Annotated in this window: 57 protein-coding genes (2 of these 57 running past the window's edge); 23 read left to right on the top strand and 34 right to left on the bottom strand. The window is 66.4% G+C overall.

Features of this window, described 5'->3' with window-relative positions; all coding sequences use genetic code 11:
* Window positions 1-285, bottom strand: partial view of a metal ABC transporter ATP-binding protein gene (locus ACIP90_RS10710; RefSeq protein WP_400579274.1) — the start only. The gene continues 597 nt to the left of window position 1, outside the view; only the first 285 of its 882 coding nucleotides appear in the window; the start codon lies at window positions 283-285; its stop codon lies beyond the left edge, outside the window.
* On the bottom strand, window positions 282-1337 hold the full coding sequence (locus tag ACIP90_RS10715; protein ID WP_400579276.1) for a metal ABC transporter substrate-binding protein: 1056 nt from the start codon (window positions 1335-1337) through the stop codon (window positions 282-284). The genes ACIP90_RS10710 and ACIP90_RS10715 overlap by 4 nt, the downstream gene beginning before the upstream one ends.
* A 159-nt stretch (window positions 1338-1496) precedes the next feature.
* On the opposite strand from ACIP90_RS10715, the gene ACIP90_RS10720 reads away from it, so the two are divergent.
* The 5 genes from ACIP90_RS10720 (at window position 1497) to ACIP90_RS10740 (ending at window position 5978) form a co-directional block, all read left to right on the top strand.
* Window positions 1497-2258: a lysostaphin resistance A-like protein gene (locus tag ACIP90_RS10720; RefSeq protein ID WP_400579278.1), complete on the top strand. Its 762-nt coding sequence runs from the start codon at window positions 1497-1499 to the stop codon at window positions 2256-2258.
* A 70-nt stretch (window positions 2259-2328) separates the two neighbouring features.
* Window positions 2329-2769 carry a VOC family protein gene (locus ACIP90_RS10725; protein WP_400579279.1) on the top strand — a complete coding sequence of 147 codons (441 nt, stop codon included), beginning with the start codon at window positions 2329-2331 and terminating at the stop codon, window positions 2767-2769.
* A 21-nt stretch (window positions 2770-2790) separates the two neighbouring features.
* A complete protein-coding gene (locus ACIP90_RS10730; protein ID WP_400579281.1) occupies window positions 2791-3744 on the top strand; it encodes a 1,4-dihydroxy-2-naphthoyl-CoA synthase in 954 nt (317 codons plus the stop codon).
* Between the two features lie 94 nt (window positions 3745-3838).
* A complete protein-coding gene (locus tag ACIP90_RS10735; RefSeq protein ID WP_400579283.1) occupies window positions 3839-4987 on the top strand; it encodes an AMP-binding protein in 1149 nt (382 codons plus the stop codon).
* Between the two features lie 109 nt (window positions 4988-5096).
* On the top strand, window positions 5097-5978 hold the full coding sequence (locus tag ACIP90_RS10740) for a 1,4-dihydroxy-2-naphthoate polyprenyltransferase (RefSeq protein WP_400579285.1): 882 nt from the start codon (window positions 5097-5099) through the stop codon (window positions 5976-5978).
* Window positions 5979-5993: 15 nt separating this feature from the next.
* Here the strand turns inward: ACIP90_RS10740 and ACIP90_RS10745 are convergent, their stop codons facing one another.
* The gene (locus ACIP90_RS10745; protein WP_400579287.1) at window positions 5994-6347 is read right to left on the bottom strand and encodes a DUF4229 domain-containing protein; all 354 of its coding nucleotides are present in this window, start codon (window positions 6345-6347) and stop codon (window positions 5994-5996) included.
* Between the two features lie 146 nt (window positions 6348-6493).
* Here ACIP90_RS10745 and ACIP90_RS10750 point away from each other — a divergent pair, with 146 nt between their 5' ends.
* The 3 genes from ACIP90_RS10750 to ACIP90_RS10760 all read left to right on the top strand — a co-directional run bounded on the left by ACIP90_RS10750 (window position 6494) and on the right by ACIP90_RS10760 (window position 8084).
* Window positions 6494-6910, top strand: a complete 417-nt coding sequence (locus ACIP90_RS10750; RefSeq protein ID WP_400579289.1) for a PLD nuclease N-terminal domain-containing protein — start codon at window positions 6494-6496, stop codon at window positions 6908-6910.
* A 368-nt stretch (window positions 6911-7278) separates the two neighbouring features.
* Complete coding sequence (locus ACIP90_RS10755; protein ID WP_400579291.1) at window positions 7279-7707, top strand: hypothetical protein; 429 nt, start codon at window positions 7279-7281, stop codon at window positions 7705-7707.
* A complete protein-coding gene (locus ACIP90_RS10760; protein ID WP_400579293.1) occupies window positions 7707-8084 on the top strand; it encodes a hypothetical protein in 378 nt (125 codons plus the stop codon). The genes ACIP90_RS10755 and ACIP90_RS10760 overlap by 1 nt, the downstream gene beginning before the upstream one ends.
* Before the next feature lie 87 nt (window positions 8085-8171).
* Here ACIP90_RS10760 and ccsB read toward each other — a convergent pair whose 3' ends face one another.
* From ccsB to ACIP90_RS10785, 5 genes are read right to left on the bottom strand one after another with little or no spacing between them, the layout of a single operon-like run.
* Window positions 8172-9311 carry a c-type cytochrome biogenesis protein CcsB gene (gene ccsB / locus ACIP90_RS10765; protein ID WP_400579295.1) on the bottom strand — a complete coding sequence of 380 codons (1140 nt, stop codon included), beginning with the start codon at window positions 9309-9311 and terminating at the stop codon, window positions 8172-8174.
* Window positions 9311-11050 carry a cytochrome c biogenesis protein ResB gene (locus ACIP90_RS10770; RefSeq protein WP_400579297.1) on the bottom strand — a complete coding sequence of 580 codons (1740 nt, stop codon included), beginning with the start codon at window positions 11048-11050 and terminating at the stop codon, window positions 9311-9313. Before ACIP90_RS10770 ends, ccsB begins: the two co-directional genes overlap by 1 nt.
* Entirely contained in the window at window positions 11050-11805 is a 756-nt protein-coding gene (locus ACIP90_RS10775) for a cytochrome c biogenesis CcdA family protein (RefSeq protein WP_400579298.1), read from the bottom strand. Before ACIP90_RS10775 ends, ACIP90_RS10770 begins: the two co-directional genes overlap by 1 nt.
* A 15-nt stretch (window positions 11806-11820) precedes the next feature.
* Window positions 11821-12432, bottom strand: a complete 612-nt coding sequence (locus tag ACIP90_RS10780; RefSeq protein WP_400579300.1) for a TlpA family protein disulfide reductase — start codon at window positions 12430-12432, stop codon at window positions 11821-11823.
* Window positions 12433-12434: 2 nt separating this feature from the next.
* A complete protein-coding gene (locus ACIP90_RS10785; protein ID WP_400579302.1) occupies window positions 12435-13100 on the bottom strand; it encodes a histidine phosphatase family protein in 666 nt (221 codons plus the stop codon).
* Between the two features lie 205 nt (window positions 13101-13305).
* Here ACIP90_RS10785 and ACIP90_RS10790 point away from each other — a divergent pair, with 205 nt between their 5' ends.
* The 3 genes from ACIP90_RS10790 to ACIP90_RS10800 all read left to right on the top strand — a co-directional run bounded on the left by ACIP90_RS10790 (window position 13306) and on the right by ACIP90_RS10800 (window position 15499).
* A complete protein-coding gene (locus tag ACIP90_RS10790; protein ID WP_400579303.1) occupies window positions 13306-13854 on the top strand; it encodes a YceI family protein in 549 nt (182 codons plus the stop codon).
* Window positions 13855-14031: 177 nt separating this feature from the next.
* A complete protein-coding gene (locus ACIP90_RS10795) occupies window positions 14032-14598 on the top strand; it encodes a hypothetical protein (RefSeq protein ID WP_400579304.1) in 567 nt (188 codons plus the stop codon).
* Between the two features lie 109 nt (window positions 14599-14707).
* Window positions 14708-15499 (top strand): hypothetical protein, encoded by a 792-nt coding sequence (locus ACIP90_RS10800; protein WP_400579305.1) that lies wholly within the window; start codon window positions 14708-14710, stop codon window positions 15497-15499.
* 97 nt (window positions 15500-15596) lie between these two features.
* Here the strand turns inward: ACIP90_RS10800 and ACIP90_RS10805 are convergent, their stop codons facing one another.
* Complete coding sequence (locus ACIP90_RS10805) at window positions 15597-16292, bottom strand: redox-sensing transcriptional repressor Rex (protein ID WP_400579306.1); 696 nt, start codon at window positions 16290-16292, stop codon at window positions 15597-15599.
* 89 nt (window positions 16293-16381) lie between these two features.
* Window positions 16382-16636: a glutaredoxin family protein gene (locus ACIP90_RS10810; protein ID WP_400579307.1), complete on the bottom strand. Its 255-nt coding sequence runs from the start codon at window positions 16634-16636 to the stop codon at window positions 16382-16384.
* 120 nt (window positions 16637-16756) lie between these two features.
* Here ACIP90_RS10810 and ACIP90_RS10815 point away from each other — a divergent pair, with 120 nt between their 5' ends.
* A complete protein-coding gene (locus tag ACIP90_RS10815) occupies window positions 16757-17575 on the top strand; it encodes an HAD family hydrolase (RefSeq protein ID WP_400579308.1) in 819 nt (272 codons plus the stop codon).
* A 170-nt stretch (window positions 17576-17745) separates the two neighbouring features.
* On the opposite strand, the gene ACIP90_RS10820 is transcribed toward ACIP90_RS10815, so the two are convergent.
* From ACIP90_RS10820 to ACIP90_RS10830, 3 genes are all read right to left on the bottom strand, one after another.
* The gene (locus ACIP90_RS10820) at window positions 17746-17844 is read right to left on the bottom strand and encodes a 30S ribosomal protein bS22 (protein ID WP_003792170.1); all 99 of its coding nucleotides are present in this window, start codon (window positions 17842-17844) and stop codon (window positions 17746-17748) included.
* A 226-nt stretch (window positions 17845-18070) separates the two neighbouring features.
* Window positions 18071-18283, bottom strand: coding sequence for a helix-turn-helix domain-containing protein (locus tag ACIP90_RS10825; protein ID WP_400579309.1), 213 nt, complete (start codon window positions 18281-18283; stop codon window positions 18071-18073).
* Window positions 18284-18387: 104 nt separating this feature from the next.
* Entirely contained in the window at window positions 18388-19551 is a 1164-nt protein-coding gene (locus ACIP90_RS10830) for a 3-deoxy-7-phosphoheptulonate synthase (protein WP_400579310.1), read from the bottom strand.
* Window positions 19552-20202: 651 nt separating this feature from the next.
* On the opposite strand from ACIP90_RS10830, the gene ACIP90_RS10835 reads away from it, so the two are divergent.
* Entirely contained in the window at window positions 20203-22533 is a 2331-nt protein-coding gene (locus ACIP90_RS10835) for a SulP family inorganic anion transporter (RefSeq protein ID WP_400579311.1), read from the top strand.
* 74 nt (window positions 22534-22607) lie between these two features.
* Here ACIP90_RS10835 and ACIP90_RS10840 read toward each other — a convergent pair whose 3' ends face one another.
* Complete coding sequence (locus tag ACIP90_RS10840) at window positions 22608-23207, bottom strand: TetR/AcrR family transcriptional regulator (RefSeq protein ID WP_400579312.1); 600 nt, start codon at window positions 23205-23207, stop codon at window positions 22608-22610.
* Between the two features lie 36 nt (window positions 23208-23243).
* Window positions 23244-23978, bottom strand: a complete 735-nt coding sequence (locus ACIP90_RS10845) for a FadR/GntR family transcriptional regulator (RefSeq protein ID WP_400579313.1) — start codon at window positions 23976-23978, stop codon at window positions 23244-23246.
* A gap of 78 nt (window positions 23979-24056) precedes the next feature.
* Here ACIP90_RS10845 and ACIP90_RS10850 point away from each other — a divergent pair, with 78 nt between their 5' ends.
* Window positions 24057-25388: an alpha-hydroxy acid oxidase gene (locus ACIP90_RS10850; RefSeq protein WP_400579314.1), complete on the top strand. Its 1332-nt coding sequence runs from the start codon at window positions 24057-24059 to the stop codon at window positions 25386-25388.
* A 23-nt stretch (window positions 25389-25411) separates the two neighbouring features.
* Here the strand turns inward: ACIP90_RS10850 and ACIP90_RS10855 are convergent, their stop codons facing one another.
* Together ACIP90_RS10855 and ACIP90_RS10860 are read right to left on the bottom strand one after the other, a co-directional pair.
* Window positions 25412-26053, bottom strand: coding sequence for an ArsR/SmtB family transcription factor (locus ACIP90_RS10855; protein WP_400579315.1), 642 nt, complete (start codon window positions 26051-26053; stop codon window positions 25412-25414).
* Window positions 26054-26143: 90 nt separating this feature from the next.
* Window positions 26144-27355: an acetoin utilization protein AcuC gene (locus ACIP90_RS10860; RefSeq protein ID WP_400579316.1), complete on the bottom strand. Its 1212-nt coding sequence runs from the start codon at window positions 27353-27355 to the stop codon at window positions 26144-26146.
* 119 nt (window positions 27356-27474) lie between these two features.
* Between ACIP90_RS10860 and ACIP90_RS10865 the strand changes: the two genes are divergently transcribed.
* Together ACIP90_RS10865 and ACIP90_RS10870 are read left to right on the top strand one after the other, a co-directional pair.
* Window positions 27475-28908 carry a TrkH family potassium uptake protein gene (locus ACIP90_RS10865; RefSeq protein WP_400579317.1) on the top strand — a complete coding sequence of 478 codons (1434 nt, stop codon included), beginning with the start codon at window positions 27475-27477 and terminating at the stop codon, window positions 28906-28908.
* Window positions 28901-29587 (top strand): potassium channel family protein, encoded by a 687-nt coding sequence (locus tag ACIP90_RS10870; RefSeq protein WP_400579318.1) that lies wholly within the window; start codon window positions 28901-28903, stop codon window positions 29585-29587. The genes ACIP90_RS10865 and ACIP90_RS10870 overlap by 8 nt, the downstream gene beginning before the upstream one ends.
* Window positions 29588-29714: 127 nt before the next feature.
* Here the strand turns inward: ACIP90_RS10870 and proC are convergent, their stop codons facing one another.
* The 6 genes from proC to ACIP90_RS10900 all read right to left on the bottom strand — a co-directional run bounded on the left by proC (window position 29715) and on the right by ACIP90_RS10900 (window position 37926).
* Window positions 29715-30548 carry a pyrroline-5-carboxylate reductase gene (gene proC, locus ACIP90_RS10875; protein WP_400579319.1) on the bottom strand — a complete coding sequence of 278 codons (834 nt, stop codon included), beginning with the start codon at window positions 30546-30548 and terminating at the stop codon, window positions 29715-29717.
* 481 nt (window positions 30549-31029) lie between these two features.
* Entirely contained in the window at window positions 31030-32055 is a 1026-nt protein-coding gene (locus ACIP90_RS10880) for a Ppx/GppA family phosphatase (protein WP_400579320.1), read from the bottom strand.
* A 77-nt stretch (window positions 32056-32132) separates the two neighbouring features.
* A complete protein-coding gene (locus ACIP90_RS10885; protein ID WP_400579321.1) occupies window positions 32133-32582 on the bottom strand; it encodes an SseB family protein in 450 nt (149 codons plus the stop codon).
* A gap of 121 nt (window positions 32583-32703) precedes the next feature.
* Window positions 32704-35427 carry a type I DNA topoisomerase gene (topA, locus tag ACIP90_RS10890; RefSeq protein WP_400579322.1) on the bottom strand — a complete coding sequence of 908 codons (2724 nt, stop codon included), beginning with the start codon at window positions 35425-35427 and terminating at the stop codon, window positions 32704-32706.
* 125 nt (window positions 35428-35552) lie between these two features.
* Window positions 35553-36248, bottom strand: a complete 696-nt coding sequence (locus tag ACIP90_RS10895; RefSeq protein WP_400579323.1) for an ArsR/SmtB family transcription factor — start codon at window positions 36246-36248, stop codon at window positions 35553-35555.
* A 49-nt stretch (window positions 36249-36297) separates the two neighbouring features.
* On the bottom strand, window positions 36298-37926 hold the full coding sequence (locus ACIP90_RS10900) for a methyltransferase (RefSeq protein WP_400579382.1): 1629 nt from the start codon (window positions 37924-37926) through the stop codon (window positions 36298-36300).
* Between the two features lie 54 nt (window positions 37927-37980).
* Between ACIP90_RS10900 and ACIP90_RS10905 the strand changes: the two genes are divergently transcribed.
* From ACIP90_RS10905 to ACIP90_RS10915, 3 genes are all read left to right on the top strand, one after another.
* Complete coding sequence (locus ACIP90_RS10905) at window positions 37981-38520, top strand: hypothetical protein (RefSeq protein ID WP_400579324.1); 540 nt, start codon at window positions 37981-37983, stop codon at window positions 38518-38520.
* Between the two features lie 65 nt (window positions 38521-38585).
* Window positions 38586-39029: a hypothetical protein gene (locus ACIP90_RS10910; RefSeq protein ID WP_400579325.1), complete on the top strand. Its 444-nt coding sequence runs from the start codon at window positions 38586-38588 to the stop codon at window positions 39027-39029.
* 150 nt (window positions 39030-39179) lie between these two features.
* On the top strand, window positions 39180-39749 hold the full coding sequence (locus tag ACIP90_RS10915; protein WP_400579326.1) for a hypothetical protein: 570 nt from the start codon (window positions 39180-39182) through the stop codon (window positions 39747-39749).
* Between the two features lie 47 nt (window positions 39750-39796).
* Here ACIP90_RS10915 and ACIP90_RS10920 read toward each other — a convergent pair whose 3' ends face one another.
* The gene (locus tag ACIP90_RS10920; protein WP_400579327.1) at window positions 39797-40690 is read right to left on the bottom strand and encodes a rhodanese-related sulfurtransferase; all 894 of its coding nucleotides are present in this window, start codon (window positions 40688-40690) and stop codon (window positions 39797-39799) included.
* 170 nt (window positions 40691-40860) lie between these two features.
* Here ACIP90_RS10920 and ACIP90_RS10925 point away from each other — a divergent pair, with 170 nt between their 5' ends.
* Together ACIP90_RS10925 and ACIP90_RS10930 are read left to right on the top strand one after the other, a co-directional pair.
* Entirely contained in the window at window positions 40861-41553 is a 693-nt protein-coding gene (locus tag ACIP90_RS10925) for a GNAT family N-acetyltransferase (protein WP_400579328.1), read from the top strand.
* A gap of 74 nt (window positions 41554-41627) precedes the next feature.
* Window positions 41628-44024 carry a DEAD/DEAH box helicase gene (locus ACIP90_RS10930; RefSeq protein WP_400579329.1) on the top strand — a complete coding sequence of 799 codons (2397 nt, stop codon included), beginning with the start codon at window positions 41628-41630 and terminating at the stop codon, window positions 44022-44024.
* 73 nt (window positions 44025-44097) lie between these two features.
* Here the strand turns inward: ACIP90_RS10930 and ACIP90_RS10935 are convergent, their stop codons facing one another.
* From ACIP90_RS10935 to ssd, 7 genes are all read right to left on the bottom strand, one after another.
* Entirely contained in the window at window positions 44098-44583 is a 486-nt protein-coding gene (locus ACIP90_RS10935) for an Rv3654c family TadE-like protein (RefSeq protein WP_400579330.1), read from the bottom strand.
* A complete protein-coding gene (locus tag ACIP90_RS10940) occupies window positions 44511-44987 on the bottom strand; it encodes a TadE family type IV pilus minor pilin (RefSeq protein WP_400579331.1) in 477 nt (158 codons plus the stop codon). The genes ACIP90_RS10935 and ACIP90_RS10940 overlap by 73 nt, the downstream gene beginning before the upstream one ends.
* Window positions 44984-45268 (bottom strand): DUF4244 domain-containing protein, encoded by a 285-nt coding sequence (locus ACIP90_RS10945; RefSeq protein ID WP_400579332.1) that lies wholly within the window; start codon window positions 45266-45268, stop codon window positions 44984-44986. The genes ACIP90_RS10940 and ACIP90_RS10945 overlap by 4 nt, the downstream gene beginning before the upstream one ends.
* A gap of 166 nt (window positions 45269-45434) precedes the next feature.
* Window positions 45435-45914, bottom strand: a complete 480-nt coding sequence (locus tag ACIP90_RS10950; protein WP_400579383.1) for a type II secretion system F family protein — start codon at window positions 45912-45914, stop codon at window positions 45435-45437.
* Between the two features lie 214 nt (window positions 45915-46128).
* The gene (locus ACIP90_RS10955) at window positions 46129-46974 is read right to left on the bottom strand and encodes a hypothetical protein (protein WP_400579333.1); all 846 of its coding nucleotides are present in this window, start codon (window positions 46972-46974) and stop codon (window positions 46129-46131) included.
* Window positions 46971-48188 carry a TadA family conjugal transfer-associated ATPase gene (locus ACIP90_RS10960; RefSeq protein WP_400579334.1) on the bottom strand — a complete coding sequence of 406 codons (1218 nt, stop codon included), beginning with the start codon at window positions 48186-48188 and terminating at the stop codon, window positions 46971-46973. Before ACIP90_RS10960 ends, ACIP90_RS10955 begins: the two co-directional genes overlap by 4 nt.
* A gap of 86 nt (window positions 48189-48274) precedes the next feature.
* The gene (gene ssd, locus ACIP90_RS10965; protein ID WP_400579335.1) at window positions 48275-49474 is read right to left on the bottom strand and encodes a septum site-determining protein Ssd; all 1200 of its coding nucleotides are present in this window, start codon (window positions 49472-49474) and stop codon (window positions 48275-48277) included.
* A gap of 158 nt (window positions 49475-49632) precedes the next feature.
* Here ssd and ACIP90_RS10970 point away from each other — a divergent pair, with 158 nt between their 5' ends.
* Window positions 49633-51345 carry a bifunctional 3'-5' exonuclease/DNA polymerase gene (locus tag ACIP90_RS10970; RefSeq protein WP_400579336.1) on the top strand — a complete coding sequence of 571 codons (1713 nt, stop codon included), beginning with the start codon at window positions 49633-49635 and terminating at the stop codon, window positions 51343-51345.
* A gap of 213 nt (window positions 51346-51558) precedes the next feature.
* On the top strand, window positions 51559-51756 hold the full coding sequence (locus ACIP90_RS10975; protein WP_400579337.1) for a YegP family protein: 198 nt from the start codon (window positions 51559-51561) through the stop codon (window positions 51754-51756).
* A 25-nt stretch (window positions 51757-51781) separates the two neighbouring features.
* Here the strand turns inward: ACIP90_RS10975 and ACIP90_RS10980 are convergent, their stop codons facing one another.
* The 3 genes in view from ACIP90_RS10980 to ACIP90_RS10990 are tightly spaced (at most 54 nt apart) and all read right to left on the bottom strand, a layout consistent with a single transcriptional unit that may run on beyond the window.
* Complete coding sequence (locus ACIP90_RS10980) at window positions 51782-52459, bottom strand: NUDIX hydrolase (protein ID WP_400579338.1); 678 nt, start codon at window positions 52457-52459, stop codon at window positions 51782-51784.
* A complete protein-coding gene (gene nth / locus ACIP90_RS10985) occupies window positions 52456-53367 on the bottom strand; it encodes an endonuclease III (RefSeq protein ID WP_400579384.1) in 912 nt (303 codons plus the stop codon). The genes ACIP90_RS10980 and nth overlap by 4 nt, the downstream gene beginning before the upstream one ends.
* 54 nt (window positions 53368-53421) lie before the next feature.
* Window positions 53422-54913: the 3' portion of a hypothetical protein gene (locus ACIP90_RS10990; RefSeq protein ID WP_400579339.1), read on the bottom strand. It continues 2 nt past the right edge of the window; the window shows 1492 of its 1494 coding nt (coding positions 3-1494); the start codon is cut by the window's right edge — 1 of its three bases falls inside, at window position 54913; the stop codon is at window positions 53422-53424.

Below are 54913 nucleotides of genomic sequence, written 5' to 3' on the forward strand. Positions count from 1 at the left end.
GTAGCCGATCCCGCCCTCCTTGCGTGCCTTGGCCGGTGGTGCGCCGTTGATCAGCACGCGCCCGGCGTCGGGCTTGATCATGCCCATGATGGCTTTGAACAGCGTGGACTTTCCCGAGCCGTTCATGCCGATAAGGCCGCAGATCCTGGCATGCTCGAGGCTCAGCGAAGCGGAATCCAGCGCGAGCACTTCGCCGTAGTGCACAATCACCCCCGCCACCTGGATGGCGGGTGGGGGCGCGGACTGCTCCGGGGGTGCGTGCCGGCGGGCTACGTGCATGCTCATGACGAGCCCCCATTCAGTGCGGCAGTGATGACCTTGGAGTCGTGCCTGATGAGGTCCAGGTAGGTGGGAACGGGGCCGTCGGCTTCGGACAGCGAGTCCACGTAGAGCACGCCGCCGAACTTAGCGCCGGTGGCTTCCACCACCTGCTGCATCGGGGCGTCCGACACCGTCGATTCGCAGAAGACGGCCGGCACCTTGTTCTTCCGCACGAAGCCGATGGCCTCGGTGATCTGCTGCGGCGTGGCCTGCTGTTCGGCGTTGACCGCCCAGATGTACACCTCTTGGAGACCGGCATCGCGGGCGAGGTAGGAGAAGGCACCCTCGCACGTCACGAGCGCCCGCTGGTTCTTGGGGACAGCGGCCAGCTTGGCCTTCATCTCGTCCTGCACAGCCTGCAGCTTTGCCTTGTACGCCTTGCCGTTGGCCTCGAACACGGCCGCGTTGCCCGGGTCCAGCTCGGAGAAGGCCTTGACCATGTTGTCAACGTAGATCTGGACGTTGAGCGGCGACATCCATGCATGGGGGTTCGGTTTGCCCTGGTACGCGTCCTCCCTGATGGACATGGGTTCCACGCCCTCGCTCACCACCGCGTGGGGCACGTCGATGCCCTCCACGAACTGTGCGAACCAGGCTTCCAGGTTGAGTCCGTTGTCCAAAATGAGGTCCGCCTGCGATGCCTTGCGGATGTCCCCCGGCGTCGGCTCGTAGCCATGGATCTCCGCCCCGGCCTTGGTGATGGACTCCACCCGGAGCTTGTCACCGGCAACGTTCTTCGCCACATCAGCCAGCACCGTGAACGTGGTCAGCACCACCGGCCGGCCGTCGTCACCATTGCCGGCGGCATTGCCGCCGCACGCCGTAAGTGACAGGGCAAGAAGCGCGACGGCGGCTGCGGACTTCAGCCGGCCGTCCCGCTTTACGCGGGATTTTGCGGAGCTGGTGCGGTCAGTAGGACGGAACATGGACGTGCCCGAACCGGAGCGGGTGGAAGCGCTCCGGAGGGCAACGGTTCGGCGGACTACTTTGGCGCACCGAAACAGAAAGTTAGGCATACCGAATATTCTAACGGGAGCCTATTGGCCTCTGCAACGCGGGGCTTGCAGCCGGGCGCCGGGGGCGCGCCACCGATCGGCGACCAGTTTGGGCGGAAGGCGTGCACGCCGTTCGGGCCGACGGGTCCTAAGCGCGGGCCGCGGGACTAGGCTGGAGGCATGGTGACAACCCGACGCACCCTGCCCGCTCCGCGCCCGGAACTTTACCGGTTTTCGCCGCTCGACTACACCACCGTGGGGCTCTATGTGGCCATTGCCCTCTTCTTCGCAGTAGCCGGGGAATTGCTCCTGCCGCTGCTCCGGCTGCTCGCCCCGACGCCCGCCGTCGCCTCGTACGCGGTGAACCTCGTGTTCTACGGGTGCGTCGGCATCTTGGCCGTCTTCGCCGCCCGGCAGGTGGTGGCGCGCGACCTCAAGGTGCTGGCCACCAGGCCGTGGTTTACGGCCGCGATGGTGCCGCTGGCTGTCACCGCCATGATGATTTTCACCGCAATCCTCGTGGTTCTTGGCGGCACCACGGAGACGTCCGTGAACCAGGCCGGGCTCCAGGAGCTCATGCAGCAGGTTCCGGCGTGGCTCATGGTGCCGCTTATCGTCGTCGTGGGCCCGTTTGTGGAGGAGTACATCTTCCGGCACCTGCTCATCGGCAAGCTCAGCCGCCGCATCAACATCTGGATCTGCTGCGCCCTGTCGGTCGTGCTGTTCGCCGCCCTCCACATCGTGGGTCAGGAGGCACTCACGTTGACGGCCCTGATGCCGTATCTGGCCATGGGCGCCACGCTGGTGTTCGTCTATGTGTGGACAGGGCGGAACCTGATGTTCTCCTACTTTGTCCACGCCGCCAAGAACCTGCTGGCCGCCATCTTCCTGTACAGCATTCCGCCGGAACTGCTTGACCAGATGCAGCAGCTGCAGGGCTAGCCTCCGGCCGGACGGCAAAACGCACATTGCCCCCTATCGGGCGGTCCGGCCGCCGTCGTAGTTTTGTCCCATGGGACTCAACATTCAGATCGCCGTCGACTGCAAGAATCCGCATGACCTCGCCGACTGGTGGGCTGAGACGCTTGAGTGGGCGGTGGAGCCGCAGGACGAGGGCTTCATCCGCTCGATGATCGAGCAGGGCTTCGCCACCGACGCGGACACGGTGACCCACAACGGCAGGCTGGTCTGGAAGGACGGGGCGGCGATCCGGCCCGTCGAGGAACTCGAGGCCAAGGCGCCCGAGCGGCGCATCCTCTTCCAGACCGTTCCGGAACAGAAGACGCTCAAGAACCGCATTCATTGGGATGTGAGGATCGGGGACCGGGACAAGGACGAGGTCCGCCGGGAGCTTGAGGCCCGTGGCGCCACCTTCCTGTGGACCGCCAGCCAGGGGCCGCATTCCTGGCACACCATGGCGGACCCCGAGGGCAACGAGTTCTGCATCAGCTGACACGATTACTAGACTTGGACGGTGAGCAACGAAATCCCCGCCAAGGTATCCGATGTGTTCGACCCGTCGCGCTGGCGCACCGTCTCAGGTTTCGACGACTTCCAGGACATGACGTACCACCGGCAGGTGGAGCGGGATGCCTCCGGCAGCGTGGTGCGGGATCTGCCCACCGTGCGCATCGCGTTCAACCGCCCCGAAGTCCGCAACGCGTTCCGCCCGGCCACGGTTGACGAGCTCTACCGCGCCATGGACCACGCCCGGATGACCCCGGACGTGGCCACCGTACTGCTCACGGGCAACGGCCCCTCCCCCAGGGACGGCGGGCACTCGTTCTGCTCCGGCGGGGACCAGCGGATCCGGGGCAGGGACGGGTACCGCTATGCGGTTGGCGACACCAAGGAAACCATCGACCCGGCCCGCGCCGGGCGCCTCCACATCCTGGAAGTCCAGCGGCTGATGCGGACCATGCCCAAGGTGGTCGTCGCCGTCGTCAACGGCTGGGCAGCCGGCGGGGGCCACTCACTGCATGTGGTCGCGGACCTCACCATCGCCTCGCGCCAGTACGGCAAGTTCAAACAGACCGATGCCACGGTGGGCAGTTTCGACGCCGGCTACGGCTCCGCGCTGCTGGCCCGCCAGATCGGGCAGAAGGCAGCCCGCGAGATCTTCTTCCTGGCCCGGGAGTACTCCGCCGACGACATGGTCCGCATGGGGGCCGTGAACGAGGCGGTGGACCACGAAAGGCTCGAGGACGTGGCGCTCGAATACGCCGCAGACATCGCCAGGCAGTCGCCGCAGGCCATCCGCATGCTCAAGTTCGCATTCAACCTTGCCGACGACGGCCTGGCCGGCCAGCAGGTGTTCGCGGGTGAAGCCACCCGCCTGGCCTACATGACCGACGAAGCGGTGGAAGGCAAAGAGGCGTTCCTCGAGAAGCGTGATCCGGAGTGGTCCAGGTTCCCGTACTACTTCTGAGCCCGCAGGGCTGCTGAGCCCGGCACGCTCGGCACGACGCAAAGACTACCCCCATGACCCCAGCCCCACAGCACACTTCACCAAGGCGGACCCCGTGAACATCGAACCAGCCCTGAAGGCTCTTGCTGCCGCCCTCCACGGTGAGGGCCCCGCCGTCGAGCTTTCCGCGGGACCCGACGGTGATCCGGTGGTTTCCCTGGTGGAGAACACCGGCGTCGAGGGGGCAGCCGTGGTGGTCCGCACCTCCGGTTCCACGGGCACGCCCAAAGCCACGGTCCTGACGGTGGACGCCCTCGCCGCTTCGTCGATGGCCACGGCCTTCGCGCTCAAGGGCGAAGGCCAATGGCTCCTGGCCCTGCCCGTGCAGTACGTCGCGGGCGTGCAGGTGCTGGTGCGTTCGCTGTTTGCCGGGACGAGGCCGTGGGCCATGGACCTGTCCAACGGGTTCACCGTGGACGGCTTCACGGCCGCGGCACAGGAACTGACGGACAACATCCGCTTCACGTCCCTGGTGCCCACGCAGCTGCAGCGGCTGCTGGCCAACCCGACGGCGGCCACACTCACGGTCCTGCGCCGCTTCAACGGCATCTTGCTCGGCGGCGGCCCGGCTCCGGCGGCCCTCCTGGACGCAGCCCGCGACGCCGGCATCAGGGTGATCGCCACCTATGGCGCCGCGGAAACCTGCGGCGGCTGCGTGTATGACGGCTTTCCGCTCGAAGGTGCCGCGGTCCGGCTGGCGGAAGACGGGCGCATCCACCTCGGCGGGGCCACCCTGGCGGCCGGCTACCTAAATGCTCCCGGGCTGACGGCGGAGGCCTTCACCGACGAGGAGGGCGTCCGCTGGTACCGGACCAACGATCTCGGAACGCTGGACGCGGACGGCCGGCTCACGGTTCTGGGCCGCGCCGACGACGTCATCATTACCGGAGGCATCAAGGTCTCCGCCGCCCACGTGCAGGAAGAGCTGGAGAAGTTCGACGGCGTGAAGGCGGCCTTCGTGGCCGGGGTCCAGTCCGCGAAATGGGGGCAGGCCGTGGCCGCCTATGTTGCGGTGTCCGGCTCCTCATCCGGGGCCGCGGATGGCGCTCACGGCGCCGCGCTGGCTGAGGAATGGCACCGGACGCTGGGCCTGCTGGCTCCCAAGACCGTCCTTCCGGCCAGCGACCTGATCATGCTGCCCAACGGCAAACCCGACCGGCTCGCCATGATTGAACGGCTGCACGCCCTGCATCAGGGAAAATAGACTAGTTCCGCTCCGCGGCGGGCTCATGCGCGCCGCGGCGGTTTCCGCACGACTCCTGCCGCGCAACCTGCAAGGCAACGTTCCACCCGACCAACACGAGGTACTCACTGTGGCCACAGCCGCACAATGGATCCAAGGCGCCCGGCTCCGCACCCTGCCCGCGGCGATCGCCCCTGTCCTGATCGGCACGGCTGCGGCATTTGAGATGGGCGCTTTCCGCCCGCTCAACGCCATTCTGGCGGCCCTGGTGGCGCTGCTGCTGCAGGTCGGCGTCAACTATGCCAACGACTACTCTGACGGGATCCGCGGCACGGATGAAAACCGTGTGGGACCGCTGCGGCTGGTCGGATCCGGCGCGGCGTCCCCGGAGCACGTCAAGTACGCTGCCTTCGGGGCCTTCGGCGTGGCCATGCTTTTTGGCCTGATCCTGATCATCCTCACCCAGACATGGTGGCTGCTGCTCGTCGGCGCCGGCTGTGTGATGGCGGCCTGGGGCTACACCGGGGGCAAGAACCCGTACGGCTACATGGGCCTGGGCGACGTCTTCGTGTTCGTCTTCTTCGGACTCGTGGCAACCCTCGGCACTACATACACCCAGGCCGGGCAGCTGAGCCTCCCCGCCGTCATCGGCGCGATCGGCACGGGCCTCATTGCGTGTGCCCTGCTGATGGCCAACAATGTCCGCGACATCCCGTCAGACATCCAGGCCGGAAAACGCACCCTGGCCGTGCGGCTGGGCGATAAGCATGCCCGCGAAAGCTACGTGCTGATGCTCGCCGTAGCCATCCTGCTCGTGGTGATCCTGGCGCCCACGCGGCCCTGGATGCTCATTGTCCTGCTGCTCATCCCGGCCAGCCTCATGCCCGCCTGGCTGATGATCAATGGCCGGAAGCGCAAGGCCCTCATTCCGGTCCTGAAGCAGACCGGCCTCATCAACCTGGGCTACGCTGCGCTGTTCTCGCTGGGGCTGATCCTGAGCCACGGGACGTAGGCAGCCCGGCGGGTACTACGCTTCCTGGTTCCGGGGGTTGCCGTTCCGGGTTTCGCTGTTGGGGGTGTCGCTCTTGGGGATCTCGTTTCGGACGGTGACGTCCGGGTGGGCGTCGGTCAGGCGGTCCTCGGCCTCCGCGTCGGCTACTTCACCGGCGGTGCGCAGGGGCTTGGCCCGGCCGGAGAACCGCGCATGCAACGAGGCCGTCGCCGCATCCCGCTGCTTCTGGAAGAAAAGGTAGCTGATGGCAAAGGAAATGAGTCCGGCACAGATCACGGCCAGGAGCCAGCCCAACTGCAGGAACACGAAGAGTGCAAACAGCGGCACAAAGAGGGCAAGACGGATCAGGGAGTATTTCACAAAAGCCACTATCCAAGTTTAGCCGCCAACCCTGAACGAAACCTTCGCCCCTCCGCACGCCTCAAAACCACGGGGTCCGATTGCCGGAAATCTCTGGTACTGGCCGTGCACATACTGTAATCTCCGCCGGGGCATGTGACAGCTAGACTGAATGCATGCTCCGTGTTGCCATAGCAGTCGCCGTTCTTGCCATTTACGTCTACGGACTGGTGGACGTGATCCGGACTGATGCGAGCCTTACCCGAGGCTTCTCCAAAACAACATGGATCCTCATCGTTGTCCTTCTTCCCATCGTCGGCGCAGCCCTGTGGTTCCTGATCGGGCGGCCGCGCTATGAGGCGCCGATCCGGCGGGCCTACGCCCATCCCACGGCCCCTGACGACGACCCCGATTTCCTCCGCAACCTGGAACAGCGCCGCCGCAAGCAGGCCGAAGCGGAGCGGCTGCGCAAGCTGAAGGACGACCTCGAAGCCAAAAAGGCCAAGAACGACGACGGGTCCCGCGGCACAGGTGAGTCCGGGGCGTCTGGTGCCGGAGATGCCAGCGCCGAGGGAAACCCCGAAGCCAAGTAAAACCTCGAAGCCGGGTAGAACAGGGCGACTTCCGCTGCCCTGCCACGTTTTGACTCCGCCCTGCCACGCTTCGACTCCTCCCCGTTTGCCAAAAAGGGCCGCTTAGAACGCTGCTGAGCGGCCCTTTCTGGCAAACGGCGTCGGAGCACCCTTCCTCCACACGGCAACTGTTGTGTGGATAACGCCTTGCCGGTCTCCCCGGGCTACGAGAATGCAGTCATGCCCCGCCCCGTGCCGCTCCCCCAAGCCCTGTCCGGCCAGCCGTTCACCGTGAAACAGGCACAGGCCGCCGGCCTGACACGGCGGCGCTGCCGGGCCCAGACCTGGCCAGCCCGTGCCACGGCGTCCGCGTTCCGGCTGCGACCGACATGACGCTCAAGGTCCGGGCCCGGGCGCTCGTATTGGCCACCACGGGCGCCGTCGTCAGCCATCTCACCGCCGCGGTGCTGTGGGGCTTTCCGTTGCCACGTGGCCTCGTCTCCCCCGCTCACAGAAAGCCTGCCATCCATCTGACGTGCCAGCCCGGAACCCGGGCCGTGCGGCGCAAGGACGTGGTGGGGCACCAATCCGTGCTTGCGCCCGATGAAATTACGTCGGGCCGGCAATTCGCCTGCACGTCTCCGCTGCGCACCTGGTTCGAGCTTGCCGGCGTCCTGAGCCTGGATGAACTGGTCATTGCCGGCGATTTCCTGTTCCGGCGCAGAGGAGCCCTGTCCACTCCGGCCGCACTGGACGCGTACCTCGCCACGAAGGCGGGCCGGCCGGATACCGGAAGGCGACGCAGGCCAGGGCACTGATGCGTGCGGACACCGATTCGCCCAAGGAGACGGAGCTCCGCCTCCTGTTGGTGCGCTCCGGCCTGCCCGAGCCTGCCATCAACGTGCCCATGTTCGATGAAACCGGCGGCTGGATTCAGGATCCGGACATGTCCTACGAGGAATTCAGGATCGCCATTCAGTACGACGGCGGCCACCACGCAACTCCCGCACAGCGGCGCAGCGACATCTTCCGGGACGAGAATGCCCGCGGACTCGGCTGGCTCGTCGTCGTCCTGACCCAGTGGGATCTGGACCCGTTCTCCCCAGGGATGGAGCCCAACGCTGTGACCCGGGTGCGGGCTGCACTGACGGAACGGGGGTGGAAGCCCGGCCGGACCAAGCCGCCCCCGCGGTAGACCCGCCCGTTTGCCGGAAAGGGCCGCCCAGCAGCAAGCTGAGCGGCCCTTTATGGCAAACGGCGAACGACGGCGAAGGCGGCCGCCCTACAGCCCCGAGTAGGAGTGCAGTCCGTTGAAGAACTGGTTCACGATGGTGAAGTTGAAAACCACGCACAGGTAGCCCACGATCGACAGCCAGGCCGCGCGGGTTCCCGTCCACCCGCGGGTTGCGCGGGCGTGCAGGTAGCCGGCGTAGACCACCCAGATCACGAAGGTCCACACTTCCTTGGTGTCCCAGCCCCAGAAGCGCCCCCAGGCCTTCTCAGCCCAGATGGCCCCGAACATGAGTGTGAAGGTCCACCCGATGAAGGCGATCGCGTTGATGCGGTAGGAGAGGTTCTCCAGGCTCAGCGCGGACGGCACCAGGCGCATGAAGCCCAGCTTGTCCGCCCCGCCTGCCGCGATGGTCCTTTGCCGGTGTGACTGCACGAGCTGCAGTGCGGACATCGCGAACGTCAGGGTGAACAGCGCCGAGGAAAGCACGGCAATCGAGACGTGGATGATCAGCCAGTAGCTCTGCAGAGCCGGCACGAGGTGGCCCACGGGTGTCCAGTAGGCCACGGAGGCAGCCACCAGCATGATGATCACCAGGCCCACCACAAAGGTGCCCAGGAACCGCAGGTCGCGCCGGATCAGCACCACGAGGAACACAGCCACCGCCACGAACGCGCCGGTGGTCAGGAACTCGTACATATTGCCCCACGGCACGCGCCCGGAGCCGATGGCACGGGTCACCACGCCCGCTGCGTGAATGGCGGCGCCCAGGATGGTCAGGGCGACAGCCACGCGTGCGGGGGCACGGCGCTCGCCGCCGTAGCTCATGCTGGCGTCCGCCGTCTGCCCTGCCGCGCCGCCGCCGGCCTGCGCCTTGGCGGAAACGGACGACGACGGCCGCTCGGCACGGCCGGCCGGTCCGGCAAGGTGCCCCTCGGTACGGCCGGCATCGACAGTTCCGGCGGCGCCGCCCGCGCCCCCGGCGCCTGCTGCCACGGGCGCCTTCACGTCGGCGTCGGACGAGCCCTCAGGGGACGCCGCGGCGGCCGCCTTCAGGTCGACGGCACGGAGGGCCCTGCTGCTCTTGGCCAGGTCCCACGCGAAGGCGATGAACGCCACCGTGTAGGTGCCCGCCGCGAGGAGCATGAACAGCTCGCTGTACTGGCCCATGGTTTCGTTGATGGGGAACATTACCGGTCCTTCTTCGGCTCAGCCGAGCCTGCTGGTGAGGAATTGGAGGATGGTGTGCCGGGCCCGTCCGGGTCGAGGCCCCACTCGCGCTGCAGCAGCCCGCGGATCGCCGCGGCCTCGCCGGCCAGCCGGTGGTCCTCACCGCGGGCCAGCAGGCCGTATTCCACCATGGTGCGCCCGTCCTCGTGCCTGCCCGTCCGCACCCAAACGCGGCGCCGGTTGACGTAGAGGGAGATCACCAGGCCGGCAACTGCCAGCAGCGCGAAAATCAGTGCCGACAGCTGGCCCGGATTGTGGTGGATATCGACGCCGACATAGCGCTTCACGCCGTCGAAGCTGATGGAGCCCTTGCCGTCCGGAAGGGTGTACGTGCTGCCGGGCGCGAGTGTGATGCCCTTGGTCGCCAGGTTGCGGGCATTCAGTGGCGTCAGGTCCTTGACGTCGAGTTCAAACACGTTCTGCGGGGCGCCCTTGTCGAGCCCGAGGTCGCCGTAGTACGAGTTCAGGCTCAGCTGCGGGTTGATCAGTTCGGGATCGCCGCTGAAGGAAATACCCTCATCGGTGACGAAGGCCGTGGGCAGGAAGAACCCGGCAAAGCCCAGCTGGTCCGGCTTCGCGTCCGGAACCTTGATCACCACGGAGGAGTAGTAGTTGTCGCCCTGCAGTTTGGCGACAACGGGCCCCTGCATGGCGACATTGCCCTTGCCGTCGCGCACTGTGACCACAGGGGCGTAGCCGTTGCCCGTCAGGTAAATACTGGTGCCGCCAAGCGTCACCGGTTCGTTGACCTTGAGGACTTCCTTCTTGGCTGGCGCCCCGGGGTTTTCCTTTGTGGTGACGTCTGCGGTGAAGTCGATGGGCTGGCCGAACTTGCCCCGGGACTCCCGGTCGAACTTGATCTGGAACTTGTCGAGCTGGATGGAGTACGGCTGGAGCTGGCTACTCTGGAAGTTGGTGCCCGGATTGAACTGGTCGTAGCCCACCAGGGTGTTGACGAACGTGTCGCCCTCCACGAGGATCCGCTGGCCGCTGTAGCCGAACAGTCCGCCGACCGCCACGGAGACCAGCACGCCGATCAGTGAGGTGTGGAAGACAAGGTTCCCCACTTCCTTCAGGAAGCCGCGCTCCGCCCCCAAAGACGGCCGCTCGCCGTCGTGCCTCACCGCAACGCGGTATCCGCGTTTCTTGAGCAGCGCCGCTGCGTTTTCAACAGCGTCCGACGCCGGGATGCCGGCTTCCGCGGGCACCACCAGTGTGCCGTACTCCGGCAGGCGGGACAGCCGCTTCGGGGTCCGCGGCGGCTCCGAGCGCATGGCCCGGTAGTGGGCTATGGCGCGCGGCACCACGCAGCCGATCAGCGAGATGAAGAGCAGGATGTAAATGCCCGAGAACCAGGCCGAGGAATACACGTCGTACAGCTGCAGCGAATCGAGGATCTTGCCGTAGTCCGGGTTGTCCTTGATGTACTGCGTGACCACCGACGGGTTGGCCGGACGCTGCGGGAACAGCGAACCAGGCACCGCAGCCACGGCCAGCAGCAGCAGCAGGAACAGCGCCGTTCGCATGCTGGTCAGCTGCGTCCAGGCCCAGCGGAGCATGCCGCCGGCGCCCAAGGCAGGCAGCGCCGCATTGGCTTTGGCCTCCCCCAGGGCGTCCTTCGGGGCGGCGTCCTTGGGTGCGTGATCCTTAGGGGATTCCTCGGCCGGACGGTTCTTGGTGGACTTCACACGCTCGCTCATCAGATCGGCAACTTAACGTCGGTTTGGAACCAGTACTGCAATTGGGTGACCCAGGCGCCCCACAGTCCTGTGGCCATCAGGATCCCCAGGACGATCAGGACTCCCCCGCCGGTCCGCTGGATGGCGAGCCGGTGCTTGCGGAAGAAGGACATCACGCCGGCGCCGCGGCGCACTGCCAGCGCTATCAGCAGGAACGGAATGCCCAGGCCGAGGCTGTAGACAAACGCCAGGAAGGCCCCCTTCGCCGCGGACGAACCGCCGGAGAGGCTCAGCAGCTGGACGGCGGAGTAGGTGGGGCCGATGCACGGCGCCCAGCCGAGGCCGAACGTGATCCCCAGCAGCGGGGCGCCCCAAAGCCCTGCGGGCGGTTTCGCATGGATTTTGGCGTCGCGCTGGAGCCAGCTGAATCCGCCCATGAAGACTACGCCCATGATGATCACCAGGATTCCGAGCAGCTGGGTGATCCAGGCGTTCTGGCCGGCGGCGAGCAGCGTACCCAGCTGGCCGAACGCGCCGCCGAGCAGCACGAAGATCACCGAGAACCCGAGCACGAAGAGGCCGATGCCGGCCAGCATGCGCCCGCGCTTCTGTTTCTGGAGGTCCACGCCGGTCAGTCCCGTGACGTAGCCCAGATATCCGGGCACCAGCGGCAGGACACAGGGCGAGAGGAAGGACACCAGTCCGGCCAGGAGGGCCACCGGGATGGCAAGGAGCAGCGAGCCGCTCAGGATGGCTTCGGCGAAGGGGCTGTTCACGGTATGGTCCGCCCGTTACTCTGCCACGGCGGAATCAATGAGGGCCTTGAGGGTGCCCTTCTGGATCTCCCCCAGCACGCGCGATGCCACACGGCCCTGCTTGTCCAGGACGAGTGTTGTGGGGACGGCCCCCGGCGGCACCAGGCCGGACACGGACAGCAGCACGCCGCCGTCCTTGTCGTTGAAGCTGGGGTAGGTGAGGCCGAACGTCTTGTCGAAGGCTTCCGCAGTGGGTTTCTCATCCCGCAGGTTCACGCCGAAGAACTGCACGCCCTTTGGCTTGAACTCCTGGTGGAGCGCTTCAAGCAGCGGGGCTTCCACCCGGCACGGCGCACACGCGGCGAACCAGAAGTTCAGGACAGTCACCTTGCCCAGGAAGTCCTTGGGCGTGACTGCGGTGCCGTTGAAGAGCGTGCCCTGGATATCGACGGCGGCCTTGCGGTCCGCGGCCGCGAATTCCGTCACCGAGCCGTCCCCGGCGACGTAGTTCTTGTTGTCGCCCGCCTTCGCCTGTTTGGCCAACGCATCTTCCTGGGCGCAGCCGGACAGACCCAGCGTGAGCGCCGTCAACGCCAGGCCTCCGGCAGCGAGGACGCTGCGGCGGGAGCTTACAGGGGGGGTGGTCATGGTTAGGCTCCGGGGGTGCTGGAGGCACCGGGAAGAAGGGCGGCGGCCGGCTCGGTGTACACAACGCGCACGAGCGTGCCGTCGTCGTCGAACACGAGGGACGTCAGGGAGGTAAGGGTGCACTCGCGCTTGCGGGGATCGTGCCACAGCGGCTTTCCCTCAGCGCTGAGGCGCGTGGCCCAGATGGGAAGCTGGTGGCTGACCATGATGGCCTCGGCGCCGTCGCCGCCGAGTTCGATCGCCTTGGTGCGGGCATCTTCAACGGCTGCCTGCACACGGGCTGCCTGATCCTTGTACGGCTCGCCCCACGAGGGCCTCATCGGGTTCACGAGCTTCGGCCAGTGCTTAGGCTTCCTCAGCTCGGCCTTGGTGACCCTCAGGCCTTCAAAATGGTTCTCTGCCTCGATGATGCGCTTGTCCGTATGGATCTCCAGCCCCAGCGCCTGGGACGTGGGAACTGCGGTCTCTTGGGCGCGGGTCAGCGGGGAGGCCACGAGGTAGACGATCTTTGCGCCTTGGGCGGCGCGGTCGCGGAAGTGTTCCGCCAGCGTCTGCGCCATCTGCTGGCCAAGCTCGGAAAGGTGGAATTCCGGCAGTCTGCCGTACAGGACGCCCGCAGGATTGTGGACTTCGCCGTGGCGGAGCAAATGAACAGTGGCTTGGGGCATGTCTACCAGTTTCTCAAAGATGCCGGGCGATCTGAAATCTTCTACATCTAGTAGAACTCAAGAAAATTACGAAATGTTCCCGAGGGCTGGAATAAAAGATGCATTTGCATGTTTATACTGGGTGCAGCAGTTAGTTGATACTTCAACCAATGAAGCTTCAACCCCACGATTCATCCGACGCACCACCGAACCAAGGAGAACCATCATGGCACTTCCCGCTAACGTCACCACCGGCACCTGGACCCTCGACACCTCGCACAGTGAAATCGGATTCACCGTCCGCCACGCGGGCATCAGCAAGGTCCGCGGCCAGTTCAAGGAAGCCACCGCAACCCTGGACCTCGCCGAGAACGTGGCCGACTCCAAGGTCAGCGCCACCATCCAGACCGCCAGCTTCGACTCGGGCGACGTGAACCGCGACGGCCACGTCCGCGGTGAAGACTTCTTCGACGTCGAGAAGTTCCCGGAGATCTCCTTCGTTTCCAACGGCCTCGTGGCCAAGGGCGACAGCTACGAGCTCCAAGGCGACCTCACCATCAAGGGCGTCACCCGTCCGGTGGCCCTCGAGACCGAGCTCAACGGCGTGGCCGTGGACCCGTTCGGCAACACCCGCGCCGGCGTTTCCGCTGAAACCACCATCAGCCGCAAGGACTTCGGCCTGACCTGGAACGCTGTCTTGGAAGCCGGCGGCGTGCTGGTCAGCGACAAGGTTGCCATCAACCTCGAACTGGCCTTCATCGCCCCTGCCGCGTAACCGCACACCAGGGCCCGCATGACGGGCCGTGCACCGCAAACGCCCCGCCCATGGTCCGGCTCAAGCCGGCTCCACGAAGCGGGGTTTTTGTGTCGCCGGCAGCTACTGCCGACCGTGGCCGTCCGGACCCGGGCGCTTTCTATAATTGGCCACACCGCCCTTCTATAAGTGAGAGCCATGAGCAACCCCAACGATCCATCGCAGGAACCAGGCAGCGAACCCCCTTCCGGTGACCGTCCACAACAGCGGCGTGGAGGACGCCTCCCGTTCCACCTGCCGGCGGACCGCCCCCGCAGTTTCTATGAGGCCATGCCGCCAGGCGGATTCGCCGGGCTGTTCAGCGTGATCGGGCTGCCTACGGAGCTGAAGATCTCGTACTGGATCTGGGTGCTCAGTGGGCTGCTCGGGCTGCTCGGCGGAGTGATCGTGCTGTTCGGCGCGCTGGTTCTCTTTGCGTTTTCGCCTGGCATCGCGATCCTCGTGCTGCTGCTCGCGGTCTGTGGCGCGGCGCTGTCCGCGGCGCAGATTGTCCTGGCCATGAACATGAAGGAAGGCCGGGAGTGGGGACGGCTCGCACTGACGGCTGTTGCCGGCGCCTCACTGCTTCTCGCTGTCATAAGCCTCGCCTGCACTGACGGCCGCGGCGGCAACGGGCTGGGCTTCCTGGCAGCCCTGGCCGCAACCGTGCTGATGTGGGTTCCCAATTCGCAGGCTTGGTTTGCCGCGAATACCCCTCGGGGATGAGCCTCGACGCGCCCGGTGAGGGGTACGGTGGAGTTAAGCCATGCTGGGGGCAGGGCAATGCGTCTGAACCCGGCGGCCGGTCCCTACGTCACAACGCAAAGGAACGCTCATGAGCACTCCTCCAGTCCCGCCTCGCAACCCTAACGATCCGGATTCCGGCCGCCATGATTCCGATGAGCCTGGACGGGACAGCAACGGGCAGCCGCAGTACGGCCAGAACGCTCCGCAATACGGCCAAAATGCCCCCCAGTATGGTCAGAATGTCCCGCCGGCGCCGCAGTATGGCCAAAACGCTCCCCAGCAGCCGCAGTACGGCCAGAACCCGCCGCAATATGGACAGCCACAGTACGGGCAACAGCCGTACGGCCAGCCGCCTCAGGGCCCGTCACCATATGGCCAGTCCCCCTACGGGCAGTACCCTTCGCAGCAGCCCGGGGGCCGGGGTCCGGCCGGCGTTCCGAAGCTCGTGGACAGAGCGTTCTGGATGATTATTGCCGCGGGCGTCCTCTCGATCCTGTCCCTGATGGTGAGCATTCCCACCCTCGACGACCCCATCATGCGTCAGACGTTCGAAGACCAACTTCGGGGCAGCGGCCAGAACATCCCCTTCGAAGACATTAAGCCCATCATCATCGGCACGATGGTGGTCGCGACCCTGATCGGCGCCGGCCTCTACGCCTTGGTCGCTTTCAACGTGCGCAAGGGTAAGAACTGGGCCCGCATCCTGGGCACGGTTTTTGCGGCGCTGTCAATCTTCTCCATTGCGCCGCTGGGCATCAACACGGTGGTGGTCGTCCTTGGGATCGCCGCGATCGTAATGCTCTACATGCCTGCGGCTTCACCGTACTTCCAGAAGCAGCAGCCCTTCGCCAACCCGTACGCGGGTCCCTACGGCCGTTAACCACGCCAACTGCCTGTTGTTCACCTAGCTTGTGGCCTCTCACTCCCCGCGGAGTCAGGGGCCACAAGCGTACGTTCGCGCTTTCCGGAGCCGGAGGTTAGTGCGGTTGCCCCGGTGTCTGCGCCCGTTGCGCGTGATAGGCCAGAATCTGCAGTTCGGTGGCCATGTCCACCTTGCGGAGGTTCACGTCGTCGGGAACCTGCAGCATCACCGGCGCAAAGCTGAGGATGCTGCGTACCCCCGCGGCCACCACGCGGTCGCAAACGCTCTGGGCCACGGCCGCGGGCAAGGCGAGAACCACCATGTTCGTGCCCGTCCGCTCCAGCACCGTTTCAAGGTCCGCCACGTCGCTCACGCGCAGCCAGCCCACCTCGTTGCCAACCACCATCTGGTCTGCGTCGAAAATGGCCACCACGTCGAAGCCGCGGGATTCGAACCCGCCGTACCTGGCCAGCGCTTTACCCAGGTTACCGGCGCCGACGATGGCAACCTTCCAGTCGTGCGTAAGTCCGAGCGTGGCGGCAATGTGGCGGCTGAGGTACTGGACCTCGTAGCCCACACCGCGCGTGCCATACGATCCCACATGGGAAAGGTCCTTGCGGAGGGTGGAGGAGCTGACCCCCGAGGCCTCAGCCAGGGACTCGGATGAGACGCGTTCAATTCCTTCGGCGAGGAGGGAGTTCAGGGCGCGCAGGTAGATGGTCAGCCGGGCCACGGCGGCCGGCGGGATCTGCTTGCCGGCAGCACCGGTGTGCCCTGGCACGGCCTGGGGTGGTGAATCGAGCGAAGTCACTAATTGCTCCATTGCGTCGCGTTGTGAGTCCACTCTAAATCCCCATCACTTATGTCAACAAAGCCGGTGCCTCTGTGCGGGATACGCGGCTAGCGCGCCATCGCCTGGCGCAGGATGCGCTCGAGCCTTGCCTCGTCGATCTTCCAGAAGTCGCGCTGGATCCCGTCCACCAGCACCACCGGGATTTCTTCGGCATAGCGGTCCCGGAGGGCTTCATTGCCGTCCACCGACTGTTCCGTCCACCCAAGTCCCAGCCCCGCGGCAACCCGTCCGACGGCGTCGCGCGCGGCAGCGCACAGGTGACAGTCAGCTTTGGTGAGGAGAACGACGTCGGGATTTGCCATGGCTCAACCGTAGCGCCGTTCACGGCGCTGAGCGATGCCGGCGTCGGCCGAACGCCGGCGCGTGGCCCGGGTTCGGCTCCACGGAGGATGGGCTTCCCCGCGTTGACTAGACTCAGAGGCATGCCTGAGGAGAAGTATGTCGCTGTGGCAAGGCAGCCCGTTGCAAAGCGGCAACAAGGCGAGGCCGCGTTTTTCGACGTCGATAACACGCTGATGAGGGGTGCCAGTCTTTTTCACGTTGCCCGAAAAATGCATCAGCGGGGAGCCTTTACCCTCCCCCAGGCGGCGGGCATGGCGTGGAAACAGTTCAAGTTCGTGCTCCGTGGCGAAAACATTGACGACGTCCACGCGGTGCGGGACTCCGCCCTGACCCTGGCCTCCGGCATCACCGTGGAAGACATCAAGGTGCTCGGCGAAGAGGTCTACGACGAGATGATCGCTTCCCGGATCTGGCCCGGTACCAAAGCCCTGGCCCAGCAGCACCTGCGCGTGGGGCGCCAGGTCTGGCTCGTGACTGCCACGCCGATTGAAGTGGCCACGGTCATCTCCACCCGGCTGGCGCTCACGGGGGCGCTGGGCACCGTGGGAGAAATCAGCGAGGGGCTGTACACCGGGCGGCTGGTCGGGGACATCCTGCACGGTTCGGCGAAGGCGGTGGCCGTCCAGGGCCTCGCCGACGCGGAAGGCCTCGACCTCAAGCGCTGCTGGGCGTATAGCGACTCCTACAACGACATCCCGCTGCTGACCCTAGTGGGCCATCCGGTCGCCATCAACCCGGACGCCCGGTTGCGCAAGCACGCCCGGGAGCACAACTGGCCGGTCTATGACTTCCGCTCCGGCCGGCGCGCAGCGACCCTGGGGCTCAAGGCCGCAACCGCCGGAGGGGCCGTCTACGGCCTCTGGAGGGGCTACTCCCGCTTCCGCGGCCCCCGGGTTTGAGGCGCTTCCGGACGCGCTAATGCCCCCAGGACACGCAAACGGTCTGGCGACACCCAAATTTCCGCGTCCTCAGACCGTATCCGCGTCCTCAGACCGTATCCGCGTCCTGAGACCAAAGAAAATGCCCGCCACCTCGAAAGGCGGCGGGCATCCACGCACTGAAAGTATCTCTACTTCTTGTTGCGGCGCTGGTGGCGGGTCTTACGAAGCAACTTGCGGTGCTTCTTCTTGGCCATACGCTTGCGACGCTTCTTAATAACTGAACCCACGAAAGTTCCTTACAAACTAGATGCAGTACCTGTCTGATGGAGAAGGTCCGTGGACTAAGCAACAGACTGAACAACTGACAGATTCTTACAATGACGTAAAACGTTCCTTAACAGGGTACCGCTTATCCGGGCGCCTCCTGACCGCCGGCCTTCCCATGACCTCCAGCCGCCCCCAAGGAAGCTGCAGCCGTCACGGGAATCCGAACGGTCAGTTGAGCGCCAAGAATCACGCGGTGTCCGACTGTCCGTCCACAACAGCACCCTTAAGGTACTGCTCGACGGCGGTCTCCGGAACCCGGTACGAGCGGCCGAACCGAACGGCCGGCATCTCCCCGGAATGGACCAGCCGGTACACGGTCATTTTGGAGACGCGCATGACCTCAGCCACTTCGGCCACGGTCAAGAACTTGGCGTTCGAGAAGTTCGACTCTGCGGACATTTCCCATATTCCTTTGCTCTCAGCAACATTGCGGCATCCCATTTTTGTCTGCGGTGCGCCGATGCTGAGCCATCGAACAACCGTGTCCTAGTTACTCTAGATGCTCACGTGGCCATTGTGAAAGCCCGGCGTTTCCGCGACGACGCCGCCAGCTGCTCCAGGACTGAGGCCGTCACGTCCCACTCCATGCACGCGTCGGTGACGCTCTGGCCGTAGACGAGCTCGTCCTTTCCGGCGGCGTGCTCGGCCACGTCCAGGTTCTGGGCGCCGCCCACGAGGAAGCTCTCGAGCATGACCCCGGCCACGGCGTTTGCGGCGGCGCCTGCATCTTCCAGCTGCGCACCGATTTCAAGGGCAACCTCAGCCTGGCGGTGATGGCTCTTGCCGCTGTTGGCATGGCTGGCGTCCACGATGAGCCGCGGGTTGAGGTTCTTTGCGGCGAGCCTCGATGACGCAGCTTCAACGTCGGCGGCGGAGTAATTGGGGCCCTTCCGGCCGCCGCGCAGAATAACGTGTGTGTCCGGGTTGCCGGCGGTGGAGACAAGCGCAGCCCGGCCGTCGTCGTCGATCCCCAGGAAAGCCTGGGCCGCCGCGGCGGCGCTGCAGGCATCAACCGCGACCTGAAGGTCGCCGTCGGTCCCGTTCTTGAAGCCGATGGGCATGGAGAGCCCGGAGGCGAGCTGGCGGTGGATCTGGCTTTCAGTGGTACGTGCACCGATGGCGCCCCAGGAGACGAGGTCCGCCATGTACTGGGGGCTGATCGGCTCAAGGAACTCCGTGGCGGCGGGCAGTCCGAGTGCTGTCACCTGCTGCAGGAAGCGGCGCGCCTCGCGCAGGCCCGTGGCGATGTCGTGCGTGCCGTCAAGCCGGGGATCGTTGATCAGGCCCTTCCAGCCGACCGTGGTGCGCGGCTTTTCGAAGTATGCCCGCATGACGATGAGCAGGTCTTCCTTGTGCTTCTCGGCCTGGCTGACGAGGCGGCGGGCGTATTCGAGGCCGGCCTTGGGATCGTGAATGGAGCACGGCCCGACGATTACGAGCAGGCGGTCGTCCACACCGTCCATGACGGCCCGGACTTCGTCCCGGCCGCGTTCGACGACGTCTGCCGTCCGGGCGTCCAGCGGCAGTTCGGCGATCATCTCCTGGGGCGTGGGCAGGGCGGTGATCCCGCTGACGCGCAAATTCGAGGTGGACTGCTTCGAGGCGGCGTGCGTCGTGCTGCGGTTCGACGCCGTCTGCTGGGTTTCGGTTGCTGCTGCGGTACTCATGGGGGTCCTGTTCCGGGTGCGGAGCGGGCCCAAATCAGAACCCGCCGGAGAAATGGCGAAGGGCAGAGAATGATCTCTGCCCTGTTGGCTCTGAAGGTAGTTGGATGCGTGTCAGTTAGACGCGGGCCCCTCCAGAGCCAACGAAAAATACGCATACCAACGGTTAGTCATAGGCACACCATAGCCTCGCCGTTCTGCGATCCGCAAATTCGAGCCGTGCGCAAACGGACAGGCTGGGTCTGTTTTTGATGCTCCCGCGCAGGCAAAACTGCATCGCGTTGGCGCTCACGCTGGAGCTGTTAGGAAAATTTTTTGCACCGAATCCGCCTGACCGGCCCAGAATTTCTAATGTGACTTGATAAATCACATCTCTTTCGCCCGCTGGTCCATGACTCTTAGCCCGACGTCCCGCGCCCGCCACGGTGCCCCCGGATTCTTGGGGGTGGGGCTGGGATTTCGGCATTACGGCAACCCGCCGGGACCTTTGCCAACGACCGGCCCGGAACCGCCAAAGGACGAAAATCAAGGCCTGTGTTAAGCGGATTTTACGGCTGCCCGCAGGTGTTGTTTCTCACGACCGACACCCTTGCAGCCGTGCTGGCGGCGTCAATAGCGTGGGCAAGGACCCGCCAAACGAGCCAAGGACTGAAAATGCCCTCACCAGCCGCTACGGATCCAATCTCTCCACCCGGCACAGCAAACCGGATACCTTTCCCGGCCGCCCTGACGTCCGGGCTTCGCTGGGACGTGCCCGCATCCCTTGTCGTGTTTCTCGTGGCGGTGCCCCTCTCTCTGGGGATCGCGGCTGCCTCCGGAGCACCAGTCATGGCAGGCCTTATCGCTGCAGCAGTCGGCGGCATCGTGGCCGGCGCCCTTGGCGGCGCACCTCTGCAGGTCAGCGGCCCCGCCGCAGGCCTGACCGTCATCGTTGCCGGCCTGATCGAGCAGTTCGGCTGGCCGGCGACCTGCGCCATCACGGCCGCGGCGGGTGTCCTCCAGACGCTGCTGGGCTTCGCACGGGTTGGCCGCGTGGCCCTGGCCATCGCGCCTGTGGTGGTCCACGCCATGCTCGCCGGAATCGGCGTCATCATTGTCCTGCAGCAGACCCACGTGATGCTCGGCGCCGAGGCCGGCGAATCGGCCTGGCACAACGTCAAGGCCCTCCCTGCCACCATCACTTCCGTGGACCACCAGGCAGCTGCTCTGGGCGTCTTGGTGATACTGACGCTGCTCGGCTGGAAGTACATGCCGGCCGCGGTCCGCCGAATCCCGGCTCCGCTGGCGGCAGTGGTCGCCGCCACCGCGCTTTCGCTCCCGTTCAAGTCCGACGTCGACCGGATCACCTTCGACGGGTCCCTCCTCGACGCGCTGTCCCTCCCTCAACTGCCGCAGGGGCACTGGAGCGCCGTTGCGATCGGCATCATCACCGTCGCGCTGGTGGCCAGCGTTGAATCCCTGCTCTCCGCCGTGGCCGTGGACAGGATGCACCACGGCGAACGGACGGACTTCAACCGGGAACTCCTGGGCCAGGGAGCAGCCAACATGACCTCCGGCATGCTGGGCGGCCTTCCCGTCACTGGCGTGATCGTGCGCAGCGCGACCAATCTGGAGGCAGGGGCGCGAACGCGAAAGTCAGCCATCCTGCACGGCGTCTGGGTGCTGGTCTTTTCACTTCTGCTTGCGGCGGTGATTGAACTGGTTCCTGTTGCCGTCCTCGCCGGGCTGCTGATCATCATCGGCGTCCGCCTCGTGAAAGTGGCCGATTTCCACACTGCCCGCGTTACCGGGGACCTGGCGGTTTATGCCGTCACACTGCTGACCGTGGTGTTCGTGAACCTGCTGGCAGGAGTGCTCACGGGCCTGGCCCTGGCCGTGGTGCTGGTGCTGTGGCGCGTGGTCCGCGCCGGCATCCATGCGGAACCCCTCGGCGACCCGGACGAACAGCGCTGGCGGGTAGTGATCGACGGATCCTGCAGCTTCCTGTCACTCCCCCGCCTCAGCCACGTCCTCGCCTCCGTCCCGTCCGGCTCGCACGTCACCGTCGAGCTTGAGGTGGACTTCCTGGATCATCCCGTACACGACACGCTGGACGCGTGGCGCCGCCGGCACATCAGCAACGGCGGCACCGTGCACATAGAAGAAAGCGGCACCGCCACCCTCCACGGTGCAAAGGCCGGCCCGCCGACACGCGGCAGCTCGCGTTCCGCCCTGCGGGGCGGCTTTGCCCCGTGGCGCAGCTGGCAGCGAGATCTCCGCCGCGGGGCGGACGCCGGGACCAACGTACCTGCTCCGCTGCAGACGGTGCTCGCCGGGGTCGAGAACTATCACCGCCGCCACGCCCACCTGCTTCGACCCCATGTGCAGGAACTGTCCGCCGCCCAGAACCCGGACACACTGTTCCTCACCTGCTCGGATTCACGGCTGGTGCCGAACCTGATCACGAGCAGCGGCCCCGGCGACCTGTTCACCGTCCGGAACGTAGGCAACGTGGTGGGGAACGGCCGGCTCGACCCCTCGGTTGAAGCAGCGCTGGACTTCGCGCTCAATAAGCTTTCGATCAGGTCGGTGGTCATCTGCGGCCACTCCGGCTGCGGTGCCATGATTGCGTTGACTGCAGAGCCGGCGAAGGACTCGCCCCAGAAAGCAGCAGCCGGGCGCAATGCGGTCGAGGCCTGGCTGGACCACGCCCGGCCCAGCCTGGCCTCGTTCCGCTCAGGGCACCGAGTGCGGTCCGCTGCAGCAGAGGAGGGATACGGGGAAGTGGACCAGCTGGCGATGGTCAACGTCGCCGTCCAGCTGGAGCGGCTGCAGCGTCATCCCGGTGTCCGCGAGGCCCTCAAGTCCGGCCGGCTGCACCTGACCGGCCTGTTCTACGACATTGCCACGGCTCAGGTCCTGCAGGTCACGCCGGACGGCATCAGCCACCTGGATCCGCTGACGCGGGCCGCGGCCGATGCCGGTTCTGTCGCCGCTGCCGTGTAGGCAGACTCCGGTCCCGTCGCCGCTGTGCGGCGGGACCGGGGCCCGCCGGGCAGGCCCGGTAAGGGGATGCGGCGTTATTCCGCCCCGGTTCCCGGAGGTGCCAGCAGGACCTCGACCAGTTCCCCGAGGCCTGCCGCGATGTCCACGTTTTTGTCATACAGCCATTGCAGCTGAAGGCCGTCAAACGCCGCAATGACAAGCCTCGCCAGCGACTCCGCAGAGGCATCGGTCCGGACTTCGTTCGCGCCCTGGCGGCGCCGAATGTCCTGCCCCAGCTCTTCGACGAGTTCGGAATACCGGGACTGGAAGTAGGTGTGCGAAGCATGTCCGGGGTCGTTTGCTGTTGCTGACGCCACCGCATACAGCGTGGTCAGCCCAGGCTCCTGCATGTTGCGCTCAGCCACCGGGACCAGCCCCGGGAGGCCAGGTTCCGCTGCTCCCTCCAGCTCCCTGCCGCGGCGGTCCCGCTCGGCGAGAACAGCTGTCAGCAGCTCCTGCTTGCCACTGAAGTAGTGAAACAGGGTGGCTTCCTTCACGCCCACCTGCTCGGCCACACGCTTCAGGGCCGTTCCCTCGAAGCCCTCCGTGGCAAACACATCAGTGGCCGTTTGGATGATCTGCTCACGGCGTTCGGCGCCCTTGGCGTAGCGTCCGCGAGGCTTCACAGTAGACATTCCGCCAGTGTATTTCAGGTCCGGAACCAGGGAGGGTCACTTTTCCGTCAGAGGCAACGTGCCCGCCGGGTCCTGCCGGCTGCCACCGGCGTGGCCCAGGCCGGCCTCCCTGTAGTAGCCCTCGATATGGGCCGCGACCAGCCGAGCCGCGCGTGCGCCGTCGTCATTCCGGATGGCCTCCAGAATCTGCCGGTGCTCCGAACGCAGCCGGGCTGCCGTGGCCTCCCAGTCCGGAAGGTTGGCCGTCAGCTTTTCAGCGTAGCCCTGGATGGCCTCGCGCAGGGATCCCATCATCGCGCTGACCACGGCGTTCCCGGCAGCATCGGCCAGGGCGAGGTGGAACCGCACGTCCAGGGCCAGGAAATCATCAACCTCGGGACGGGCGTCCATATCGTCCAGCAGTTCGGACGCACGCGTCAGTTCGGGGGCGTCCGGCTTGGCCCGGGCCGCGGCCCAGGATTCCAGCAGCACCCGCGTTTCAACGATGTCCGCCACGGGCAGGTGCTGGGTGGCAACATGCAGCCGCAGTGCCGAGCCCAGAGCAGCCGTCGGATCGGAAATCACCACCGTCCCGGCCTCCGGGCCCGACCCGACGCCGGCACGCACGATGCCCATGGCCTCGAGGATGCGGATGGCTTCGCGGACCGAGGTGCGCGAGACGGAGAGCTGCTCCGCCAGGCTGCGCTCGGCAGGCAGCCGGCCGCCCACCGAGAGCTGGCCGCCTGCAAGCTGGTCCTCGATCCACTGCAGGACAAGTTGGTGCGTACGCATGTGGCCATCTTAGTTGATGTGGTTGGACCACATGCACTACAGTGTGGTCCAACCACACCGTTGCATTCGGAGGCAGCAATGACGCAGACAGTCGAATCAGAGAACCCGGAAGTCCCCACCACACCCCGCGACACCGCCCCGGCGGACCGGGCGCGCGGCATTTCTGCCCCCTCACGCATCCCCGCTGCCCTGAAGCGCCGGATCCCGAAGTATTCGGACCTGGCTCCGCTGATCCAGTTCAAGAAACCCGAATTCAGCAGGGCCGCGAGGCTGCAGCAGGCCAGCACCCTCTGGGAACTGCGGGACATGGCCAAGCGGCGCACGCCCCAGGCACCCTTCGACTACACCGACGGCGCCGCTGAAGCCGAGATCACCCTGCGCCGCGCCCGTGAGGCCTTCGTCGACATCGAGTTCCGCCCCGGCATCCTCCGCGACGTTTCCAGCGTCGACCTGGGCACCAACATCCTGGGCAGGACGTCCCGGCTGCCGGTCGGCATCGCCCCCACCGGTTTCACCCGGATGATGCAGTCCGAAGGCGAGTACGCCGGGTCACAGGCCGCCGAGGCCGCCGGCATCCCGTACACGCTCTCCACCATGGGCACTGCGTCCATCGAGGACGTCGCCGAGGCGGCACCCCGTGGCCGCAACTGGTTCCAGCTGTATCTCTGGACGGACCGGGACCGTTCCCTGGAGCTGATCGAACGGGCCGCCAAGGCAGGAAACGATACCCTCATGGTTACGGTGGACACGCCGGTGGCCGGCGCCCGCCTCCGCGATGTCCGCAACGGCATGACCATCCCGCCGGGACTGACCCTGAAGACCGTGCTGGATGCGTCCTACCGGCCGGCCTGGTGGTTCAACTTCCTCACGCACGAGCCGCTGACGTTCGCCTCACTCTCGCGCTACACCGGTACCGTGGCGGACCTGATCAACTCCATGTTCGACCCCACACTGACCTTCGATGACCTGGACTGGCTGCGCGAAACCTGGAAGGGCAACCTGGTGGTCAAGGGCATCCAGACTGTGGACGACGCCCGCAAGGTGGTGGACCATGGCGCGGACGGTGTGGTGCTCTCCAATCACGGCGGACGCCAGCTGGACCGCGCGCCCATCCCGCTCCACCTGCTCCCGGAGGTCGCGCAGGCGTTCAAAGCGGACAACTCGGACGCCGCCATCATCCTGGACACGGGCATCATGAGCGGGGCGGATATCATCGCGGCACTGGCCCTGGGTGCGGACTTCACGCTCATCGGCCGCGCCTACCTGTACGGGCTGATGGCCGGCGGACGTGCCGGTGTGGACCGCGCCCTCCAGATCCTCGAAAAGGACATGACCCGCACCATGGCACTCCTGGGCGCCAGCAAGCTCTCCGAGCTGACACCTGACCACGTGCGGATCCTCGGCAGGTAGGACCTGGCCGGCGGGCCACCGGCTTATTTCTTGCGGCCGAACTTCGGCAGGTTCGCCAGCAGGTCCGCGGCCTTCTTCGCGCCGCGGCCAACCGTGCGTCCGATTTGCTGCGGGACGGTGTCGTCCTGCACGCCTCCGGGAACGACGACGGCGGGGCTCAGCGGCGCGCCGACCGGACGCCCGGACGCGCCTAACGCAGCAGCAGCGCCGGCGGCGGCGAACGCCTCGGGAACCTCTGTATCCGGGGCGGCCGGCGTCGCTGCGCCGCCAAGAGCTGCACGCGTGGAAGCCCCGTCACGGGGAACGGGACCTGCCCCCTGTGCCCGTGCGTTCGGACGCTGCTGGTCTGCGGCGGCCTCAGCGGGGCCCGCGGCTTCCGGTGACCCGACACCGGCAGCCTCCGGGCCGACGTCGAACGTCCCCAACCAGCTGGCGACGCCCGCCAGCGGCTTGGGATTAAGGGCGTAATAGCGCTTCTGTCCCTGCGCGCGCATGCTCACGAGGTCGGCTTCACGGAGCACCTTCAGATGCTTGGAGATGGTGGGCTGGCTCGCGGCGAGCTCCTCGACCAGCTCCCCCACTGCCTTGTCCCCTTTTTGGAGGGAAACGAGAATGTCGCGCCGCGTTGCCTCAGCAATGACGGCAAATACGTCGTCTGTCACCATGGGACCAACCCTAGCGACATATACGCCGAATGGCATCTACTATTTCGCTGGTGCGAAACCGACACCGCCGGAGTCCTCTGTCGGAGCGCTTCAGTCGAACCAGGGATCCAGTCCGTGCAGGGGGAAAACTTCCTTGCGGGTGGCCATCACCGTGCGGTCGACGTCGTCATTGGGGTCGAACCCGACCTCCCAGGAGCGCCACCAGACGTCCGCGTCGTCGCCCATAAGCGTGGGTGCCGCGATGCCGTAGCGCTCATGAACATAGCTCCGCCACGCTTCCGGCACCGGCGTGCGCAGCGGCACGGGCCGGCCCGCCACGATCCCGATCAGGTGGCTCCATGCCCGTGGCACGACTCCGGTGATGTGGTAACCGCCGCCGCCAGTGGCGATCCATCGGTTGTCGCAGTGCCGGGCCGCAAGATTCGCGACGGCGGTGGCCGCCTCGCGCTGGCCGTCCACGCTGACATTGAGGTGTGTCAGCGGATCCAGCCGATGCGAGTCGCAGCCGTGCTGGCTGACGATCACGTCTGGTTCAAAGGCACCAATTAGCTGCGGAACAACAGCGTGGAAAGCGCGCAGCCAGCCGGCGTCCCCGGTGCCCACCGGCAGGGCCACGTTGACGGCACTGCCCGGGGCGTCCGCCCCGCCGGTCTCGTTGGCGAAACCGGTGCCCGGGAACAGTGCGAGGCCGGTCTCGTGCAGGGAGATGGTGAGCACGCGGGGATCGTCCCAGAAGATGCTCTGGGTCCCGTCCCCGTGATGCGCATCGACGTCAATGTAGGCGACGCGCTGTACTCCCCCGTCCAGCAGCGTCCGGATGGCCAGCGCGGCGTCGTTGTAAATGCAGAATCCGCTGGCACGGTCGCGGGCGGCATGGTGCAGCCCGCCGCCGAAGTTCACGGCACGCACCGCCGAACCGTCCAGGATGGCGCGGGCAGCAAGCAGGGATCCTCCGGCGATGCGGGCGGCGGCCGCGTGCATGCCGGCGAATGCCGGATCGTCCTCGGTTCCGAGCCCGTGGGCCTCGTCGGCGGATGTGGGGTCGTCGCTGATGCGACGGACGGCAGCCACGAATTCGGGGCTGTGGACGGTGGTCAGTTCGATATCTTCCGCCACTGTCGGCGCCACCAGGCTGACGTGCCCGAGGTCCAGCAGCCCCAGGCTCCGGGCCAGCCGTGCGGTGAGGTCGAGACGCTCCGGTGCCATCGGGTGGCCCGGGCCGAAGTTGTACGCCGTCATGGCGGCGTCCCACACCACCGTCGTTGGCAGTGCGGGAAGGCTGAGTCCGGGCAGGAATGTCATTAGTGACAGGCTACCTGAGCGTGGTCCTGATGCCTGCGTAGCATGACTCCCCCGGCCATACGGCGGACTTTAGTGGTTTACTACTGAAGGAAGCAGATTCAACCAAGGAACAGCCACCCATGACGCAAAGCCAGTCGAGGTCCAAGAACCCGACGAGCTGGCAGCCAAACGTCCCCGAGCGTGAAGGCCTCTGGATATTCACGCGGCTTCGGGACTTCATCGACGATATCGCCAACACGTCTCCGGCCCGACTGGCCCTCAGCGCGTTCGTCGTGGTGATCGTCGTCTTCACTGCGCTGCTGTCCCTGCCGGCGTCCTCCGCCACCGGAGACTTCACGCCGTTGCACCAGGCCTTGTTCACGGCAGTCTCGGCAGTGTGCGTCACCGGCCTGACCGTGGTGTCCACGGCAGTCCACTGGTCCTTCTTCGGCCAGCTGATCATTCTTATCGGCATCTTCGTGGGCGGCCTCGGCACGCTGACCCTGGCATCCCTGCTGGCACTGATGGTAAGCAAGAAGCTGGGTGTGCGCGGCAAGCTCATCGCCCAGGAGGCGATGAGCAACGCAGGGCGACTGGGCGAAGTAGGTACCCTGCTGCGGATCGTCATCACCACCTCCGTGATCATCGAGAGTGTGCTGGCGCTTGCCCTCATTCCCAGATTCCTGACCCTCGGCGAACCCTTCTGGCAGTCGGTGTGGCACGGCATTTTCTACGCCATCTCGTCATTCAACAATGCCGGCTTCACACCCCACTCCGACGGCATCGTCCCCTACGAAACCGACCTGTGGATCCTCATTCCGCTGATGCTGGGCGTGTTCCTGGGAAGCCTCGGGTTCCCGGTGGTTATGGTTCTGCAGCAGAACGGCCTCAACTGGCAGAAATGGAACCTGCACACCAAGCTGACCATCCAGGTATCGTTCATCCTGCTCGTAGCCGGAACGGTGCTGTGGGGGCTCATGGAGTGGGAAAACCCGCGGACCCTTGGCGGCATTGGTCTGGGTGACAAATTCACGCATGCGCTCTTTGCCTCTGTCATGACACGCTCCGGCGGCTTCAACCTCGTGGACCAGAACCAGATGGAGTCCACCACGATGCTGCTCACGGACGCGCTCATGTTCGCCGGCGGCGGTTCCGCCTCGACGGCCGGAGGCATCAAAGTGACCACGATCGCCGTGATGTTCCTGGCCATCGTCGCCGAAGCCCGCGGCGACGCGGACGTCAAGGTCTACGGCCGGACCATCCCGGAGGGCACCATGCGCGTGGCCATCTCGGTCATCGTCGCCGGCGCGACGCTCGTGTCCGTCTCATCCTTCATGCTGCTGCACATCAGCGGCGCTTCGCTGGACCGGGTGCTGTTCGAAACGATATCCGCCTTCGCCACCGTGGGCCTCAGCACGAACCTCAGCGCCGAACTGCCGCCGTCGGGCGTGTACGTGCTCTCCGCGCTGATGTTCGCCGGCCGCGTCGGCACCGTCACGCTTGCCGCTGCCCTGGCCCTGCGCCAGCGCAGCCAGTTGTACCACTACCCGGAAGAGAGGCCGATCATTGGCTAGTACGTCTGGGGCCGTCAACCGCCCCGCCCATAATGCTCCCGTCCTGGTGATCGGGCTCGGCCGCTTCGGCTCCTCTACCGCCGAACAGCTCGTCAAGCAGGGCCGCGAGGTGCTGGCAATCGAGCGCGACCGGACCCTCGTGCAAAAGTGGGCGCCGGTGCTCACGCACGTCGTGGAGGCGGACGCCACCAATATCGATGCGCTCCGCCAGCTCGGCGCACAGGAGTTCAGCTCCGCGGTCGTGGGCGTGGGCACGTCCATTGAATCTTCGGTGCTGATCACCGTGAACCTCGTGGACCTGGGCATCGAACACCTATGGGTCAAGGCCATCACGCCCTCGCACGGCAAGATCCTCACCCGGATCGGCGCCAACCACGTCATCTACCCAGAGGCCGACGCCGGGGTCCGCGCCGCGCACCTGGTGTCCGGCCGCATGCTGGACTTCATCGAATTCGACGACGATTTTGCGATCGTCAAGATGTACCCGCCGCGTGAAACCGTGGGCTTCACCCTGGACGAATCCAAAGTGCGCTCCAAGTACGGCGTGACCATCGTGGGAGTGAAGTCCCCGGGCGAGGACTTCACCTATGCCCGCCCGGAGACCAAGGTGTCCTCCCGCGACATGCTGATCGTTTCAGGGCACGTGGACCTGCTGGAACGCTTCGCCGCCAGGCCCTAATCGGTGGTGGGTGGGCCCACGCCCGCAGGGTTCCCTGGCCGAGCTTGCGAGGTAAGGGCGCGGGTGGGTGGGCCCACGCCCGCAGGGTTCCCTGGCCGAGCTTGCGAGGTAAGGGCGCGGGTGGGGACTAGCCGAGCTGTTTGGTGATCTCGGCGGCGCGGTCCGCGGCGGCACGCGCCCCTGCCGCGATGATCGCCGGCATGCCGCGCTCATCGAAGGTGGCGATGGCGCGTTCGGTGGTGCCGTTGGGGCTGGTCACCGCCTTGCGCAAGGCGGCCGGCTCGGCACCGGGCTCTGCCAGCATCAGACCGGCGCCTGCCACGGTCTCCCGTGCCAGCAGCAAGGCCAGCTCCCCATCAAGTCCCAGCTCGACTCCGGCAGCCGCCATGGCTTCCGCGAGGTAGAACGCGTATGCAGGCCCGGAACCGCTGATGGCACCGAGGGCGTCCACCTGCTCTTCCGGAATTTCGACGACGGTCCCCACCGCGGAGAGGATGTCTTTGGCCTGCTGGAGCTGCTCGGGCGTGCAGTGGGTGCCTGCGGAGACGGACACGACGCCGCGCCCCAGCTTCGACGGTGTGTTGGGCATGGTTCGGATCACCGGCTGCCCCTGCGGCAGGGCGGCTTCCAGCTGGGCGATTGAGACGGCAGCAGCAACGCTTATGACGATGGTGTCCGGAGAAAGAGAGCCGCTGATTTCGCGGGCCAGGTCGGCAATCCCTATCGGCTTGACCCCGAGGATGACCACGTTGGATCCCTTAGCCGCCTGCTTGTTGTTGTCCGGCTCTTCGGAACCGGCAATGGCGGTAATCCCGTGATGGCGCTCCGCCAGTTCGGCAGCGCGTTCGGCACGCCGCACGGTGGCCACCACGTCCATGGGGCTGGTACCCGCTTCGAGGAGACCGCCCAGGATGGCCTCGTTCATTGATCCACAGCCAAGGAATGCGATTCGGTTGCTCATTGCTCCATCATTGCAGTTCACCGCCGAGGATGCAGGCCGGCCTCCGTCATAACGGCACTCACAGGAAGCTCACATGGTTGTCCGAGCTTGCACACAACCTGGGGCCATAGCGTTGGTGTTACCTCATTGAGGGTGCGAGTGATAGGCAAGCATGGGGATGCTTGCCGGGCACCGACGGCCTGCGGCGGTTTACCTGTTTTCCGCAGCAGACCGTCGGTGCTTTTATTTAAGAGGCTTGCGGCGCCCTTTCCCAGCTGTCTTTCAGGGAAAATCCGCCAAACACCCATATTGGCTCGCTAGTGTTTCTAGTGCCTCACAAGGTGCGAGTGATGGAGCCGGTCCTTCGGGATCGGCGCGGCGCCGGTCGGTTGCAGGAGTGTTCCCCCAACTCCTTCTGCGAAACCGTCCGGCGCTTCACATTTAGGCAGTTCTCAAGCAGGCACGGTGGTGGAACGCTTCGTCCGGCGCATGGGCTCCTGGCTCATCCGGCGGCCAAGGACTCCGTAGGCTGGGCGGTTTCACGCTGGACGGAGTCACGCTGAACCCCGCCCACATGCGGGGCCGGCTCCAGCGGGCCGTCAAAGACCAGCTGGTCGAGGCGCCGCAGGATGAGGCCTTCACGCAGGGCCCAGGGGCAGATCTTGACCTTTTTGAACGCGAACAGTTCAAGGGCGGCCTCCGCCACCAGGGCGCCCGCAAGGAGCTGGTTGGCGCGCGCCTCCGAGACGCCCGGCAGATGCAGCCTGTCCTCGCTCTTCATGGCAGAGATGCGCTGCGCCCAGATGCCCAGGTCGGCGGCGTTCAGCTCGCGCTTCACGTAGGGTCCGGCACCACTCGGTGCCGCGCCTGCGATGCGGGCCAGCGAGCGGAAGGTCTTGGATGTACCGGCCACGAGGTTGGCCCTGCCGATCGGGTCGAAGCTTCGGACTGCCGGCTTGAGCGTTTCGCGGATGTACCGCCGCAGCTCCTTGACGCTTTTGGCGGAGGGGGGATCCTCGTGCAGCCAGTCCCGGGTGAGGCGGCTGGCACCGAGGGGCACGGACGTGGCCAGCTCCGGAAGCTCGTCCTGCCCGGATGCCATCTCAAAGGAGCCGCCGCCGATGTCCAGGTTCAGGATGGGGCCGGCACCCCAGCCGTACCAGCGGCGGACCGCAAAGAACGTCATGGACGCCTCTTCGCTGCCCGTCAGTTCCTGCAGCGTCACCGTCGTCTCGTGCTTGATCCGGGCCAGCACCGCCGGTCCATTCGTGGCCTCGCGGATAGCTGACGTACAGAAAGCCAGCAGGTCATCAGCCTTGTGCCTCGCCGCAAATTCCCACGCCTCAAGGACGAACTCTGCCAGCTCATGCTGGCCGGCGTCGGTGATGTTGCCGTCGCCGTCGAGATACTGCACAAGGGACAGTGGCCGCTTGTGGGAGGCGAAAGGCACGGGGCGCGCGCCAGGGTGTGCATCCACCAGCAGGAGATGGACAGTATTGGACCCGATATCGAGGACGCCTAGCCGCATCCTGCCATTATTCCCCGAGGAACGTTGGCAGGAGCAATCCGAAGGGCCACATTTCGGTCAGGCCGAAGGCCGGGGCGCTATTCTCCTTCGAGTCCCGCGGGGTTGGCGTCGACGTCGTCAGCGCGCTTGAAATCGCGCTTGATGTTGGCGATGCCCTCCGGGTTGATTTCAAATCCGTAGGCGGCACCAGGGTTGATGACCATGCCCAGCTCGTCCCCGATGTTCGCGATGATGGCTGCGCCTTGGGTCCCCAGAACGTTCGGGGCCGCGTCGAGGTATTCCTGGTCCACACGGCTGGGGTGCGAGAACACGGCAAGTACCGGCTGCCCCTCTGCATTGCCCAGCACCAGCGGTTCAACCTGGGAGTCCTCGCCCTCAAGGGTGTCCGAACTGATGATGTAGACCTCGTTGTTGAGGAACGACAGGATGACGTCCACCGGGTTGGCGTCCGGCCGGTCCCCTTGGGCCAGCTTCTCCTCGAGGTCGTTCAGCGGCGTGGTGTCTGCGGGTCCGGGCTGTTCAGTCATGTCTCTACTCGACCACGATGCGGGTCCCGGCGCAATTCCGCAGCCCAGTTTCGACGCTTTGACTCCGCTGGTCGAACTCGCCGAGACCCCTGGTTTCGACGAGCTCAACCAGCGGCCCCACCTACTTCTTTGCCGCGGCCTTCTTGGCCGGGGCCTTGCGGGTGGCGGTCCGCTTGACCGGCCCCTTGGCCCGCTTCTCGGCCAGCAGTTCGACGGCGCGTTCCCTGGTCAGTTCCTCCAGTGAGGTGCTGCGCGGCACGGTGATATTGGTGATGCCGTCGGTGATGTAGGGCCCGAAGCGGCCTTCCTTCACCACGATGTTCTTCTCCGAGACGGGGTCCGGACCGAACTCCGCCAGCGGGGGCACCGCCGCTCGGGCTCCGCGCTGCTTGGGCTGGGAGTAGATCTCCAGGGCCTGTTCCAGCGTGATGGTGAAGATTTCCTCTTCCGAACCGATGGACCGCGAGTCCGTACCCTTTTTCAGGTACGGGCCGAACCGGCCGTTCTGGACCGTGATCACGTTGCCCTCAGCGTCTTCGCCGAGGACCCGCGGGAGGCTCATAAGCTGCAGTGCCTCATCCAGGGTGACGGATTCGACCGTCATGGACTTGAACAGGGAACCCGTGCGCGGCTTGGCCTTGACAGGCTTCTTCGGCGGCTTGGGCTTGCCGTTCTTGTAATACTCCACGGGCAGGTTGGCCAGCTGTTCCTCGGTCATCTCGGGGATGATCTCGGTAACGTACGCGCCGTACCGCCCGTTCTTGGCGACAACCGTGTGCCCGGTGTGGGGATCCTTACCGAGGACCCGCTCCTCCGGGGCCGCTGTCTCCATCAGCTCCACGGCCTTGGCGGCAGTGAGCTCATCCGGGGCCAGGTCCTCGGGGACGTTGGCACGGGCGGCCTCCACGACCTCACCCGTTTTCGGATCCACTGTGGGGACGGAGCTCTCCAGGTACGGGCCAAACTTGCCGACGCGCAGCGTGATTCCGTCCGCGATGGGCACGGAGTTGATCTCCCGCGCGTCGATTTCGCCCAGGTTGTTGACGATGCTCAGCAGGCCGGGGTCCGCGTCCTCGCCGTAGTAGAAGTGCTTGAGCCAGGCTGCGCCCACCGCCTGTCCGTTGGCGATCTTGTCCAGGTCGCCTTCCATGTCGGCCGTGAACTCGTAGTCCACGTAATCCGTAAAGTGCTGCTCGAGGAGCCGCACGACGGAGAAGGCAATCCAGCTGGGTACCAGCGCCGAGCCCTGCTTACGCACGTAGCCGCGGTCCTGGATGGTGGAAATCGTAGAGGCATAGGTGGACGGGCGCCCGATGCCCTTCTTTTCCAGTTCGGCGGTGAGGGACGCTTCCGTGTAGCGAGGCGGCGGGGACGTCTCGTGGCCCACGGCGATGATGTCGGAGGCGGTGAGGGAGTCGTCCTTTGCCACGTTCGGCAGGCGGCGGGCCTCCTCAGAGTCCTCGTCCCCCCGGGTTTCGTCTTTCCCTTCCTCATAGGCAGCCAGGAAGCCGGGGAAGGTGATGACCGTGCCGGAGGCCGAGAACTCGGCGTCGCGGCCATCGGCTGCCACTGCGCCGAGGCGGATGGTGGCGGTGGAACCCTTGGCGTCACCCATCTGGGAGGCGACGGTGCGCTTCCAGATCAGCTCGTAAAGACGGAATTCGTCGCCGCTGAGCTGCTGCGCCACCTGGGCGGGGGTGCGGAAGGAGTCGCCGGCGGGGCGGATGGCCTCGTGGGCCTCCTGCGCGTTGGCTGCCTTGCTGGAGTAGACGCGGGGCGACTGCGGAATGTACTCGGGACCATACAGTTCAGAGGCCTGGCGGCGGGCCGCAGTGACGGCTTCGTCGCTCAGCGCCGAGGAGTCCGTACGCATATAGGTGATGTAGCCGTTTTCGTACAGCCGCTGGGCGATCTGCATGGTGCTCTTGGACGAGAAGCGCAGCTTGCGGCCGGCTTCCTGCTGGAGCGTGGACGTGGTGAACGGGGCCGCCGGCCGGCGGGTGTACGGCTTCGTATCGACGGAACGGACCCGGAAGTCGGCGTTTTCCAGACCGGCCGCCAACGACGTGGCGAGTTCCTCGTTAAGGTGGACCGCGTTGCGGGCGGTGAGCACGCCGTCGTCGTTGAAGTCCCTGCCGCTGGCAACCTTGGCTCCGTCAACCGCGGCGAGCTTGGCTTTGAAGGAGCCGGACTCGGCGCCGAACTGGCCGGTCAGGTCCCAGTAGGAGGCAGCCTTGAAGGCCATGCGTTCCCGTTCACGGTCGACTACCATGCGGGTCACCACAGACTGCACGCGGCCGGCGGACAGGCCGCGGGCCACCTTGCGCCACAGCACCGGGGAAATCTCGTAGCCGTAGAGCCGGTCCAGGATGCGGCGGGTCTCCTGGGCGTCCACCAGGGCGGCGTCCACGTCGCGCAGATTGTCCATGGCACGGTGGATGGCTTCCTTGGTGATTTCGCCGAAGGTCATCCGGTACACCGGAACCTTGGGCTTGAGCACTTCCAGCAGGTGCCACGCGATAGCCTCGCCCTCGCGGTCCCCATCGGTTGCGAGATAGAGCGCGTCGGCGTCTTTGAGCTGGGCCTTGAGTTCGGCGACCTTTTTCTTCTTGTCCGGCGAGACGACGTAGTAGGGCTTGAAGTCATTTTCGACATCGACGGCGAACTTGCCCAAGGAGGTTTTCTTCAGGTCCGCGGGCAGCTCGGACGGCTGCGGCAGGTCGCGGATATGACCAATGGAGGCCTCAACGATGAAGCCCTCGCCCAGGTACTTGGCGATGGTCTTGCTCTTGGCCGGAGACTCCACAATCACGAGTTTCTTGCCTGTTTTGGCCTTGCTTGGCACTGTGCTCCTACAGAAAAAGATTGCTCGGGCAGATCAGCCCATATTGGCCTAGTTCACCATATTTTGCAGAATCCTGCGCAGTCATGTGGAAAACACGTGGGCACCGTCACTGCCAGGCAACGTATTTAGCCGCCGTCGGCGGGGTCCTTCCGCCCCGGACCTTCCGGCGACCGGTCGTCCGGAATCATGGACCACATGGTGGCGATCCGCTCGGCCTCGGGCGGTATGTTCCCGGGGTCCTCGAGCTCGTAGTTCCGCAGCAGTCCAAAGACCTTGTCGGTGAGTTCCCGCTGCTGCGCCGGGGTCAGATATAAGAGGTCAGTGGCGAGCACGACCGCTGCCGGCGGCTCGGGAGACTCGCCGCGCTTCCGCTGCTTATCCCTGGTCCTCGCGTAGGCGTTGGCGCGGCGGCGGAAAGCCTGCAGTTCGAGATCGACAACGGCGAAGTCGGGGCCGGCCACCCCGCCGCCGGAATTGATGGTGAAGTCAGTGCCGGCCGCCTTCCAGCGGCGTTCGCGCGCATCTCCGGCAGTCTCCGCGGGCGCCACGATCCCCCATTTCTGCAGCGCCCTCAGGTGGTAGCTCATGGCGCTCGGCGTGAGGCCGGTCTGCTGGGCAAGCTCGGTGGCCGTTCGGCTCGACTGGGTGGAGTACAGCTCGGAAATGACTTCCAGCCGCGCGGCGTGGGCGAGCGCCCGGATTGCCTTGGGGTCGGTGATCTCCACTTTCTTTTCCGGCCGGCGCCTGCGCTTTGCCTGCATGTCCCCCTTGGAGGATGCCGTGCCGGCGGCAGGTTGCGCGCGGGGCGTGTCTGTACTCACCCCTTAAGTTTAGTCAGCCGCCGGCAGTTGTGAAAGAAATGCTTGACATTCACTGTTCCTTGGCCGGCAGCAGGAACCCGTCCCGGACAAGGTTGCCGGCTTCCGCGAGCATGCCGGTGCGGAAGGCTTCGCTGTCGAAACCCTCGTATCCGCCCAGCAGGGCTTCCAGGGCGCCGATGATCTGCCCGGCCGAAAGGTCTCCGTCGCACGCCGAGACGAACCCGGCAAGCTCCGTGCTCAGCAGGTTCGTGCGCCGCAGCCCGGCACCCTGGCGCAGCAGGATTACCCCGGGGTGTTCGGCGCCCGGGCGTTGGTGGCGTTCTTCGGTGACGTCGTCAGCAACAAGCAGGTGCGCGGCGGACAGGTCGTTCGCGGCCAGCCAGTCGATGCGGTCAACTGCGGCGCCGAGATGGGGACCGACAGGCTGCTCGATCGGGTACGTGATTTCCTCGAACCGGTGGATCCTGCGGGCTCCTGCCGCGGGCCGCCGCAGCCAAATCATGCCGAAGCCGATTCCACCCACGTTCCGTGAGGCGAAGTCATCCAGATAGGCGGCGTATGCGTCCTGGTAGTGGGCCCGGTCCCTGGTTTCCGAGGCATCCTGCAGCCAGGTCTCGGCGTACTGCTCCGGCCCGACCTGCTCCCGCTGAATAAACCACGCATCGATGTCCGGACTGGCCCAGCTTTGCGGCCGCTCCTCCCACGACTCCCCCGCGGTGATCTCCCAGTTGCCCAAAAGCTGGGCTGTGCCGCCAGGCGCCAGTACCTCCGGCAGTGATTTGACCAGCGAAGCCACGATCTCATCCCCGGGCAGGCCGCCGTCGCGGTAGGTGAACTGGTCTTTGGCCGCCTGCCCGGCGCTGCGGGGTGTGATGACGAAGGGCGGGTTGGAGACCACGAGGTCGAATTCCTGTCCGGCCACGGGTTCCAGCAGCGAGCCGAGCAGGAGGGTCACCCGCTCCTCGGGCCTCGACGGGTCCACATGGAGCGCCTCAGCATTGAGCAGGATGTTGAAGCGCGTGAAGGCCAAGGCCCGCTCCGAGATGTCCGTGGCGGTGACGTGCTCGCTGTGGTGCAGCAGGTGGAAGGTCTGGATGCCGCAGCCTGTGCCCAGGTCCAGGGCGCGGCGGGCGTGCCGCCGGATGGCGGTCTGCACCAGAGTTGTAGAGGCCTGCCCGATGCCGAGGACGTGGTCGTGCCGGAGCACACCGGGGCGCTGATGGGCGGCGAGGTCACTGGCCACCCAGAGTTCCGCGCCGCCGTTGCCGGACGCACCCTCCCCTGCGGCGGCGTCCCAGCCGTAGGGCCTGAGGTCCGCGATTGCCGTCACCCCGGCCGCCCCGACCTCCGCAAGCCGGAGTGAGACCAGGCCCTCTGTCCGGGTCCGCGGCAGGGCGGCATCGAGGGCTGCGGCCTCCTGCGGGACGGCCAGTAGCCAGAAACGCACGACGGCGGCCAGGGCCGCGGTGGTCGCCCCGCCATGGGAGGCCTCCTCGGTAACGATCAGCGCGGGGATGATCTGGTCACGGTCCAGCGCCGAGTATGCCGGGGGTCCCAACAGTCCGGCGACGCCGTCCACGGTGTAGTCCAGCTCCCGCAGGTCAGTGGCCAATGCCTGCAGGAGGTCCGGAAGGTCGCTGCGGGGTGCGTCGGGGGTATTGCCGGCAGTGAAGAGCATCGATTGGGTCACCGGGCCAGTCTATTTGTCGGAAGGGAAGACTACAGTGGGGCCATGCTCGGCACCCAAGCAGCTGTGATTGCTCCGGAAGCCACAGGCCCGGAGTGGCTGGCCTATGTCGTGGCATTCGCTCCCCTCAGCACGCTGGCGGCGGCTGTGATCGCCGGCTGGATCGCCTGGCGCACGCTCGCCCAACGGCGCGAAGCGGACCGCCGGGACCAGTGGTGGCAGCGCACCCAGTGGGCCATCGATCTGGCGATGGACCCCGATTTCAGCCGGGCAGTGGTGGGCCTCATTACGCTCAGGCATCTGGCCGGGAGCGACCTTTGCACCGCCGAGGACTACGAGATGCTGGACAAGATCGGCGGCGCCAAGATCGATGCCCTCACGCTGTCCGAAGAGAGCGCAGAACGCGAAATGCAGCAGTCGCCGGCACCGCAGAAGCAGCCGTCCTCGGCCCGGGCCGACCTTATCCCTGTGGATCTCGGCTCCCGCGGTGAGCAGGTCTTTGCTGCCTCGCCCGGCATGGCGCAGGCGCTCGTGGAGGCAGACAGGCTTGTCGTTTTCGCGGCGGCCCGGCACCGCGGCACCTGACGGCTCCGCGCCGCCGGCCCCTTCCGCCGACGGTCCGCACCCCTTGCAACGGGTAAGTTGTAGGTATGGCTGAACGTTTCCCGGCGGTGCTCCGCGCCCTCTCAGGGGCAGCGGCCGTTGCCTGCATCCTGCTCGTCCTTCCGGCCTGTTCTCCTGTGGTGTCCATCGAAAATGCCGACGTTCCCGCGTGGAAAGCCACGGCATTCCCCTCGGCCAGGGGATCGGTCCTGGAGGATGCGGGGAAGATCCTCAACCGCGACAGGATCATCCGGGAAGCAGCCAGCGTGCCGGCCGGCCGCTACACCTTGACCGCAACGTGCGAAGGCGGCGGCAAGGCCTTCTTTGAAGTGTCACTCGACGGGCGGCAGCTTGCCGATGCCGGGGCCGCCTGCAACGGTAGCCGGGAGACAACGAAGATCACCGTCGCCACACCCGGGGCCCTGGAAATCAGCACCTCCAGCGTCGATGCACCGCTCATTTATGCCTACCAGCTGGTTCCGGCCAGGTAGCCCGTCCACGAGGAACAGAGGTCCCTCGAAAGGCGCTCAACGGGACTAATGCCGGAACCGGCCGGGGTGTTTTAGAGCGCTTGCGCGGCGCGCCCCGGTTACCTTGCACTGGCTCTGGCCCCCTGCGTCCGCCGGGCTTAAAGTCGGTGTATGCCCACAGTGCGGATGACCTCCGTGCGCCATCTCTCCAGGCGGGCACCGCGGGTTCCGCCGCTGCGGACCCCGGCAGCCGGCGTCGTGCTTTTCCTTGCGCTCACTGCCGGCGCCGTCCTGACCGGCTGCGAGTACGACTATGACGACGGCCGCGGCGCACTTCCCGCCGACACCTCACCTCCCGTGACCGATGCGGCGCTGCCCCGGGACCCACTGCAGGACCTCCCCGTATCGGGCCCAGAGCTCGACGAATGGGCGCGCGAGGTACTGCCCGACTCCGCCGGTGAGGTCGTTTACACCGACTACGGCACGGTCGAAGGGGACGAAGAAGAGAAAACGTCCACGGGGAAGCTGGGCAGCGGCACCTACGCCCTGACCCTTGCCTGCCGCAGTGAACGGCGGGTCTCGTTCACGGTCCGCGATTCCGAGTTCGCCCTGGTGGATCTGAGCCTGCGCTGCGGCACCTCCAGGGTGAATGTCGTGCACCTCTCAAAGGCCTCGGCACTGCGGATAACCGTGGAGGCGAGAAGGGATGCCAACTTCGCCCTCAAGATAAGCCGGCTCTGAACGGCCCGCTTACACGGCGGACAGGCCTGCCCACTTGACCCGTGCCGTCAGGCGGCACAGCCCTGCGGGCAGCGCAGGGTTTCGGGGCTGGCGGCACACCCGGCGCAGTACAGCGTCAGGGTGCGACAGCTTAGGTTTGAGCAGTTCTCGAATTTGCTTGTCGGCGACGCGCAGCGGACGCATTCGCCGATGGTTTTAGCGTCTTCGCTGAACTCAAGATGCATGCGCTTGTCGAAGACGTACAGCGAACCTTCCCAGAGTCCCTGGTCCTTGAAGGTTTCGCCGTAGCGCACGATCCCGCCGTCGAGCTGGTACACCTCTTTAAAGCCCCGGTTCACCATGAGGCTGGAGAGCACCTCACAGCGGATGCCGCCCGTGCAGTACGTGACCACCGGCTTGTCCTTCAGTTCATCGTATTTGCCGGACTCGAGTTCCTTGATGAAGTCGTGGGTGGTGGCAACATCCGGAACAACCGCGTCCTTGAACTTGCCGATCTGCGCCTCGAAGGCGTTGCGCCCGTCAAAGAACACGACTTCCTCGCCGCTCTCCTTCTTGGCGTCCACCAGCTGGTGGAGTTCCTCAGGCCTCAGGTGTTTGCCGCCGCCAACGACGCCGTTCTCGTCCACCTTCAGCTCGCCCGGGGCGCCGAAGGAGACGATCTCGTCCCGGACCTTGACGCTGAGACGGGGGAAGTCCTCGGCGCCGCCCTCCGACCACTTCACGTCAATGCCGTGAAAGCCCCTGTATTCGCGGGTGGTCTTGACGTACTGCTTGACGGCATTGAGCTCACCGCCGACCGTGGCGTTGATGCCGTCCTTGGAGATCAGGATGCGCCCGGTCAGGCCCAGCTTCTCGCACAGGGCGCGCTGCCAGAGCCTGACGGCGTCAGGGTCTGCGATGGGGGTAAAGCCATAAAAAAGGACGATTCGGTTCAAAGCCACGTATTTAAGGGTACTGGCTGTAGGGAAGGCACCGGATCCCGCAGACGCGGGCGCGAAGCCTTCGGAGGCGCTCAAAGGGGCGCGTGGAGGTGTGGCTGAACCCCATCACAATTGAATAAGCAAGTGCCAAAGCTCTGTTGCTTGTGACAGTGCTGGAATAGTCTCATCACATGACGCCAGAAGCCATGGTTGGAGACATCACGCATCTGCTGGAAGTCTGGGTAGCCGGCTGGGCCGGCTGCCGGGGCTATGAGACGCGCACTGAGGGACGGTTCCCTGCCGCCCTCCGCGCCGACACAACCGGGGAATGGGAGTATTTTGCTTCCGATCCTTCCGACGCTGAGTTTGCCGACCTTGCAGAGAAGACGGCCGAGGCGCCGTCGCGCGTGCTGACCATCCTGACCAACGATGTTGACCGGTACAAGGTCCTCGCGCAGCAGCACGGGCTCAATGTCACATCAGCGTCCCAAACCATGATGGTCGTGGACATGGAGACACAGGACGCCGAGGACCCGTGGCTTTCCGACGACGAACTGACGCTCGAACTGTCCGAATCCAACGGCGTGCACCATGCTGTCGTGCGGTCCGGAGACGCCCTGGCTGCCAGCGGACAGGTGCTCGTGATCAACGGGACGGCCGTGTTCGACAAGATCGTGACCGAACCTGATTTCCAGCGCCGCGGGCTGGGCAGCTTCATCATGAAGGCCCTGGCCGCCCAGGCGTTTGAACACGACGTGGAGGACGGCCTGCTGCTTGCCTCGCTCGACGGACAAAAACTCTATTCGCATCTGGGCTGGACCTCGGTGTGCCATGTCCTGATGCTCTCCGCGTCGAACGAAGGCTCGGACCTCTCTGTCGCCTGACGCGCCTTCCTCAGGCTGAGTGCTTCGACCGCCGCAGTGTCCCCCGGCGCCTGGGCAGGTGAAAGAATGTTGGGGTGAACCCCCATGACTCGCTGATTTCCTTGTTGGGCCGCGGCCCGAACCCGGAGCAGCTGCGCCATGTGCGGACCATCCCGGCGCGCGAGGCGGTGCACGACCCGTGGCCTGCATGGGCCCATCCCGACCTCGTGGCCGCGTACGGCAAGCTGGGCATTCAGCAGCCATACCGGCACCAGGTTCAGGCGGCCAACATCGCCCACTCCGGCGGGCACGTTGTGGTCGCTACCGGCACGGCGTCCGGAAAGTCGCTGGCCTACCAGCTTCCTGCCTTAGACGCGATCCACCGCTCAGAGCTGCGGATACTCTCCGAGCCGGGCAAGATACACGAAGACGGTGCAGTGGCGCTGTATCTGTCTCCGACCAAGGCGCTCGCAGCGGACCAGCTCGCCGCGATCCGCTCGCTGAGGCTGCCCACGGTCCGGGCAGAAACGTACGACGGCGACACCGACCAAGCGTCCCGGCGCTGGATCAGAGACCACGCCAACGTCATCTTGGCCAACCCCGACATGTTGCACTTCGGGATCCTGCCCAACCATGCCTGGTGGGCTGGATTCTTCCGGCGCCTGCGGTACGTGGTTGTGGACGAGGCACACAGCTACCGCGGCGTCTTCGGCTCCCACGTGGCCAACCTGATGCGCAGGCTCCGTCGGATCTGCGCCTACTATGCGGGTCCCTCCTCCCCCGGCCCGGTCTTTGTTGCAGCCTCCGCCACCGCCTCGGACCCGGAAAAGTCCTTCGGGCGGCTCATCGGGGCCCCCGTCCAGTCCGTCGCAGAAGATTCCTCGCCGCACGGCTCCACCACGGTGGCTTTCTGGGAACCTGCGCTGACCGAGGTGCGCGGCGAGAACGGCGCCAAGGAGCGCCGGACGGCGGTGGCCGAAACAGCCGACCTGCTGGCCAACCTCGTCTCGTCACGGACCCGGACGATCGCTTTCATTAAGTCCCGGCGGGGTGCGGAAACCATTTCGTCCATCACGAAGCGCCTGCTCGATGAGGTTGACCCCAGCCTGCCCCAGCGGGTTGCCGCCTACCGCTCCGGATACCTCCCCGAAGAGCGGCGCGCCTTGGAAAAAGCTCTGCGGACAGGCCAGCTGCTGGGTATTTCGAGCACCTCGGCCCTGGAACTGGGCATCGACATCTCCGGCCTCGATGCGGTGCTGGTTGCCGGCTGGCCCGGCACGAGGGCTTCCCTCTTCCAGCAAATAGGCAGGGCCGGGCGTGCCGGGCAGGATGCCATTGCGGCCTTCGTAGCCAGCGATGACCCTTTGGATACGTATCTGGTGAACCACCCTGAGGCCATCTTCGATGTATCGGTGGAGGCAACTGTCTTCGATCCCTCGAATCCCTACGTTCTCGGCCCGCACCTGTGCGCCGCAGCCGCCGAACTTCCCCTGGGTCCTGCCGAGCTTCCACTGTTTGGCGGCACGGCGGAGAAACTGCTCGGCCAGCTTGTAAAGCGGGGGTATTTGCGGCGGCGCCCCGCCGGCTGGTTCTGGACCCATCCCCAGAGCGCGGCAGCCATGGTGAACCTCCGAGCCGATGGGGGCGGTCCGGTGAGCATCGTGGATGCAGACACCGGGTCCCTCCTGGGAACCATGGGCTCCCCGCAAACCCACTACCAGGCGCACACCGGCGCGGTCTACGTCCACCAAGGTGACAGCTACGTGGTTGAGGACCTGAACGAAGACGAGCACTGCGTGGTGGTTCGCCGCGCTAATCCGGACTACTACACCACCGCCCGGGACATAACGCAGATCGATGTACTGGAGACCGACCGCACGGCGCAGTGGGGTGACGTTGCCGTCCATTTCGGTGATGTGAAGGTGACGACTCAAGTGGTTTCCTTTCAGCGCAAGGCCCTCATTTCAAACGAGGTCCTGGGCGAAGAGCCCCTGGACCTGGGGGCGCGGGACCTGTTCACGAAGGCTGTCTGGTTCGTCATGGATAACCGGTCCCTTACGGGTGCCGGCCTGGTCGAAGCCCAGTTCCCCGGTGCCCTTCACGCAGCCGAGCACGCGGCCATCGGGCTGCTGCCGCTCGTGGCGTCCAGTGACCGCTGGGACATCGGCGGCGTCTCGACGGCGATCCACGCCGACACGGGAGTGCCCACCATATTCGTCTACGATGGGCACCCCGGCGGTGCGGGCTTTGCCGAACGCGGCTTCGAAAAGGCCAAGGTATGGCTGACGGCCACACGTGATGCCATCCGGGCCTGTGAGTGCGACTCCGGGTGCCCGTCCTGCGTCCAGTCGCCCAAGTGCGGCAACAAGAACAACCCATTGGACAAGGACGCAGCCGTGACGTTGATCGACGTGCTGTTGAAGGATGCCACCGACACCGCCCGACCGTCCGCGGAGCTTGCGGCGAGCGCCGTTGTCCCCGATGCTGGCTAGGTCCGGCACCGGCTAGCTCTGGCACTGGCTAGGTCCGACACTGGCTAGGAACGACACCGGCTCGGCCCGCAGACTAGGGAGGAGGTCCCGCCCGCGCGCGGCCGACGGCGGCCCCCAAGAGCGTACGGGGCACCAGTTGAGTGCGCACTTCCACGGACTGATCACCTCCCTCCGTGCAGGTAAGGAGCCGCGCGTCGTGCCGCGCGGCGACCGCGGCGGCAACAGCGCACGGTTCACCCACTGAAACGCCGCGCAGCGCGTCCGCTGCGGCGAGGGCAGCAAGGTCAGCTGCCGCTGCGGCCTGGGAAGCCATTACGGCCGACTGCGCAAGCAGGAGGCTCATGGACATCGCCAGAATGACCACCATCCCGAGACCGGCCGCAAGGACTGTGCCAGATCCCCGCTCAGACTGCCGCCTCTGAGACCGCCTCCGCTGAGACTTACGCCGCTGAGACGGATGCCGACCGACCCAGTACCGGTTCCCGTTCACACCGGTGTCCTTGATCGAGGCTTGTTCTGCAGACTGGCGGCGCTGGCGCCGCCGGTGCCGGGAATCCACGACGCCGCCGCTTCCCCTCGGGCTTCGGCCTTCGCGGTCAGTGTCCACGGCACCACGGATCCCAGGGGACCGGCCGCGCGGTCCGTCACGGTGACGCTCAGCCATTCGCCGTCGCTTACCACCACGGATGTGGCCGACGCCCCGGCCAGCTTGCGGACGATGCCGTCAATGGTTGCCGGTTCTTCGCCACGGGCAAGGGCCCTGGCGCCGGCGCGGGCCGCTTCCTCCAGCCGGAGCTGGGTGATCCCTGCTGCAGACCCCGCCAGGAGCATGACCAACAGCATGAGGACTGCAGGCAGTGCGACCGCGAATTCAGCCGTCACGGCGCCGCGGCTGTCAGTTGTGCGGCCCCTTGGGGAGTTCGTCCGTCCGCGGGGCGTCGGGATCTGCAGCACGGGAGTCACGGCAGGGCCAGCGCCGTACGGATCAGGTTCAGCAGGAAACCACGGACTTCGTCGCTGCGCAGAATGAACACGAGAATCCCGGCAAAGCCCACGGCCGCCAGGGTGGCGATGGCATATTCCGCAGTTGCCATCCCTGCCTCGGATCCCGTCAGCCGCCTCCTCTGCCGCACCTTTATACGGGGAGCCGTGCTCGCCCCCGGATAGATTTCCCGCACTGCCGCATCGTCGCTTTCCTGCCGTGCAGGCAGGGCACCGCCGAGGCTGTTTTGATTCAGGGACATGGATTTCCTTTCTGGTTAGCCGGCGGTGTTACCGGCTAGTTCCGACTTTCCTGCCTGGCGCACCGGACGGTAAGTGATGCGTCGGCCTAAGTGGAAAAACCCGCGCCCGCTCCGCGATGTGGAGGAAAGGTGCCTTAGGGATCGTGAGTGCAGCGGCCCTTCGCGCTCACGATCCAGAGGGCACCAGGGCGAGGAGCACCGGGACGACGCCCAGACAGATAAACGCCGGGAGGGAGCAGAGGCCCAAGGGAATCACCAGCTTGACGCTGAGGGATGCGGCGCGCTTTTCGGCGGCACGGAACCGTTCACGACGCATCCTGGCAGCCTGGGCGTAAAGGATGGCGGACGACGGCGCACCGGTCAGGGCGGCGAACCCCAGTGCGTCCCGCAGTGCCAGTACTTCGGCGGAGTGCCCCTCGGAACTCCGCCAGGACGTTTCCCAATCAGCCCCGATGGCCAAGGCGGCCACCACCGGCCTCAACGAATTGCGGTACGAAGGTGAGGCGGCGGCCGCGACAAGCTCCAGGGAGCGGCCGATTCCGCATCCTGCATCCAGCATGGCCGCGACCAGCTCGAGCATCATTGCCGGATCTCGCAGACCGGCTTCCTGCCAGGCTGGACCCGACCTCCCCGCGACGTCAGTCATGGTGTCGTCCAGCAGCACGCCAACCTTGGCCAACAGGCGCCTTCGCATGCGTGAGCGTCCAGACAAAGCTAGTGACGCCGCCAAAGCCAATAACGACGCAATCAGCACAGCGGACAGTATCGGCTCCATCATGTCCGTGCCGCACCCCTGGGCCGGGTCAGGTCATGCCGCCCCGATTCATATCGCAGGCCAGTCACACCATCTCCAAGGACGCTCACGCCACTGCCGCGCCGGCGGCCGCCCGCACGAGCCTGGCGGACCAGATCCGGCCGACGATTGTCAGCAGGACGCCGGCGATCAGGGCCGCGACACCGACCGGCGTTCCGACCAGCATTGCCAATGGGTCCACGCCGAGGCATATTCCCAACCCGAGTCCGAGCAGGGGCAGCCACGTCAGCAGGGTGACCGTCGCCTTGGGGCCGGCGAGGGCGGTTTGTCGTGCTGCTTCGGCATCGTCCTCAACTTCCAGCTGCGTGGCGAATCGGGTCAGGACGTCCGCCAGAGGGCACCCGCTGGCTTCTGCGATATCGAAGCAGGCGGCAAGTTCCGCCCAGATCCGCGGTTCGTGGCCGTTCGTGCTGTGGCTTGAGGACCGCGCGGCCACACGTATCGCTTCAGCCACCGGGGAACCACGCAGGGCTGCCCCCCGTGCGGCCGCCAGAATCGCCGTCGAGGCCGTGCTGAGACGCTGGCCATCGGCCATATCCACGGACTGGCCGGATCCCGCATATACGAGCCACAGTTCGTCCCAGAGCCGGGACGGTGCCCGGCCGCCCTTCAACAGGGCCGCAAGCTGCTGGACCACCACGGTGAGCGGCACCACCCCGTCCTTGCCGCGCCGGGCGGCCCGGCGTCCACCCAGGAAGGGACGGCTCCGATACCGACCCACTCCGCCGTCGCCGGCCCTCTGGCCGCGCGTGCCGGACCCGTGGCCGCGCCCGGTGCGCGTGCCGCGCGTGCTCGCGTGAAAGGCCCTCCGCACCCTGCCGCTCACGCCGCGCGGCGGCCGCAGAATCAACCACAGAGCCAGGCCCAGCGCCACCACGAGAACGGCGGTCATGCCGCGGCCCCGGGGGAATGCTGCGGCAGGGACAGCGCCGGATCCAGGCCGAGCCTCCCGGCAAGCGTCTCCCAGGCCGGGCCGGTGACCAGCTGACCACCTGCGACCTCCAAAGCAGTGGAAACGCCAAGGGTCCCGGCAGTCTGCTGCATCATTCCTATGCAGGCCACATGCCGCCCTTCCCGGTGCCTGGCGACATGGACGACAACGTCCAGGGCACTGGCAACCTGGAGGCGCACCGCATCCGGTCCGAGCCCTGCCAGGGCACCCAAGGCCGTGAGGCGCGCCGGGACGGCACCGGCTGTGTTGGCGTGGATCGTCCCGCCGCCGCCGGTGTGACCGGTGTTCATGGCCGTCAGGAGTTCCCGCACCTCGGCGCCCCGGCATTCCCCCACGACCAGCCGGTCTGGCCTCATCCTCAAGGCCTGACGTACAAGTTCGCCCAGATCCACCGCGCCGCCTCCTTCCAGGTTGCCATGCCGCGATTCAAGGGCGACAACGTGCGGGTGCACCGGGTTCAGCTCCGAGGCATCCTCGATCAGGACGAGCCGCTCGCCGGCATGGCACAGCCCGAGCAGCGTGGACAGCAGGGTGGTCTTGCCCGATCCGGTGGCGCCGCTGATCAGGAAGCTCAGCCGACGGTCCACCATCTGCTCCAGAACGGACTGGATCAGCGGACCGAACATTCCGCCGTCCCTGAGTTCGTCCATGGAGAAGACCTGCTCACGGCGGATCCGGATGCTCAGCAGGGTTCCGGCCGTGGAGATGGGCGGCAGGACCGCGTGAACCCGGTAGCCGCCGTCGAGCCGCACGTCGACGCAGGGTGAACCGTCGTCCAGTCGGCGTCCGCCCGCGGCCACAAGCCGTGATGCCAGGGCACGGAGCTGCGTCTCTCCCGCAAAAGCCACGGGCGCCCGTTCAATTCCCCGTCCCCGGTCGAGCCATACAGCATCCGGCGCATTGACGAAGATGTCGGTGACCGAGGGATCCCTGACAAGTTGCTGCAGCGGCCCCAGACCATTCAGTTCAGCGCTGATGCGTTCAACAGCCGCAAGCGAGCCGGCCGTGCCGAGCAGTTTTCCGGTTGCCTGCACGGCTGCTGCCACGCGTGAGGGCGTCACCGGGCCGGCATCGGCCATGACCGATTCCCGCACAGTTTCGAGGAGCCCGGAATCCAACGCCCGGGGTGCGCGCCGCCGTCCGCTGCCCTCCATCGGAGCCGCCCTGCCAGCTGCCGGTCCGGAACCGGAAAACGCGGGACTGGAGAAGGGGCCTCGTCCCGGGACGCCTGAATGCCCGCTCACTGCGCATCCCTGGCCGGCAGCTCGCCGTCGAGCAGCTCGAGGACTGACGCGGCGAACCGGCGAACGCTCCTCCGTTTGCCCTGCTCCAGCAGGCGGCCCAGCTCGGCGGCCCCGGCTGTGCCGCGCACTTCGGGCATAACGCCATGCAGCGGAAGGCCCACGGACTCTGCGATCAGCGTCCCGTCCAAGGCAGCACCTGCCCTGCCCCGGATGACGAGCGCTGAATCCACGGGCGGAAGCTCCTGAAGCAGGCGGGCGGAGGCCACTGCCGCCTTCAACTGGGCGGGGACCACGACAAGCAGGCGATCGCAGTCCCATGCGAACGTCCGCAGTGGTTCGGCGTTTCGACCGATGTCTACGACAACGAGCTCATAGCCACGCCGGGCGGCATCGAGCACGCCGCCGACAGTGGCCGAATCCACGGCAGGCGGCCGTTCCCTGCTTCCCGGCCAGGACAGGAACGAGAAGCCGCCAGCCACGGGCAAGGCATCCGCGAGTCGGCCGGGATCGATGCTGCCGCTCGCGTCAGCGAGATCGGGCCAGCGTAGACCCGGCGATTCTTCCGCCGCCAGGGCGAGTTCAAGTCCTCCCCCCCACGGGTCGGCGTCCACAAGCAGGACCCGCACACCAAGGCTCGCGGCCGCCTGCGCAATCCAGATGCCGGCCGTAGTGGCGCCGGCACCCCCGCAGCCGCCAGTGATGCCCAGCACCGCGCCGCCCGCCTCCGGTGAGCGTGAACGGCTGAGGTATTCTGCCAGCCACGCCGCGGCGTCGGGAAGAACGGCGACCCGCTGCGCGCCAATCACCGCCCCCAAATGCCAGAGGCTGTCCCCTTCCCCGCTAAGACCCACCAAAACCGCCGGGGCCCGGCGGCGCGGGGGCAGCTCACGGATGTCGCTTCCGACCAGGACGGCAGCGGCGGAATCCCAGTACGGCGCGGCCTCTGAAATGTCGGCGGCAACGCGCAGCACTCCGCCGGCCGCGGCCACAATCCGTTCCACCTCCCCTTGGAGAAAATCAAAACCAGTTACCAGCAAAACATCGGCGGCTCCCGCCGGCAGCCACGGGCCCTGACCCGGTTCCGGGGTCCGCAACGGCGCGGCCCGCAGGGGAGTCTCTGGCAAGGGAAAGCCCGCCGACGCGGCCGCATCCGGTCCCGACGAAGCTCCTGGGTTACGTGCATGATGCCTGCTCATGGAGCAACTCTGGCGGGAACCCGGCCCGCCCGGCAGCCGCCCACGATGCTATGTGGACAACCTCCACAGGAGGCAATCATGTGGAGGGGAAGTCGGGCACGGCACGTGACACATGCGTCCCGCACGGGGCAGCGCCAAAATCAGGGCAGAATAAAGCCATGCTTCTGTTGCTGGCTGCCCACCCTGACGGAGCGGCCCTGCAGGAGCTGACGGCCGACGGCCTGCCGAGCCCGCGCAATCCCCACCCACGGATCATCAGCAGAAGCGCAACCGGGCTTCCCGCCGTCGTGCGCGAACTCGAACCGCAGCGTCCGCGCTGGATCTGGCACCGGACGCAGGACTGGTATCCGGCGCTGCTGGCGGCGGGCGTCGAGCTGGAGCGGTGCTACGACCTCTCGCTGTGCGGCGCGATCCTGGCTCATTCCGAGTTCACCGCGCACACACCCTATGCCCAGCGCGCGGAGAAGGTGACGCTGGACGACGACCTCCAGCAACCCCCGCGGTTGCTCCAGCCGCCCCCGCCGCCGGCCGATCAAGGAGCGCTCTTTGACGGTCCCGGATTGCGCGCAGAGCAGTTGCCCGCCATTGAAGACCTGCGCGCCGAATATGCCGCCCAGCAGGAGGCCTTGGCCGGTGCCGCCACGGACGGCAACCGCAGGCAGCGCCTCCAGCTGCTTCTCGCCGCAGAATCCGCCGGCGCCATGATCGCGGCCGAGATGCAGCACGCGGGCGTGCCTTGGCGTGAAGAGTTGCATGAACAGATCCTCGCCGATCATCTGGGTCCCCGCCCGCCGGCAGGTCACCGACCCGCCAAACTGGAGGCACTCAACACCGAACTCCGCAGGCTGTTGCACTCCCCGGCATTGAACCCCGATTCGCCGCAGGAGCTGATGCGTGCCCTCCACCGGAACGGCATAGAGGTGAAGTCGACACGGCAGTGGGAACTGAAGGAGTGCACCCACCCCGCCATAGAACCGCTGCTGGCGTATAAGAAACTGGCGCGGCTGCATGCGGCGAACGGCTGGGCATGGCTGGACGCCTGGGTCAGGAACGGGCGTTTCCAGCCGGAATACGTGGTGGGTGGGGTGGTCTCGGGCCGGTGGGCGTCCCGCGGAGGCGGCGCTCTGCAGATCCCACGCCAGGTCCGCGGCGCGGTCCACGCCGACCCGGGGCACAAGCTGATCGTCGCGGACGCCTCACAGCTGGAACCGCGGGTGCTTGTGGCGCTGGCACAGGATTCCACGATGGCCGAGGCCGCGAGGGACCAGGACCTTTATGCGGGCATCGCGGCCAGGGGATTCGGCGGCGACCGCGCCAAGGCCAAGATTGCCCTGCTCGGCGCCATGTATGGCGCCACCTCGGGTGAAGCAGGCCGGCTGATGCCGCAGCTGGCGCGCACCTATCCGCGCGCCGTCGGCTTTGTGGAACAGGCCGCCCGCGCGGGCGAGGCAGGGAAAACTGTCACCTCCCGGCTCGGCCGCAGCAGCCCGCCGCCGTCCGAGCGGTGGTTCCGCAGCCAGCAGTCCACTTCGGCTGAGGAGCAGCGCCGCGCCGACTCGATCGCCCGCTCACGTGGCCGCTTCACGCGCAACTTCGTGGTGCAGGGCTCTGCAGCGGACTGGGCGGCGTGCTGGCTTGCGGAATTACGACGCCGGCTGCGCGCCCTGCGTGCCGGCGGTTCAGCTTCCGGAGAGCTCGTCTTCTTCCTCCACGACGAAGTCATGGTGCACGCCCCGGAGGCGGCGGTAGAGAGCTGCGTCCGGGCAATCGAAGACGCCGCCAACACTGCAAAGGAATTGCTCTTCGGCCGGATTCCGGTGGAATTCCCGGTCAGTGTGGCGATAGTGGACTCGTACGACAACGCGAAGTAGGAGGGGCCCCAAGGCGGAGAACAGACAGTATACTGTCGGCGGCCGGAACTGAAGTCACATGCGCCGCGCGCCGCAACGCAGCGTTTCAGAAAGTAATGTACCCGCGGGTAGTTCGCGCAGGTGCGGCGCGTCACATTACTCTCTTGGGTAACCGGGCAGTGGCAGTGAGTTGGCCCGGCAAGTGCAAGGAAGCATATCAGGGGGGTCCGGCCGATGGCGGGCAGATTTGAAGTACACCAGGACAACGAGAAGTTCTACAAGTTCCGGCTCAAAGACGGGGACGGCAACGTGGTTGCCGAGTCGCCGCGGTACAAGAGCCTTTCCGGCGTAGTAGCGGGCATCAATGCCATGCGGGAGAACGCCGCAACAGGACTCGTGGTGGATCTGCGGCAGCCGCAGCACCAGAGCTAGCCCGCATAAGGGCCGACCTGATTACCTACACGTTCAGTGGGTGCAGCCGTGTCCGGTCCCACGGGACCGACCAGCCCAGCTGGTCAAAGAGTTCATTCAGGATCATCCCCGTGAAGCCCCAGACCACAACGTCCTTCACGGTGAACGCCGGACTCTGGAACGTCCGGTCCATCCTGGTGACAGTTGCCATGGCCCGGTTCTCGGGGTCCAGCAGGTCCCGGACCGGAACGCGGAAGACCTGGGCGGACTCACCGTAGTCAACCACGTGGACCGGGGACGGCGAGGCCCACCAGCCCAGTACGGGCGTCACGAGGTAATTGCCGCGCGGCAGCGCCAGCTCCGGCAGGGCGCCGAGCACTTCCACGCCCCTGGGGTCCACGCCTGTCTCTTCCTGCGCCTCGCGGAGGGCCGCGGCGACAGGTGATTCGTCGGGATCGATGCCGCCTCCGGGAAATGCCACCTGGCCGGGATGGTCATCCAGTGTGTGTGCCCGCTCAAGGAGCAGAACGTCCAGATCGGCGGGCGCCAGGGGTTTTCCCGATTCCGCCGGCACGTTGTCGAGCGTACCGAACAGGATCAGCACGGCGGCCCTGCGTGCCACCGACGCGTCGACTGTCAGCGTCTCCCAGTACGGATTACGGGCTGGTCCGTTTCCCGCCCTGATGGATTCCACCAGACCCACCAGGTCCCGGTGTGCGGTCACGGCGACCTCCGCTGGGAATCCATCCGGATCTCCGCGGCACGATGGGTCTCCGCGAGGAGCCTGCCCAGGAGCTCTTCGTTGCCCGGCGCGAGTTCGTACTTGAGGAGCTTCGCGGCCTTCGCCGGGTCTGTCTCCCCCATGCCGAAGGCGGGACACCAGTTGGCCACGGCGCAGGCGCCGCAGGCAGGCTTCCGGGAGTGGCAGACCCTCCGGCCGTGGAAGACCACGCGGTGTGACAGCATGGTCCAGTCCTTGGGCTCAAACAGTTCGGCCACGTCCGACTCGATGCGGACGGGATCGTCGGAGTCCGTCCAGCCGAAACGGCGCGCGAGCCGCCCGAAGTGTGTGTCCACCGTGATGCCCGGAATGCCAAAGGCGTTTCCCAGCACCACGTTGGCGGTCTTCCGTCCGACGCCCGGAAGAGTCACCAGATCCTCGATCCTGGCAGGCACCACGCCGTCGAACTCATCCACCAGCCGGGTGGCCAGGGCCATGAGGTTTTTCGTCTTGGCACGGAAGAACCCGGTCGGCTTGATAATCGCCTCAAGCTCCGCGGTGTCCGCCTCGGCCATGCTGCGCGCGTCCGGGTACCGGGCGAAGAGCAGCGGGGTGATGAGGTTGACCGTCACGTCAGTGGTCTGCGCCGAGAGCACAGTGGCCACGAGCAGCTCAAAAGGAGACCGGAAATCGAGCTCGGCATGGGCGTAGGGGTATTGCTCGGCCAGCGCCCGGTTGATTCGCCGCGCCCGCCGCTTCAGGGCCAGCGCCGACTCACCGGACAGCCGCTTTGCACCGGCGGACGCACCGGCGCCAGCACCGGCCGAAGCCGCCGCGGGCGGACCAGCAACACCCGGACCAGCACCAGCACCGGGTGCAGCATCCGCCGGCGGGCCTGCCTCGGCGGGCATGCTGTTCAGCGGTGTGGCGCGGCGGGGCGTGCGGGAGGTGGCCACGGCGGCCCGCTAGCCGCGCTCGATGTTGCTGAGATCGCGCAGAACGCCCACGCGGCCGTCCGTGTGCTGGACCAGGAATTCGTCGCCCCGGTCTTCCAGCGCAAGCACCCAGCCGCCGGGTTCGATGCCGAACAAAGGTGCACCGGTGCGCTCGTCCACGGCCGTGCGGTGCTGCGCCACAGCGAACCAGAAAGCCTCGTGGACGGGCTGCTCCGATTCCTCCGGACGGCTGGAGGGGTCCACGGTGGCGCCGATCGGTTCCTGGGACCGCACCGGCTCGTGGGCCTTCACCTGGGGGTGCACGGCCGTGGCTGGGGTGGCCGAGGCCGCACGTGCCTCCTCAGCAGGTACAGCCGCAGTTGCCTTGTCGGCAGGTGCAGCTGCACTGGCGACCGGGACTCCGTCCAGCTGGGTCTCTTCTGCCGGCGAGGCCGGCTCCGTAACTGCGCGCCGCTCTGCCGCGGTCTCCGCGGCAGAAGGCACGACGGCGGCCGCTTCAGTTGCCGGGGCCGCTGCCGCTGAGCTGGAGGCGGACCATGCCCCGGCAGACGCGGCGCCCACGACTCCGGCTGGGGCTCCGGCCCCGGGGGTTGCTGCCGACTGCGCGCCGGCAGCCCCTGCGGCGCCGGCGGTGCCCGGAGTGCCTGCAGCAGCCGCGCTGCCGGCGGTCCGGCCACCGGAAGTCTGGCCGGCAGCGTAGTGGCCGGCCGCCGTCGGGCTCTGCAGTGACGGCTTTGCGTCGGCGGCCTTGGCAGGCTTGGCAGCCTTGGGGGCCTTTGCCGGCCTCGGCTTCCGCACGGGAACCGTCGACTCCCGTGCCATGACGTGGGCGGGCACTTCGGCACGGTCCAGGAAGTCGCCGGCGAAGAAGGGGATGAGGCGCGCCAGCACCGTGGCGGCGAGCAGTACCAGCGAACCGATCAGGGCAACCAGCAGGAACGGCGTGAAGCCCTCGGCGCTGGCCAGGAAGAAGAAGGCCACGGAAAAGGAGGCCACCACGGAGCCGAACTGATCAATGGACAGTGAGCCGATCCGCACCTTCGTTTCCGGGGCAAGGCGGCGGGCCACGAACAGCGCCGACACAAGGAGCGGAAGGACAATTCCCAGTCCGAGGAAGAACAGACTGCCCAGGTTCCACAGGTTGTACCTGGGGGAGAACATCGGAACCAGCGATGCGACGAAGAGAACCAGCGTGGCGGCAAAGACGGTTACATCGCGGACAGTAAACGGACCGACGACGGCCTCGTTCCTGACCCCGGTGCTCTTGTCAGCCGGGACATCCGAGTTGCGGGAGGCGTTTTCAGCAGGCTCGCCGGCTTTCGGGGTCACCGCGTGGGCGCCGGCGCCGGCACCCTGGGCCGCGCCTTGAGCCGCATCCCCCGCTGCGTCCTTGAGTTCCGCTCCACCGCTCCGGGACGGACCTTCCGGAGTCGGATGACCCAGGTCGCGCTGGGCTGGACCCGGCTGGGCCAAGCCCGGCTGGTCGTGGCTTTGCTGATTC

The organism is Arthrobacter sp. NPDC093139 (genome assembly GCF_044754165.1).
Lineage (GTDB): Bacteria > Actinomycetota > Actinomycetes > Actinomycetales > Micrococcaceae > Arthrobacter.

What these genes read in the sequence shown, in the direction of transcription:
- ssd (WP_400579335.1), bottom strand. Translation starts at nt 49,474, where the DNA reads ATGAGCAGGCATCATGCACGTAACCCAGGAGCTTCGTCGGGACCGGAT.
- ACIP90_RS10900 (WP_400579382.1), bottom strand. Translation starts at nt 37,926, where the DNA reads ATGCTCTTCACTGCCGGCAATACCCCCGACGCACCCCGCAGCGACCTT.
- ACIP90_RS10790 (WP_400579303.1), top strand. Translation starts at nt 13,306, where the DNA reads ATGGCACTTCCCGCTAACGTCACCACCGGCACCTGGACCCTCGACACC.
- ACIP90_RS10865 (WP_400579317.1), top strand. Translation starts at nt 27,475, where the DNA reads ATGACGCAAAGCCAGTCGAGGTCCAAGAACCCGACGAGCTGGCAGCCA.
- ACIP90_RS10950 (WP_400579383.1), bottom strand. Translation starts at nt 45,914, where the DNA reads ATGACTGACGTCGCGGGGAGGTCGGGTCCAGCCTGGCAGGAAGCCGGT.
- ACIP90_RS10955 (WP_400579333.1), bottom strand. Translation starts at nt 46,974, where the DNA reads ATGACCGCCGTTCTCGTGGTGGCGCTGGGCCTGGCTCTGTGGTTGATT.
- ACIP90_RS10750 (WP_400579289.1), top strand. Translation starts at nt 6,494, where the DNA reads ATGCTCCGTGTTGCCATAGCAGTCGCCGTTCTTGCCATTTACGTCTAC.
- ACIP90_RS10780 (WP_400579300.1), bottom strand. Translation starts at nt 12,432, where the DNA reads ATGACCACCCCCCCTGTAAGCTCCCGCCGCAGCGTCCTCGCTGCCGGA.
- ACIP90_RS10975 (WP_400579337.1), top strand. Translation starts at nt 51,559, where the DNA reads ATGGCGGGCAGATTTGAAGTACACCAGGACAACGAGAAGTTCTACAAG.
- ACIP90_RS10880 (WP_400579320.1), bottom strand. Translation starts at nt 32,055, where the DNA reads ATGCGGCTAGGCGTCCTCGATATCGGGTCCAATACTGTCCATCTCCTG.
- ccsB (WP_400579295.1), bottom strand. Translation starts at nt 9,311, where the DNA reads ATGTTCCCCATCAACGAAACCATGGGCCAGTACAGCGAGCTGTTCATG.
- ACIP90_RS10815 (WP_400579308.1), top strand. Translation starts at nt 16,757, where the DNA reads ATGCCTGAGGAGAAGTATGTCGCTGTGGCAAGGCAGCCCGTTGCAAAG.
- ACIP90_RS10835 (WP_400579311.1), top strand. Translation starts at nt 20,203, where the DNA reads ATGCCCTCACCAGCCGCTACGGATCCAATCTCTCCACCCGGCACAGCA.
- ACIP90_RS10795 (WP_400579304.1), top strand. Translation starts at nt 14,032, where the DNA reads ATGAGCAACCCCAACGATCCATCGCAGGAACCAGGCAGCGAACCCCCT.
- ACIP90_RS10720 (WP_400579278.1), top strand. Translation starts at nt 1,497, where the DNA reads ATGGTGACAACCCGACGCACCCTGCCCGCTCCGCGCCCGGAACTTTAC.
- ACIP90_RS10825 (WP_400579309.1), bottom strand. Translation starts at nt 18,283, where the DNA reads ATGTCCGCAGAGTCGAACTTCTCGAACGCCAAGTTCTTGACCGTGGCC.
- ACIP90_RS10945 (WP_400579332.1), bottom strand. Translation starts at nt 45,268, where the DNA reads ATGTCCCTGAATCAAAACAGCCTCGGCGGTGCCCTGCCTGCACGGCAG.
- ACIP90_RS10850 (WP_400579314.1), top strand. Translation starts at nt 24,057, where the DNA reads ATGACGCAGACAGTCGAATCAGAGAACCCGGAAGTCCCCACCACACCC.
- ACIP90_RS10845 (WP_400579313.1), bottom strand. Translation starts at nt 23,978, where the DNA reads ATGCGTACGCACCAACTTGTCCTGCAGTGGATCGAGGACCAGCTTGCA.
- ACIP90_RS10760 (WP_400579293.1), top strand. Translation starts at nt 7,707, where the DNA reads ATGCGTGCGGACACCGATTCGCCCAAGGAGACGGAGCTCCGCCTCCTG.
- ACIP90_RS10840 (WP_400579312.1), bottom strand. Translation starts at nt 23,207, where the DNA reads ATGTCTACTGTGAAGCCTCGCGGACGCTACGCCAAGGGCGCCGAACGC.
- ACIP90_RS10855 (WP_400579315.1), bottom strand. Translation starts at nt 26,053, where the DNA reads ATGGTGACAGACGACGTATTTGCCGTCATTGCTGAGGCAACGCGGCGC.
- ACIP90_RS10800 (WP_400579305.1), top strand. Translation starts at nt 14,708, where the DNA reads ATGAGCACTCCTCCAGTCCCGCCTCGCAACCCTAACGATCCGGATTCC.
- ACIP90_RS10810 (WP_400579307.1), bottom strand. Translation starts at nt 16,636, where the DNA reads ATGGCAAATCCCGACGTCGTTCTCCTCACCAAAGCTGACTGTCACCTG.
- ACIP90_RS10715 (WP_400579276.1), bottom strand. Translation starts at nt 1,337, where the DNA reads ATGCCTAACTTTCTGTTTCGGTGCGCCAAAGTAGTCCGCCGAACCGTT.
- ACIP90_RS10755 (WP_400579291.1), top strand. Translation starts at nt 7,279, where the DNA reads ATGACGCTCAAGGTCCGGGCCCGGGCGCTCGTATTGGCCACCACGGGC.
- ACIP90_RS10910 (WP_400579325.1), top strand. Translation starts at nt 38,586, where the DNA reads ATGGCTGAACGTTTCCCGGCGGTGCTCCGCGCCCTCTCAGGGGCAGCG.
- ACIP90_RS10830 (WP_400579310.1), bottom strand. Translation starts at nt 19,551, where the DNA reads ATGAGTACCGCAGCAGCAACCGAAACCCAGCAGACGGCGTCGAACCGC.
- ACIP90_RS10960 (WP_400579334.1), bottom strand. Translation starts at nt 48,188, where the DNA reads ATGGAGGGCAGCGGACGGCGGCGCGCACCCCGGGCGTTGGATTCCGGG.
- ACIP90_RS10785 (WP_400579302.1), bottom strand. Translation starts at nt 13,100, where the DNA reads ATGCCCCAAGCCACTGTTCATTTGCTCCGCCACGGCGAAGTCCACAAT.
- ACIP90_RS10925 (WP_400579328.1), top strand. Translation starts at nt 40,861, where the DNA reads ATGACGCCAGAAGCCATGGTTGGAGACATCACGCATCTGCTGGAAGTC.
- ACIP90_RS10885 (WP_400579321.1), bottom strand. Translation starts at nt 32,582, where the DNA reads ATGACTGAACAGCCCGGACCCGCAGACACCACGCCGCTGAACGACCTC.
- ACIP90_RS10970 (WP_400579336.1), top strand. Translation starts at nt 49,633, where the DNA reads ATGCTTCTGTTGCTGGCTGCCCACCCTGACGGAGCGGCCCTGCAGGAG.
- ACIP90_RS10770 (WP_400579297.1), bottom strand. Translation starts at nt 11,050, where the DNA reads ATGAGCGAGCGTGTGAAGTCCACCAAGAACCGTCCGGCCGAGGAATCC.
- ACIP90_RS10860 (WP_400579316.1), bottom strand. Translation starts at nt 27,355, where the DNA reads ATGACATTCCTGCCCGGACTCAGCCTTCCCGCACTGCCAACGACGGTG.
- proC (WP_400579319.1), bottom strand. Translation starts at nt 30,548, where the DNA reads ATGAGCAACCGAATCGCATTCCTTGGCTGTGGATCAATGAACGAGGCC.
- nth (WP_400579384.1), bottom strand. Translation starts at nt 53,367, where the DNA reads ATGCCCGCCGAGGCAGGCCCGCCGGCGGATGCTGCACCCGGTGCTGGT.
- ACIP90_RS10905 (WP_400579324.1), top strand. Translation starts at nt 37,981, where the DNA reads ATGCTCGGCACCCAAGCAGCTGTGATTGCTCCGGAAGCCACAGGCCCG.
- ACIP90_RS10915 (WP_400579326.1), top strand. Translation starts at nt 39,180, where the DNA reads ATGCCCACAGTGCGGATGACCTCCGTGCGCCATCTCTCCAGGCGGGCA.
- ACIP90_RS10725 (WP_400579279.1), top strand. Translation starts at nt 2,329, where the DNA reads ATGGGACTCAACATTCAGATCGCCGTCGACTGCAAGAATCCGCATGAC.